The organism is Streptomyces sp. NPDC006134 (assembly GCF_040628835.1).
Taxonomy (GTDB): Bacteria; Actinomycetota; Actinomycetes; order Streptomycetales; family Streptomycetaceae; genus Streptomyces.
Genome location: NZ_JBEXTV010000019.1, coordinates 1 through 55851 on the forward strand (window position 1 = coordinate 1; position 55851 = coordinate 55851).

General features: G+C 72.5%; 53 protein-coding genes and 2 pseudogenes (1 of these 55 only partly in view). 20 read left to right on the forward strand and 35 right to left on the reverse strand.

Translation table 11 applies throughout. The features are described 5' to 3' along the window. The coding region (locus ABZ340_RS14755) for a hypothetical protein (RefSeq protein WP_358782155.1) at positions 1 to 448 on the forward strand (448 nt) is incomplete at its 5' end. A 23-nt stretch (positions 449 to 471) separates the two neighbouring features. On the opposite strand, the gene ABZ340_RS14760 is transcribed toward ABZ340_RS14755, so the two are convergent. Then, complete coding sequence (locus tag ABZ340_RS14760; RefSeq protein WP_358782156.1) at positions 472 to 597, reverse strand: hypothetical protein; 126 nt, start codon at positions 595 to 597, stop codon at positions 472 to 474. Between the two features lie 482 nt (positions 598 to 1079). On the opposite strand from ABZ340_RS14760, the gene ABZ340_RS14765 reads away from it, so the two are divergent. Both ABZ340_RS14765 and ABZ340_RS14770 read left to right on the forward strand, forming a co-directional pair. Continuing rightward, positions 1080 to 1277, forward strand: a complete 198-nt coding sequence (locus ABZ340_RS14765) for a hypothetical protein (RefSeq protein ID WP_358782157.1) — start codon at positions 1080 to 1082, stop codon at positions 1275 to 1277. Between the two features lie 6 nt (positions 1278 to 1283). Further along, positions 1284 to 1676 carry a type II toxin-antitoxin system VapC family toxin gene (locus ABZ340_RS14770; RefSeq protein WP_358782158.1) on the forward strand — a complete coding sequence of 131 codons (393 nt, stop codon included), beginning with the start codon at positions 1284 to 1286 and terminating at the stop codon, positions 1674 to 1676. Positions 1677 to 2067: 391 nt separating this feature from the next. Here ABZ340_RS14770 and ABZ340_RS14775 read toward each other — a convergent pair whose 3' ends face one another. The 5 genes from ABZ340_RS14775 to ABZ340_RS14795 all read right to left on the reverse strand — a co-directional run bounded on the left by ABZ340_RS14775 (position 2068) and on the right by ABZ340_RS14795 (position 5479). Continuing rightward, a complete protein-coding gene (locus tag ABZ340_RS14775) occupies positions 2068 to 2340 on the reverse strand; it encodes a hypothetical protein (RefSeq protein WP_358782159.1) in 273 nt (90 codons plus the stop codon). Then, positions 2340 to 2744, reverse strand: a complete 405-nt coding sequence (locus ABZ340_RS14780) for a hypothetical protein (protein WP_358782160.1) — start codon at positions 2742 to 2744, stop codon at positions 2340 to 2342. The genes ABZ340_RS14775 and ABZ340_RS14780 overlap by 1 nt, the downstream gene beginning before the upstream one ends. Before the next feature lie 195 nt (positions 2745 to 2939). Next, a complete protein-coding gene (locus tag ABZ340_RS14785) occupies positions 2940 to 3131 on the reverse strand; it encodes a DUF397 domain-containing protein (protein ID WP_358782161.1) in 192 nt (63 codons plus the stop codon). 12 nt (positions 3132 to 3143) lie between these two features. Continuing rightward, the gene (locus ABZ340_RS14790) at positions 3144 to 3995 is read right to left on the reverse strand and encodes a helix-turn-helix transcriptional regulator (RefSeq protein WP_358782162.1); all 852 of its coding nucleotides are present in this window, start codon (positions 3993 to 3995) and stop codon (positions 3144 to 3146) included. Positions 3996 to 4195: 200 nt separating this feature from the next. Further along, a complete protein-coding gene (locus tag ABZ340_RS14795) occupies positions 4196 to 5479 on the reverse strand; it encodes an adenylosuccinate synthase (protein ID WP_358782163.1) in 1284 nt (427 codons plus the stop codon). A gap of 186 nt (positions 5480 to 5665) precedes the next feature. Here ABZ340_RS14795 and ABZ340_RS14800 point away from each other — a divergent pair, with 186 nt between their 5' ends. Then, positions 5666 to 6535 (forward strand): diacylglycerol kinase, encoded by an 870-nt coding sequence (locus ABZ340_RS14800; protein ID WP_358782164.1) that lies wholly within the window; start codon positions 5666 to 5668, stop codon positions 6533 to 6535. Positions 6536 to 6707: 172 nt separating this feature from the next. Here the strand turns inward: ABZ340_RS14800 and ABZ340_RS14805 are convergent, their stop codons facing one another. After that, complete coding sequence (locus ABZ340_RS14805) at positions 6708 to 7223, reverse strand: MarR family transcriptional regulator (protein ID WP_358782165.1); 516 nt, start codon at positions 7221 to 7223, stop codon at positions 6708 to 6710. A gap of 104 nt (positions 7224 to 7327) precedes the next feature. On the opposite strand from ABZ340_RS14805, the gene ABZ340_RS14810 reads away from it, so the two are divergent. Genes ABZ340_RS14810 through ABZ340_RS14820 form a run of 3 tightly spaced genes read left to right on the forward strand, consistent with a single transcriptional unit; the run spans position 7328 to position 10135 of the window. Beyond that, positions 7328 to 8224, forward strand: a complete 897-nt coding sequence (locus tag ABZ340_RS14810) for an ABC transporter ATP-binding protein (protein WP_358782166.1) — start codon at positions 7328 to 7330, stop codon at positions 8222 to 8224. Next, the gene (locus ABZ340_RS14815) at positions 8221 to 9831 is read left to right on the forward strand and encodes an ABC transporter permease (RefSeq protein WP_358782167.1); all 1611 of its coding nucleotides are present in this window, start codon (positions 8221 to 8223) and stop codon (positions 9829 to 9831) included. Before ABZ340_RS14810 ends, ABZ340_RS14815 begins: the two co-directional genes overlap by 4 nt. Before the next feature lie 46 nt (positions 9832 to 9877). Continuing rightward, complete coding sequence (locus ABZ340_RS14820; protein WP_358782168.1) at positions 9878 to 10135, forward strand: hypothetical protein; 258 nt, start codon at positions 9878 to 9880, stop codon at positions 10133 to 10135. Here the strand turns inward: ABZ340_RS14820 and ABZ340_RS14825 are convergent. The 7 genes from ABZ340_RS14825 to ABZ340_RS14855 form a co-directional block, all read right to left on the reverse strand. After that, entirely contained in the window at positions 10118 to 11323 is a 1206-nt protein-coding gene (locus ABZ340_RS14825) for a cytochrome P450 (RefSeq protein WP_358782169.1), read from the reverse strand. The two genes, ABZ340_RS14820 and ABZ340_RS14825, sit on opposite strands and share 18 nt — an antisense overlap. A 51-nt stretch (positions 11324 to 11374) precedes the next feature. Then, on the reverse strand, positions 11375 to 11734 hold the full coding sequence (locus tag ABZ340_RS14830) for a hypothetical protein (protein ID WP_358782170.1): 360 nt from the start codon (positions 11732 to 11734) through the stop codon (positions 11375 to 11377). A 93-nt stretch (positions 11735 to 11827) separates the two neighbouring features. After that, positions 11828 to 12544, reverse strand: a complete 717-nt coding sequence (locus ABZ340_RS14835) for a response regulator transcription factor (RefSeq protein ID WP_358782171.1) — start codon at positions 12542 to 12544, stop codon at positions 11828 to 11830. Beyond that, a complete protein-coding gene (locus tag ABZ340_RS14840) occupies positions 12541 to 13899 on the reverse strand; it encodes a sensor histidine kinase (protein WP_358782172.1) in 1359 nt (452 codons plus the stop codon). The genes ABZ340_RS14835 and ABZ340_RS14840 overlap by 4 nt, the downstream gene beginning before the upstream one ends. Positions 13900 to 13933: 34 nt before the next feature. Beyond that, entirely contained in the window at positions 13934 to 15157 is a 1224-nt protein-coding gene (locus tag ABZ340_RS14845) for an acyltransferase (protein ID WP_358782173.1), read from the reverse strand. Next, positions 15150 to 16145 (reverse strand): alpha/beta hydrolase, encoded by a 996-nt coding sequence (locus ABZ340_RS14850; protein ID WP_358782174.1) that lies wholly within the window; start codon positions 16143 to 16145, stop codon positions 15150 to 15152. Before ABZ340_RS14850 ends, ABZ340_RS14845 begins: the two co-directional genes overlap by 8 nt. A 202-nt stretch (positions 16146 to 16347) precedes the next feature. Beyond that, a complete protein-coding gene (locus tag ABZ340_RS14855; protein ID WP_358782175.1) occupies positions 16348 to 17262 on the reverse strand; it encodes an alpha/beta hydrolase in 915 nt (304 codons plus the stop codon). Positions 17263 to 17470: 208 nt separating this feature from the next. On the opposite strand from ABZ340_RS14855, the gene ABZ340_RS14860 reads away from it, so the two are divergent. Then, positions 17471 to 18169, forward strand: a complete 699-nt coding sequence (locus ABZ340_RS14860; RefSeq protein ID WP_358782176.1) for a TetR/AcrR family transcriptional regulator — start codon at positions 17471 to 17473, stop codon at positions 18167 to 18169. A gap of 123 nt (positions 18170 to 18292) precedes the next feature. Here the strand turns inward: ABZ340_RS14860 and kynU are convergent, their stop codons facing one another. The 10 genes from kynU to ABZ340_RS14910 form a co-directional block, all read right to left on the reverse strand. Continuing rightward, complete coding sequence (gene kynU, locus ABZ340_RS14865) at positions 18293 to 19498, reverse strand: kynureninase (protein ID WP_358782177.1); 1206 nt, start codon at positions 19496 to 19498, stop codon at positions 18293 to 18295. Then, positions 19491 to 20306: a tryptophan 2,3-dioxygenase gene (locus ABZ340_RS14870; RefSeq protein WP_358782178.1), complete on the reverse strand. Its 816-nt coding sequence runs from the start codon at positions 20304 to 20306 to the stop codon at positions 19491 to 19493. The genes kynU and ABZ340_RS14870 overlap by 8 nt, the downstream gene beginning before the upstream one ends. 176 nt (positions 20307 to 20482) lie before the next feature. Next, positions 20483 to 20896: a DUF3151 domain-containing protein gene (locus ABZ340_RS14875; RefSeq protein ID WP_358782179.1), complete on the reverse strand. Its 414-nt coding sequence runs from the start codon at positions 20894 to 20896 to the stop codon at positions 20483 to 20485. Positions 20897 to 20981: 85 nt separating this feature from the next. Then, the gene (fbaA, locus tag ABZ340_RS14880; RefSeq protein ID WP_358782180.1) at positions 20982 to 22013 is read right to left on the reverse strand and encodes a class II fructose-bisphosphate aldolase; all 1032 of its coding nucleotides are present in this window, start codon (positions 22011 to 22013) and stop codon (positions 20982 to 20984) included. Between the two features lie 182 nt (positions 22014 to 22195). Beyond that, positions 22196 to 22744 carry an orotate phosphoribosyltransferase gene (gene pyrE / locus ABZ340_RS14885; RefSeq protein WP_358782181.1) on the reverse strand — a complete coding sequence of 183 codons (549 nt, stop codon included), beginning with the start codon at positions 22742 to 22744 and terminating at the stop codon, positions 22196 to 22198. Between the two features lie 10 nt (positions 22745 to 22754). After that, positions 22755 to 23546 carry an aldose 1-epimerase gene (locus ABZ340_RS14890; RefSeq protein WP_358782182.1) on the reverse strand — a complete coding sequence of 264 codons (792 nt, stop codon included), beginning with the start codon at positions 23544 to 23546 and terminating at the stop codon, positions 22755 to 22757. 434 nt (positions 23547 to 23980) lie between these two features. Continuing rightward, entirely contained in the window at positions 23981 to 24856 is an 876-nt protein-coding gene (locus tag ABZ340_RS14895; protein WP_358782183.1) for an SRPBCC domain-containing protein, read from the reverse strand. Between the two features lie 112 nt (positions 24857 to 24968). Next, positions 24969 to 26606, reverse strand: coding sequence for a polyamine aminopropyltransferase (locus ABZ340_RS14900; protein ID WP_358782184.1), 1638 nt, complete (start codon positions 26604 to 26606; stop codon positions 24969 to 24971). 143 nt (positions 26607 to 26749) lie between these two features. Next, positions 26750 to 27286: a DUF2617 family protein gene (locus ABZ340_RS14905; RefSeq protein WP_358782185.1), complete on the reverse strand. Its 537-nt coding sequence runs from the start codon at positions 27284 to 27286 to the stop codon at positions 26750 to 26752. A gap of 396 nt (positions 27287 to 27682) precedes the next feature. Next, positions 27683 to 27982: a hypothetical protein gene (locus tag ABZ340_RS14910; protein WP_358782186.1), complete on the reverse strand. Its 300-nt coding sequence runs from the start codon at positions 27980 to 27982 to the stop codon at positions 27683 to 27685. Between the two features lie 151 nt (positions 27983 to 28133). Between ABZ340_RS14910 and ABZ340_RS14915 the strand changes: the two genes are divergently transcribed. Next, positions 28134 to 29330 (forward strand): pyridoxal phosphate-dependent aminotransferase, encoded by a 1197-nt coding sequence (locus ABZ340_RS14915; RefSeq protein WP_358782187.1) that lies wholly within the window; start codon positions 28134 to 28136, stop codon positions 29328 to 29330. 70 nt (positions 29331 to 29400) lie between these two features. Here ABZ340_RS14915 and ABZ340_RS14920 read toward each other — a convergent pair whose 3' ends face one another. Beyond that, entirely contained in the window at positions 29401 to 29748 is a 348-nt protein-coding gene (locus ABZ340_RS14920; protein ID WP_358782188.1) for a hypothetical protein, read from the reverse strand. A 28-nt stretch (positions 29749 to 29776) separates the two neighbouring features. After that, positions 29777 to 30676: a radical SAM/SPASM domain-containing protein gene (locus tag ABZ340_RS14925; protein WP_358782189.1), complete on the reverse strand. Its 900-nt coding sequence runs from the start codon at positions 30674 to 30676 to the stop codon at positions 29777 to 29779. A gap of 578 nt (positions 30677 to 31254) precedes the next feature. Here ABZ340_RS14925 and ABZ340_RS14930 point away from each other — a divergent pair. The 4 genes and pseudogenes from ABZ340_RS14930 (at position 31255) to ABZ340_RS14945 (ending at position 35555) form a co-directional block, all read left to right on the forward strand. After that, positions 31255 to 32226 carry a helix-turn-helix transcriptional regulator gene (locus tag ABZ340_RS14930; RefSeq protein ID WP_358782190.1) on the forward strand — a complete coding sequence of 324 codons (972 nt, stop codon included), beginning with the start codon at positions 31255 to 31257 and terminating at the stop codon, positions 32224 to 32226. A 62-nt stretch (positions 32227 to 32288) separates the two neighbouring features. After that, positions 32289 to 33083, forward strand: a pseudogene (locus tag ABZ340_RS14935) (transcriptional regulator); the annotation flags it as partial. 11 nt (positions 33084 to 33094) lie between these two features. After that, a complete protein-coding gene (locus tag ABZ340_RS14940) occupies positions 33095 to 34048 on the forward strand; it encodes an FAD-dependent oxidoreductase (protein WP_358782191.1) in 954 nt (317 codons plus the stop codon). Between the two features lie 376 nt (positions 34049 to 34424). After that, positions 34425 to 35555, forward strand: coding sequence for a hypothetical protein (locus ABZ340_RS14945; RefSeq protein ID WP_358782273.1), 1131 nt, complete (start codon positions 34425 to 34427; stop codon positions 35553 to 35555). Between the two features lie 17 nt (positions 35556 to 35572). Here the strand turns inward: ABZ340_RS14945 and ABZ340_RS14950 are convergent, their stop codons facing one another. Together ABZ340_RS14950 and clpB are read right to left on the reverse strand one after the other, a co-directional pair. Next, positions 35573 to 36109 carry a YbjN domain-containing protein gene (locus ABZ340_RS14950; protein ID WP_358782192.1) on the reverse strand — a complete coding sequence of 179 codons (537 nt, stop codon included), beginning with the start codon at positions 36107 to 36109 and terminating at the stop codon, positions 35573 to 35575. 150 nt (positions 36110 to 36259) lie between these two features. Beyond that, the gene (gene clpB / locus ABZ340_RS14955) at positions 36260 to 38857 is read right to left on the reverse strand and encodes an ATP-dependent chaperone ClpB (protein WP_358782193.1); all 2598 of its coding nucleotides are present in this window, start codon (positions 38855 to 38857) and stop codon (positions 36260 to 36262) included. A 173-nt stretch (positions 38858 to 39030) separates the two neighbouring features. Between clpB and ABZ340_RS14960 the strand changes: the two genes are divergently transcribed. After that, complete coding sequence (locus ABZ340_RS14960) at positions 39031 to 39447, forward strand: pyridoxamine 5'-phosphate oxidase family protein (protein ID WP_358782194.1); 417 nt, start codon at positions 39031 to 39033, stop codon at positions 39445 to 39447. A 205-nt stretch (positions 39448 to 39652) separates the two neighbouring features. Here ABZ340_RS14960 and ABZ340_RS14965 read toward each other — a convergent pair whose 3' ends face one another. Beyond that, on the reverse strand, positions 39653 to 39988 hold the full coding sequence (locus tag ABZ340_RS14965) for a hypothetical protein (protein WP_358782195.1): 336 nt from the start codon (positions 39986 to 39988) through the stop codon (positions 39653 to 39655). A gap of 277 nt (positions 39989 to 40265) precedes the next feature. Between ABZ340_RS14965 and ABZ340_RS14970 the strand changes: the two genes are divergently transcribed. Continuing rightward, the gene (locus tag ABZ340_RS14970; protein ID WP_358782196.1) at positions 40266 to 41285 is read left to right on the forward strand and encodes a helix-turn-helix transcriptional regulator; all 1020 of its coding nucleotides are present in this window, start codon (positions 40266 to 40268) and stop codon (positions 41283 to 41285) included. Further along, positions 41282 to 41790: pseudogene (locus ABZ340_RS14975) on the forward strand (helix-turn-helix transcriptional regulator). Before ABZ340_RS14970 ends, ABZ340_RS14975 begins: the two are co-directional and overlap by 4 nt. Here ABZ340_RS14975 and ABZ340_RS14980 read toward each other — a convergent pair. Both ABZ340_RS14980 and ABZ340_RS14985 read right to left on the reverse strand, forming a co-directional pair. Continuing rightward, positions 41753 to 42778, reverse strand: coding sequence for a helix-turn-helix transcriptional regulator (locus tag ABZ340_RS14980; protein WP_358782197.1), 1026 nt, complete (start codon positions 42776 to 42778; stop codon positions 41753 to 41755). The pseudogene ABZ340_RS14975 and the gene ABZ340_RS14980 sit on opposite strands and share 38 nt — an antisense overlap. A 174-nt stretch (positions 42779 to 42952) precedes the next feature. Next, a complete protein-coding gene (locus ABZ340_RS14985) occupies positions 42953 to 44059 on the reverse strand; it encodes a substrate-binding domain-containing protein (protein ID WP_358782198.1) in 1107 nt (368 codons plus the stop codon). Positions 44060 to 44384: 325 nt separating this feature from the next. On the opposite strand from ABZ340_RS14985, the gene ABZ340_RS14990 reads away from it, so the two are divergent. Beyond that, positions 44385 to 46799, forward strand: coding sequence for a PA14 domain-containing protein (locus ABZ340_RS14990; RefSeq protein ID WP_358782199.1), 2415 nt, complete (start codon positions 44385 to 44387; stop codon positions 46797 to 46799). A 79-nt stretch (positions 46800 to 46878) separates the two neighbouring features. On the opposite strand, the gene ABZ340_RS14995 is transcribed toward ABZ340_RS14990, so the two are convergent. From ABZ340_RS14995 to dnaK, 4 genes are read right to left on the reverse strand one after another with little or no spacing between them, the layout of a single operon-like run. After that, positions 46879 to 47349: a helix-turn-helix domain-containing protein gene (locus tag ABZ340_RS14995; RefSeq protein WP_358782274.1), complete on the reverse strand. Its 471-nt coding sequence runs from the start codon at positions 47347 to 47349 to the stop codon at positions 46879 to 46881. A 5-nt stretch (positions 47350 to 47354) separates the two neighbouring features. Next, positions 47355 to 48524, reverse strand: coding sequence for a molecular chaperone DnaJ (gene dnaJ, locus ABZ340_RS15000; protein WP_358782200.1), 1170 nt, complete (start codon positions 48522 to 48524; stop codon positions 47355 to 47357). Positions 48525 to 48560: 36 nt separating this feature from the next. Next, on the reverse strand, positions 48561 to 49235 hold the full coding sequence (gene grpE, locus ABZ340_RS15005; RefSeq protein WP_358782201.1) for a nucleotide exchange factor GrpE: 675 nt from the start codon (positions 49233 to 49235) through the stop codon (positions 48561 to 48563). Continuing rightward, a complete protein-coding gene (gene dnaK / locus ABZ340_RS15010; RefSeq protein ID WP_358782202.1) occupies positions 49232 to 51076 on the reverse strand; it encodes a molecular chaperone DnaK in 1845 nt (614 codons plus the stop codon). The genes grpE and dnaK overlap by 4 nt, the downstream gene beginning before the upstream one ends. A 625-nt stretch (positions 51077 to 51701) precedes the next feature. On the opposite strand from dnaK, the gene ABZ340_RS15015 reads away from it, so the two are divergent. The 3 genes from ABZ340_RS15015 to ABZ340_RS15025 form a co-directional block, all read left to right on the forward strand. Further along, the gene (locus ABZ340_RS15015; protein ID WP_358782203.1) at positions 51702 to 53999 is read left to right on the forward strand and encodes a (Fe-S)-binding protein; all 2298 of its coding nucleotides are present in this window, start codon (positions 51702 to 51704) and stop codon (positions 53997 to 53999) included. Between the two features lie 272 nt (positions 54000 to 54271). Continuing rightward, positions 54272 to 55579: a VCBS repeat-containing protein gene (locus tag ABZ340_RS15020; RefSeq protein WP_358782275.1), complete on the forward strand. Its 1308-nt coding sequence runs from the start codon at positions 54272 to 54274 to the stop codon at positions 55577 to 55579. Between the two features lie 58 nt (positions 55580 to 55637). Beyond that, positions 55638 to 55851, forward strand: partial view of a Yip1 family protein gene (locus tag ABZ340_RS15025; protein ID WP_358782204.1) — the beginning only. Its footprint extends 851 nt past the window's final position; the window shows 214 of its 1065 coding nt (coding positions 1–214); its start codon is at positions 55638 to 55640; its stop codon lies off the right edge, out of view.

Here is a 55851-nt window from a genome sequence, read left to right on the forward strand (position 1 = left end):
GAAGCTCCGGGCGGACAGGTTGATCTTGGTCGACAACCCATCTACCAGGAGCTTCACCTCTTCCTCAACGCCGCCCCCACACCAACCGGCCGGTCTCTCAGCCAGGTTGGAAACGGCTCATTGGAGTTTGGGAATGAAGCACTCGGACCCCCAGGTCCTAGAGGCACTCGATCTGGCATGGGACCCCGAACGAGGAGCACTCGGAAAACTCCGACAGGGGGAATTCGACGCAGAGCTCGCCGATCGCTATGTCGATCTTCTAAGCTCCATTGAAATAACCGAAGGTGAGCCCATCCATCAAGACTTCGTCAGGCTCCTCTGGTTCGCTCCCCTGTTCGCAGAGTGGCAGATCGAGAGGGCGGTTAAACACGGGGCCGACCAGCAGAAAGTCTCGAATTTCTGCGACCTGGTCAGGGAAAGCGTCATGGAAATCCTCGGCACGCCCTAACCTCAACGCCGACGACTTGTTGATCAGAAACTCATGGGGTTCTCGTCCAGGATGTAGCGGACGTGCGGACCGCCGAAGTGGCCGCGGACGATGTCGGGAAGCGTGCGCTGTCCGCACTGCGGCAGGTCCGCGTTCAAGTCCGTGACCATGTATGGAGGCTGGTCGGGGAGGCGGCCTCCCAGCCCCCGAGGAGATGCGGCTCCACGTCCGCGGGGACGCCCTCGCCGGCGCACTCGACCAGAACGAGGAACTCCGCGACCACATCGACCGCCTCGAAAGCGAACGCCCCCGGCACTGAACCGAACCTCGGCAAGCCGAGCCGGTCAACCTGCCGAACAGGGTGGCCACCAACCGGGGGTCGCGCTCCGGAGACCGAATCCGCCGTGGCGTCTCGTGGTGTGGCGTCGGTACTTTCTCCGACGGCCGGCAGTCGCCAGCGGCCCCCGGGCGCACCAGTACCCTGCCGACCAAGCCGGCCGTACACGAGCCGAGGCCGGCACTTGCCCTGACGGACTGCTCCACTGCACACGCGTTCGAGGCCTGGCTCGTGGGCGAAATCCTTGATGTGCGCAGGTGCAGGCGCCCGTATGCTGGGCCACGGAGCCGGTTCTCGTCCCTGATGGAGGTCCTGGTGAGTACGCCTGCATCGGAAGGCTTCAGGTACCCGCCACCCAGGCCGCGGCTGTCGGTCGAGGCGATGCTGGCGGCGAAGAACACCCAGCCGATCCGTTCCCTTGACGATCTTGCCGCCGACACCTTCGAGTCGGACGAGGAACTGGAAGAGTTCCTCGCCTTCACGTACGCCGAGCGCCATCGAGACGTCGCCTGAGGTCGTATGCAACCCGTCGTCCTGGACACCGACGTCGCTTCCCTGTCCCACAAGCGCAAGCTCACCGGGCCGCTCGCCAGTCGCCTCATCGGCCGCAAGCCGCTGATCACCTTCGTGACCTACGGCGAACTGACCAAGTGGATGGAGATCCGCCACTGGGGTGCCCGCAGCCGCCAGGGACTCGCCGACATTCCCGTCCTGCCCGGCGACGAGTCCGTCGCCGCCACCTGGGGACGGCTCTCGGCCGCCGGGATACAGCGTGGCCGGCCCCGCCCGGCCAACGACATGTGGATCGCCGCCTGCGCTCTCACCTACGACCTGCCGCTGGCCACCCTCAACCTCAAGGATCACGAGGACTTCCGCCTTCACCACGGCCTCCGCATCCTCGGCGCCGAGTAACAGCCGCGCCTGGCGCACCACCCTCTGGGGCACCACCACCCGCTGCCTCACCCCCGACCCCTACGTCCACAACCCCCACACCTGGACCGGCTCTCTCGGTCTCAGTCCATGCGAGGTGGAAGGGACGCGAAAAGCAAGTTGCCCTGAGGAATTCTCCCGGGGCGGTCACAGGGGGCGATCGACTTCCTGACCCCCACTTGGCGGTAGCCACACGAGAGCAGGGCCGGTCCGAAGCCCTCGAGCCGGGAGGACGCGCATGCCCCGCCGGACGTGCCTTCCGCTCACAAAGTCTCTGGGAACAGGCACGCCCGAAAGCCCGTGCGCGCCGGGATGCCCCGGGCGTACGGGCTTCCGGTGCCCGCTCAGTTCGTGCCGGGCGAGCGCATGCCGTTCAGTGCCCGCGGGTGGTGGCGCCGCCCTTGCGGCATTCCGGTCGCTTCGCCTCCGGCGTGATGAGCGCCGCGGTCTCGTCGTCGAGCGCGTAGCAGAGCTGGGCGTGCAGCAGTTCGGCTTCGGCGGGGGTGAGGTGCAGGGCCACGTCCGTGTCGAAGACCCCGTCGCGGCGCAGCCAGAGGTCGATCGCGAGGGTGCCGTCGCCTTCCCGGCGTACGGGCTTGCTCGGTACGCGGCTCACCTGGACCGGCGTGTTCGGCGTCGTACTCATCAGGCCGCCGCCTCCACGGGAGTACCGATGTAGTGGCCGTGGATCACCCAGGGCCCCACGTCGATCCCCTCGACCGCGAGGACGAGAGCGGCACGGCGTTCCAGCTGCCGCTGCCGTCGCTCGTGGGCGAGCAGGTAGGGGCGTACGAGAGGGCCGGTGTCGTCGAGAGCGGCCGGCGTGTCCCTCCACCTGCGCGGGGGAAGGGCGGCGAGCAGGCCGGGCGGGGTGCTGCGGCGGATGGACAGGCGCAGGCCGGAGAGAGTACGCGGGGAGAGGGGGGTGGGTGCCGGGTGGCCGGGGCGCCGATGCCGGTGGTGGTGTCGGCGTCGGCCGGTGGCGGGGAACAGCAGGGCCAGGACCAGGGCCAGAGCCCGTTCGAGGGCAGGCCGGATAGGCTTGAGCATGCTGACGCTCCTTTGCAGCGTTGGCCGTGCCCCGGGGTGCTGGAGACACCGCCGGGGCTTTCTTGTGCGCACCGCTGGACGGTTCGGTACTCACCGTCCAGCGGGTGCTACACAGCGTACGCACTTCATGATGCGCCACACAACATGTTGCGTAAGTTCTTCAAGTTGGCATATGCCTCACGTCCCGGCGGTCGCCTATGCCGCGAAGCCGTCGAACTCGCCGGCCTTCGCTCCCTCCAGGAAGGCGCGCAACTTGCCGCGATCGGTCCGCACGATCACGTCCGGGTCGTCGCTCTCCCGCAGGAAGACCCACCCGTCTCGTTCGGCGATCTCTATGCAACTGCCGGTGTCCGCCGAGAAGGACGACTTACGCCAGTGAAGTTCCACCGGTTCCCTACCTCAGATCTCGTGTGCCACGTCCCGGACGAAGTCGATGGACTCGTCTGGTTCCAATGCACGTTCACGCATCCGGTCAAGAACGGCACGGTAGTTCACGAGATGGGTGTCGGCGTGCAGGAAGGTGACGCCGGTGGGCACGTCGATCTGCACCATGTCCAGCTGAGGCACGGGACCACACGCGTACAGGGTCGAACTGCCCGCGTTGGCGAAGCCTCCCGCGCTGAACGGCACCACCCGGAGCGTCACGTTGGGCCGCTCGGACTGCTTCAGCAGATGTTCGAGCTGACGCAGCAGCACGCCCCGGTCACCGAACCGCATGCGCAGAGCAGCCTCATGGATCAGGAACTCACAGGGCGGAGGGTCAGAGCGATCGAGCACCTGTGCCCGCCTTACCCGGAAAGCGACATGCCGCTCCAGGTCGGTGGGCGCCATGGCCGGGACGGCTTCCGCGAAGATGCCACGCATGTAGTCGGGGTGCTGAAGCAAGCCAGGCATGTGCATGATCTGAGCCGACCGTAGCGCCGAGGCGTAGTGCTCCATCTCCGCGATGTCCAGCAGCCCGGTGGGCAGTACCTGCCGGTACTCGTCCCACCAGTACGGCCCGCGTTCCCGGGCCATGTCAGCGAGCGCATCGATGTACTTCGCGTCCGGGCAGCGGTAGTTGGCAGCCCATACCCGGACGCGGTCGCTGCTCACCCCGGAGCGGGCCGACTCCGTATTGCTGACCGTCGTCCGGTCGGTGCGATGCAGGGTGGCGGCCTCGTTGATCGTCATGCCGACGCGCTCGCGCATCTTGCGCAGCTCGGCCCCGAGACGGCGCTGCCGTTCGGTGGACGGCTTCCTGACGGGCACGCGATTCTCCTTGCCGTTCCCCGGAGTCCGTGCCGTCGGAGGACTCCCCGTCCTCCAGTATCCCCGCCGCCACGGCGGCCCGAGCCGCCTCCGCCTCGCGGCGAGCCCGTCCGGGACACAGGAACGGGCCGGCCGGCGCGCCTCGGCACGCCGACCGGCCCGTCCGGCATCCCAGGCCCGGGCAGGAGCCCGGACGCGGTCTACAGGAACGAGTTGATCTGGATCGTCTCGTCCCGGCCCGGGCCCACGCCGATCGCGGAGATCGGGGCGCCGGACATCTCCTCCAGCGCCTTGACGTAGTTCTGGGCGTTCTTCGGCAGGTCGGAGAAGGACTTCGCCTTGGAGATGTCCTCGGACCAGCCCGGGAGGGTCTCGTAGACCGGCTTCGCGTGGTGGAAGTCGGTCTGCGAGTAGGGCAGCTCCTCGACCCGCTTGCCGTCGATCTCGTACGCCACGCAGACCGGGATCTCCTCCCAGCCGGTGAGCACGTCCAGCTTGGTGAGGAAGAAGTCGGTCAGGCCGTTCACGCGGGTGGCGTAGCGGGCGATCACGGCGTCGAACCAGCCGCAGCGGCGGTCGCGGCCGGTGGTCACGCCCCGCTCGCCGCCGATGCGGCGCAGCGCCTCGCCGTCCTCGTCGAACAGCTCCGTCGGGAACGGGCCGGCGCCGACGCGGGTCGTGTACGCCTTGAGGATGCCGATGACGCGGCTGATCCGGGTCGGTCCCACGCCCGCGCCGGTGCAGGCGCCGCCCGCGGTCGGGTTGGAGGAGGTGACGAACGGGTACGTGCCGTGGTCGATGTCGAGCAGGGTGCCCTGCCCGCCCTCGAACAGGACGACCTTGTCCTCGTCCAGCGCCTGGTTGATGACCAGGACGGTGTCGGCGACGTACGGCTTGATCTGCTCGGCGTAGCCCAGCAGCTCCTCGACCACCTGGTCCGCGGCGATCGCGCGCCGGTTGTACAGCTTGGTCAGGAGCTGGTTCTTGACGTCGAGGGCCGCCTCGACCTTCTGGGTGAGGATCGACTCGTCGTACAGGTCCTGCACCCGGATGCCGACGCGGTTGATCTTGTCCGCGTAGGTCGGGCCGATGCCGCGGCCGGTGGTGCCGATCTTCCGCTTGCCGAGGAAGCGTTCCGTCACCTTGTCGATGGTGACGTTGTACGGCGTGATGATGTGAGCGTTGCCGCTGATCAGGAGCTTGGACGTGTCGACGCCTCGCTCGTTGAGCCCGCTCAGCTCGGAGAGCAGGACCGACGGGTCGACGACGACGCCGTTGCCGATGACCGGCGTGCAGCCGGGGGACAGGATTCCGGAAGGGAGCAGGTGGAGGGCGTACTTCTGGTCACCCACCACTACCGTGTGGCCGGCGTTGTTGCCGCCCTGGTAGCGAACGACATAGTCCACCGAGCCACCGAGCAGGTCGGTGGCCTTTCCCTTGCCTTCGTCACCCCACTGAGCACCGAGCAGCACAAGTGCGGGCACGCGCGTACACCCCTTCCGGGCGGGGCATGTCCAGGGTCAGGGGCGTACGCGGAGGGTTCCTGCCGCGTGCACCGCGACCGTCGTTGGCCGCTGACCGTCGGACCCGGATGCCCCGGAATAGACGAAGCCCCTGGCGCAATAGCGCAAGGGGCTCTTGCACAAAGATGCTACCCGAGGAAGCGAGGCATGGCCGAGGTGGCGACTTCCGCGACGCCCGATCAGCTGCTGGTGGTCATCGACCCGGTCGCCCGGGAGGCGGACGGCGAGTCCGTCCGGATCGCGAAAGACGTGCTCGGCGCGGGTGCGGCGCGGATGAAGCTGTGCCTGCCGGAGGGTCCGGAGGAGTTCGCGCGGGCGCTGCGGCGGCGGGGCTCGCGGCGGCCGGTGGTCGTCGGTGACGACCGGGCGCTGCTGCGGGCGGTGGCGGTGCTGCACCGGCAGCGGGAGCTGGCGGCGTGCGCCCTGGCGGTGGTGCCGGTGGGGGCGGACCTCGGGCTGGTCCGCTCGCTGGGCGTGCCGGCGGGGGCGGTGGCCGCGGCGCGGGCGGCGCTGGACGGGACCGAGCGGCGGCTGGACCTGCTCGTCGACGACAGCGACGGGGTGGTGCTGGGGGCGGTGGGCATCCCGCCGCTGGACGGGCCGGAGGCGGAGGGGGAACGGGCCCCGAAGGTGCCGGTGCGGTCCTGGGTGCGGACGTGCCGGTCGCTGGTGCGGACGCTGACGGCCGCGCGGCCCGTACGGTCCGCCCGCTCCGTCCCCCTCGCCGGTCCGGGGCCGGCCCGGCTGCGGGTGGAGGTCGACGGGAGGATGCTGGTCGACCTGGACCAGCCGGTGGCCGGGGTGTCGCTGGCGCCGGGGGACGCCGGGCTGGCCGAGGTGGAGGTGCGGCCGGTGTCCGTGGGCGCGGAGGCGTCGCCGCTGACGGCGGCGGGCCGGGCGGTGACCGTGTCGGGGGCGCACTTCCGCTACCGGGCGGACGCGATGGTGTCGGGGCCGGTGCGGACCCGGACGTGGGTGGTGCGGGAGGGGGCGTGGGGGCTGCGGCTGCCGGGCTGAGCGCCGTACGTACATACGTCGTGTGTCGTCCGACGTGCGTCGTGCGTCGTCCGACGTGCGTCGTGCGTCGTGCGTCGTGCGTCGTGCGTCGTGCGTCGTGCGTCGTGCGTCGTGCGTCGTCCGACGTGCGTCGTGTGTCGCACGAGGCGGGGTGGCCGTGCGCCGTCGGCCGTCAGCTCTTTCCGAAGAGCTGCTCGCGGTGGGCGCGCCAGCGGTCCATCATCGCCGTGACCTCGCCCTGGAGGAACTCGAAGAAGGCGAGCGTCTCCGCCAGGCGGCGGCCCGCCGGGCTGTCGGCGCCGAGGCCGGCGATCCCCTCGCGCAGGGCGTCCTCCCAGCGCTTGAGGACGGCCTCGCGGTTGGTGAGGGCCTCGTACCACTGGTCGGCGTGGACCCGGTAGCGCTCCCGGCGTGAGCCGGGCTCCCGCTCCCGGGAGACCATGTGCACCTGCGCCAGGTAGCGCACCGCCCCGGAGACCGCGGCCGGCGAGACCTTCAGCTGCTCGCCCAGGTCGGCGGAGGTGAGCGTGCCGGTGTCGGAGGCGAGCAGCGCCGTGAAGACGCGGGCGGGCATGCGCGGCAGACCGGCCTCGACGAGCTGCGCCGCGAAGTGCTCCACGAACCGCGAGACCGCCTCCGGGTCCCGCTCGCCGCCGCTCCGTCCCGCCGCCGCCTTCACGTCCGCCATGTCTCGATCGTCTCCCCTGCTCGGCCACCGTCCGCCAGTCTAGCCCTGGATTTATACGCTTCCTTAACTTCACAAATTTCTGAAAGAAGCGTACGTTCCGAAGCATGACGAAGGCCATCACCGTCTCCGGACTGCACAAGTCCTTCGGACGGACCCACGCGCTCGACGGCCTGGACCTGGAGGTCGAGTCCGGCGAGGTCCACGGCTTCCTCGGCCCCAACGGCGCCGGCAAGTCCACCGCCATCCGCGTCCTGCTCGGCCTGCTGCGCGCCGACTCCGGCGCCGCGCGGGTGCTGGGCCGCCACCCGTGGCGGGACGCGGTCGAGGTGCACCGCCGGATCGCGTACGTGCCCGGTGACGTGACGCTGTGGCGCAACCTGACCGGCGGCGAGGTCATCGACCTGTACGGCCGTCTGCGCGGCGGGCTCGACCGCGGGCGGCGCGCGGAACTGGTCGACCGCTTCGAGCTCGACCCGACGAAGAAGGGCCGGACGTACTCCAAGGGCAACCGGCAGAAGGTCGCCCTGGTCGCCGCGTTCGCCTCGGACGTCGACCTGCTGATCCTGGACGAGCCGACCAGCGGCCTGGACCCGCTGATGGAGGAGGTCTTCCGGCGCTGCGTGGCCGAGGAACGCGACCGCGGCCGGACGGTGCTGCTGTCCTCCCACATCCTCGGCGAGGTGGAGGAGCTGTGCGACCGGGTGAGCATCGTCCGCAAGGGGCGGACGGTCGAGACCGGCTCGCTCGCCGGCCTGCGGCACCTGACCCGCACCAGCGTCACCGCCGACCTCGCGGGCCCGCCCGACGGGCTGGCGCACCTGCCCGGCGTGCACGGCCTCGACGTACGGGGGCGGCGGGTCCGGTTCCAGGTCGACAGCGACAAGCTCGACGCGGTGCTCAGGTCCCTGGGCGAGACGGGCGTGCGGTCGCTGACGTCGGCGCCGCCGACGCTGGAGGAGCTGTTCCTGCGGCACTACCAGGACCGGAGGGCGGCCCGATGACGGCCGCCGGCACGGCCCTCGCCCCGCGGTCCGGCGGCTCCCGCCCGCTGGCCGGCACCGGCACGCTGCTGCGGTTCGCGCTGCGCCGCGACCGGGTGCCGATCCCGGTGTGGATCGCGGTGAACGCGGTCATGGTCCTCTCCATGCCGGGCACGCTGGAGAGCCTGTACGGCACCCCGGCCGAGCGCGCCGGTCTGCTCCGCCAGATGGAGACCAACCCCTCCCTGCGCGCGATGGTCGGCCCGGTCTTCGGCGACTCCCTCGGCGCGCTGACGGCGTGGCGGGCCGGCGTGTACGCCGGTGCGCTCGCGGCCGTCATGGCGCTGCTGGTCGTCGTACGGCACACCCGGGACGAGGAGGAGAGCGGGCGGCAGGAGCTGGTGGCGTCCGGGACGGTCGGCCGCCGGGCGCCGCTGACGGCGGCGCTGCTGGCGGCGGGCGTCGCGTGCGGGGCGCTGGCGCTGCTGGTGACGGCCGGGCTGGCCGGGCAGGGCCTGGTGGGTGCGGCGGCCCTCGGCCTGGGCATCGCGGGCACCGGGATGGTCTTCGCCACGGCGGCGGCGGTCGCCGCCCAGCTGACCGAGAGCGCGCGGGCGGCGCGGGGCCTGACGGCGGCGGCGCTGGGCGCGGCGTTCGTGCTGCGCGCGGCGGGCGACGCGACCGCCGACGGCGGCTCGTCGGTCCTGACGTGGCTGTCGCCGCTGGGCTGGCTGGAGAACCTGCGGGCGTTCGCGGGCGAGCGGTGGTGGGTGCTGCTGCTGTTCGCGGGGGCGGCGGTGGCGCAGGGCGCGGTGGCGTACGCGCTGGCCGGGCGGCGGGACACCGGCGGGGGCTTCCGGCCGGCCCGGCCGGGACCGGCCGACGGGCGGCTGGGCACGGCGGGCGCGCTGGCGTGGCGGTTGCAGCGGGGCGGTGTGCTCGGCTGGAGCGCCGGGTTCCTCCTGGCCGGGGCCGTCCTCGGCGCGATGACCGAGGGGGCGGCCGAGCTGGCCGGGGACAACCAGCGGACCCGGGAGATCATCGCCCGGATGGGCGGGCAGACCGGGCCGGCGGACGCGTTCGTGTCGGCGATGGTGGGGATGCTCGGGCTGGTCGCGGCCCTGTACGTCGTGGCGTCGGTCCTGCGGCTGCACGGCGAGGAGGTGTCCGGGCGGGCGGAACCGGTGCTGGCGGGGCCCGTGGGGCGGCTGCGGTGGGCCGCCGGGCACCTGGTGGCCGCGTTCGGCGGGGCGGTGCTGATCCTGCTGCTCGCCGGGGCCGGTTTCGCCCTCGGTCACGGCCGGGACCTCGGGCCGGTCCTGGGGGCGTGCCTGGCGCAGGTCCCCGCGGTGTGGGTGGTCGGCTCGCTCGCCATGCTGCTGTACGGGCTCGCGCCCCGGCTCGCGCCGGTGGCGTGGGGCGTGGCGGTCGCGGTGCTGCTGATCGGCTGGGTCGGGCCCGCGCTGGACGTGCCGCAGGCGGTGCTGGACGTGTCCCCGTTCGGGCATCTGCCGAAGCTGCCGGGCGGGGAGATGGCGTGGGGGCCGGTGCTGGTGCTGACCGGGCTGGCGGCGGCGCTGACGGGGGCGGGGCTGGCCGGGCTGCGGCGCCGGGACACGGCCGCGTGAACCCCGTGGCGGAACCGCGGCCGGTGCGGGGGCGTCCTCCCCGGTCATGACGAGAGACGCGATGACCTGCGGCGGATGCCTGCTGTCGGCGGCCGGCGCCACGGCGGCGACGCTGTGGTGGGGAACCTCCGGCCGCACGCAGCGGCACCTCGGCAACGGCTTCGAGGGCGAGGGCACCGACTACGGCGTCCTGCTGACCGAGCTCCCCCTCGTCGTCGTCGCCGGTGCCGTCCTGCCCGCTCTCGCCTGGGGGCTGGTCGCGTACCTGCTGAGCCGGGGGCGGCGCTCAGAGCGTCACCGGTAGCCCCGCCAGCCCCCGGATCACGAAGTTCGGCTTGCGCGTCGGCTCGGCGGCCGGGCGCAGGGCCGGGGCCCGCTCCAGCAGCGCCCGCATCGAGGCCGCCAGTTCGATGCGGGCGAGCGGGGCGCCGATGCAGTAGTGGAGGCCGGCGCTGAAGGAGACGTGGGGGTTGTCGCGGCGGGCCAGGTCCAGGCGGCCGGGGTCGGTGAAGACCGCCGGGTCGTGGTTGGCGGAGCCGAAGAGGAGGGCGAGTTCCGCGCCGCGCGGGACCACCGTGCCGTCGATCTCGATGTCGTCCAGCACCCAGCGTTCGAAGAGCTGGAGCGGGGTGTCGTAGCGCAGCAGCTCCTCGACGGCGGACGGGACGAGGGTGTGGTCGGCGCGCAGGGCCGCCAGTTGCCCCGGGTTGCGGAACAGGGCCCACCAGCCGTTGACCGTGGCGTTCACGGTGGCCTCGTGGCCCGCGTTCAGCAGCAGGACGCAGGTGGAGATCATCTCCTGCTCGGTGAGGCGGTCGTCGTCCTCGTCGTGGGCGGCGATCAGGGCGGAGACCAGGTCGTCGCCGGGCGCCTTGCGGCGGGCGGCGATCAGCTCGCGCAGGTAGCCCGAGAACTCCACCGACGCGCTCACCGCCCTGCGCGCCGCCTCCGGCGGCGGGTTCAGCTCGTACATCCCGCAGATCGCCGCCGACCAGGGCCGCAGCGGGGCCCGGTCGGACTCGGGGATGCCCAGCAGCTCGGCGATCACCGCGACCGGCAGCGGCTCCGCCACGTCTGTCAGCAGATCGCCACCGCCCGCCGCGACCAGGCCGGACACCAGCTCGCCGGCGAGCGCGCGCACGTACGGCACGAGCCGCTCCACCGTGCGCGGGGTGAACGCCTTCGCCACCAGGCGCCGGATGCGGGTGTGGTCCGGCGGCTCCAGGTCGAGCATCCCGTGGTCGTTGAGGGTGTGGAAGGGCTCGTGCTCCGGCGGGGGCGGGGTGCGGCCGAAGTCCTCGTGGGTGAAGCGGTGCAGGTACGTACGGCCCAGGCGGCGGTCCCGCAGCAGCGCCGAGACGTCGGCGTGGTGCGGGACGAGCCACTGGTCCGTCGGCTCGTGGTACAGCACCCGGCCGCGCGCCCGCAGCTCGGCGTAGGCGGGGTACGGGTCGGCGACGAACGCGGGGTCCCACGGGTCGAAGGCTGCCATGGACGGACGTTAACCGGGCGGCCCCGGCCTGGCCAGGGCCCGGCCGGCCGGTCAGCCGGGCGTCACCAGCACCGGTACCGCGCACAGCAGCCCGCGCAGCAGGGCCAGCGGGCCCTCGGAGGTGCCGCTGGCCACGGACCCGGCCCAGAAGGCCACCAGGGCGGCCAGCCCCACCACCGCGTGCGGGGCGTACACCGCGCCGGCCCGCAGCCGGCCGGGAAGCAGGCGGGCCGGCGGCCCGTCGGTGACCGTGCGGGGCAGCGGGCGGTAGGCGAAGGCGTCGTGGAACAGCTCCTGGCGCAGGCCCCGCAGGGCGTCGGCGGCGGCCCGGAACTCGGGGCTGCGCGGCTGGTGCGCGCCGGACCCGCCACCCGGCGGCACGGGTTGCTTCTGCGTCGTCGTCTCGGTCACGTCCGCAACGGTAGGCGGCCGCGGCGGCGCGGTCGTCAGCAGCGAGGGGGGTTCCGCGGGGTCCGTCTCAAGTACTACGTGGTCCCGGGGTGTTCAGTACCCCGACGGCCGCACCAGTCCCGACTCGTACGCGAACACCGCCGCCTGCGTCCGGTCCCGCAGCCCCAGCTTCGCCAGGATGCGGCCCACGTGCGTCTTCACCGTCTGCTCGGCGACGACCAGGTGCTGGGCGATCTCCACGTTCGACAGGCCCCGCGCGATCAGGGCGAGGACTTCCGTCTCCCGCTCGGTCAGGTCGCCGACGCGTTCCTTCAGCGGGGGGCGCGGGCGGTCGTCGCCGAGCCGGGAGAACTCGGCGATCAGACGGCGGGTGATGCCGGGCGCGAGCAGCGCGTCCCCGGCGGCCACCACCCGGACCGCCTCGGCGAGCTGCTCGGCGGAGGCGTCCTTGAGCAGGAAGCCGGAGGCTCCGGCGCGCAGTGCCTCGTAGACGTACTCGTCGAGGTCGAAGGTGGTCAGCACCAGCACCCGGATGCCCGGGGCCTCGCCGGTGATGCGGCGGGTGGCCTCGATGCCGCCGAGCTCGGGCATGCGGATGTCCATCAGCACGACGTCGGGGGCGAGTTCGGCGACCTTGGCGACGGCGTCCAGCCCGTGCACCGCCTGGCCGACCACCTCGATGTCGGGCTGGGTGTTCAGCAGCACGGTGAAGCCCTGCCGGACCATCTGCTGGTCGTCGGCGATCAGCACCCGGATGGGACCGGTGGAGCTGGCGGAGCCGACGGGACTGGTGGGGCTGCTGCTCGTCATGCGGTGCCTTCCTCGCGGGAGTAGCGGGAGTAGCGGGAGCCGGAGGTGGAAGAGCCGTCGGCGTCGGCCGGCAGGAACGCGGAGACCCGGTAGCCGCCGTCCGGCAGCGGACGCGCCGTCAGCGTGCCGCCGAGCATCGCGGCCCGTTCCCGCATGCCGAGCAGCCCGTGGCCCGCGCCCGGTGACGGCGGTGCCGCACGCGTCGGCGGGGTGTTGGTGACCTCCACGCGCAGGCCCTGCGGCGTGTGGTCGACGCGGACCTCGGCGCGTGCGCCGGGCGCGTGCCGCAGGACGTTGCTCAGGGCCTCCTGCACGATCCGGTACGCCGACAGCTCCACGCCGGGCGGCAGCGGGCGGCGCCGGCCGGTGATCGCGGTGGTGACGGTCAGGCCGGCGGCCCGGGTGTTCTCCACCAGCGCGCCGAGCCGGTCCAGGGTGGGCTGCGGGGCGTGCGCCTCGGCGGGACCGGGGCGCGCGGTGCCCGCGGCGTGCCCGGTGCCCGCGGCGTGCCCGGTGTCCTCGGAGCGCAGCACGCCCAGCACGCGGCGCAGCTCGGTCAGCGCCTCCAGCGCGTTGTGCCGGATGCCCGCCAGGTTCTCCTTGAGCTCCTCGGGCGGGTCCTTCACCAGGTGCGGGGCGACCTGGGCCTGGATGGAGATGACGGACATGTGGTGGGCGACCACGTCGTGCAGCTCGCGGGCGATGCGGCTGCGCTCCTCCAGCAGGGTGCGGCGGGCGCGTTCCTCGGCGGTGAGCGTGGTCTGGCGGCCGAGTTCGGCGCGGGCCTCGCGGCGTCCGCGCAGGGCGGCGCCGACCACCACCACGACGGCGGACAGGGACAGGGCGACCAGGCCGGTGGACTGGTAGTCCGGCGCGCCCCACAGCCCCTGGAGGACATAGGTGACCAGTCCGGTCAGGGCGAGCGCCTCGACGGCCACGCGGGCGCGGACCCGCAGGGAGAGCAGCAGCAGCACGAAGAGGTGGGCGATGATTCCGGCCGCGGTCCAGGGCCAGGTGAAGCCGCCCGCCGCTCCGGAGAGCAACCGGTGGTGCACCCCGACCGCCCCCAGCACCGTGGCCGCCGTCGACAGCCACCACCCCGGAACCGGCCGCCGCAGCGCGAGCACCATGGCCCCGCCCTGGCCGAGCGCGACCGGGAAGGCGTACCCGAAGCCCAGTTTCCCGTCGTCCTGGAGCTGCGCCAGGGCACCGCCGAAGACCGCGAACGCGGCCAGGCACACCACGCCGTGCGGCAACCAGCGCAGCCACACGGCCAGAGGAAGCGGATCGGCCCGTACGGTCCACAGGTCGTCCCGCAGTATGCGCAGCCAGCGCGCGACGCGGTCCACGGCCATGCTCCCACTCCCCCTGCCCCTCACCCGGCCCACCCTAGACACGCCGCGTCCCCTCCGTCGCCTCGCTCCGCGACAGGTGATGCCGCCGGACCACGCGCGAGCGGCCACGCCGCCCGCCGCCCCGCTCCGCGCCGCGGAACGCGGACCAGCAGCAGGCCAGGGCGAGGGCGAAGACCGGCAGCCACAGCAGCCGGGCCGCGACCCAGCCGAGGCCGTCGGGCGGGGTGTGCAGGCCGGGCAGGCGGCCGGCGAGGAGACCGAGGGCCGTCGTCGCCATCAGGGCCGTCTGGTGCCAGAGGAAGACCGTCATCGCGGACAGGTTCACCAGCGCCACCGCCGCCCATGCCACCGGCCGCCGCATCGCGCGGCGCAGCCACCCGCGCAGCAGCAGCGCCAGGCCGCACTGCGCGAGGCCGAAGGTGACGGCGGCCAGCGTCGGCGGGTTGAGGTTGGAGACCCCGGCGCCGGGGACGCCGACCATCGACGCCGGATAGCCGGCCCAGGCGACCAGCGCCACGGTGGCCGCCGTACCGCCGAGGAGCAGGAGCAGGCCCGTGCGGCGGCCGTCGAGCTCGCCGCGGGTCCAGGCGGCGCCCAGCGTGTACGGCACCAGCCAGCCCGCGGCCAGGTTCGCCCAGCCGAGCCAGGACGGCGCGCCGAGGCCGAAGCGCAGCAGGTCCACGTGGAGGACGACGGCCAGCGGCCACAGCGGGTGCAGCCGGGCCAGCAGCGGGGTCGCCGCCGTCAGCGCGGCGAACACCAGCAGGAACCACAGCGGGGACAGGGCGAGCTTGACCAGCGTGCGGACGGTGGTGAACTCCGCGCCGGTCAGGAGCAGCAGCACCGCCGTCGCCGTCCACAGGGCGAGGACGGCGGCGACCGGCCGGAACAGCCGGGACAGACGGGCGGCCAGCCAGCCGCCGTAGGAGGTGCCGCGGGCGCGGGCCGACGCGTACCCCCGGGTGGCGACATGGCCGCCGACCAGGAAGAACACGGCGAGGGTCTGGAAGGCCCAGGAGACGGGCGCCAGCCACGGAAGCTGCTGGAGCGGGCTGGCCGCGCGCAGCTCGCGGCCGTCGGCGACCAGCGCCGTCACCAGCCAGTGGCCGAGGACGACGCCGAGGACGGCGGCGGCGCGCAGGGCGTCGACGGCGCGGTCCCGGTCGCGGGGGGTGGCGGCGTCGACGCGGGCCGCGCCCTGCCGCAGGACCTGCCACGCGGCGCCGGCCCGGGTGCGGGTGCGGGTGGTGTCAGTCACGGGTCACCTCCGTACGCTCGCCCAGCACGATCCGGGCGAGGTTGGCCAGGGAGCGGGAGCCGGGGGCGAAGTAGTCGCTGTGCCCGCCGTCGCCGGCGGCGAAGACCCGGGCGCCGAAGGCCGGGGAGACCGGGTCGGTGCCGAAGCCGACGGTGGTGCCGAACAGGCCGGCGCTCACGTGCGGTACGTGCTCCACCCAGTCGCCGGTGCCGCGCGCCGCCCAGACGCGGGCGGGGGTGCGCAGGCCGGCGGCGGTGCCGGCGCCGGTGCCGGGGCTGCCGACGAGGGCGAGGTCGTCGGCGTCCAGGCCGGCTGCGGCCCGGGCGCAGACGACGGAGCCGTAGGAGTGGCACAGCAGGGACAGGTGCGTCCGGGGCCCGGTGAGGGCGCGTACCTGGCGGACGAGGGAGCGGAGCCGGGGCGCCGCTTGCTCTGCGCGGCCGGCCGTGGCGACCGTGGTGCTCACCGTGCCGGGCGTCTCATAGCCGAGCCAGGCCACGACCGCGACGCGGGTGCCCTCGGGGGCCTGCGCCGTGAGCCGGCCGTACAGGGCGAGGGCGGCGGCGCGGAAGCGGCCGTAGGTGTCGAGGCTGGTGTCGGAACCCGGGACCAGGACGGCGACGTGGCCGGCGCGGGCCAGGTCGCCGAGGACCTCGGTCACCAGCCCCGGACCCCGTCCGTCGAAGGCGAGCAGTTGCCGGGAGGAGCCGGCCAGCGAGCGGTCCGCCGCGGCCCGCCGGCGGTCGCCGTGGGCGGCGGCCATCCGGGACGCATCGGCCGCGTTGGCCCGGTGGGCCGCGTACGTCTCGTCCAGCGTGGCCGCCGTGACCGGGGCGGTCGCGGCGGGGGCCGGGGCGGGGGTCCGGGGCTGCGCGGCGGCCGACAGGGGCAGCACCACGGCACCGCCGACGAGCGCGGCGAGGGCGGCGCGACGCCACCTGCCCGCGCCGCGGCGCGCCGCTCCCCGCCTCCGCGACCACGTCCACATGGAATGCCCTCCCCTCCCGGCGCCCGCCCACCGGGCTTGCCAGGAAGGGAAGTTACGGATCGCGAGGCGTCGTCCGCGTCATGCCGGAGAGCCCACGTACGGCATAGCTCTCAGGTATGACGGGTACGACCGGACCACCTGTACGGGTACCGGGAAGGCGGCCTGTGCGAGGTACGAGGACCGGACCGGGCGTGCGGCTCTCTCACCACGCGAGCTGGGCGATCTCCTCCGCCACCACCGCGCACGCGTCCGCCGCCGGGTCGATGAGCGGGAAGTGGCCGACGTCTTCCAGGAGTGTCACGCCCACCACCTCGCCCGCCCTGGCCGCCGCCTCCGCGTACGCCTCGGCGACCGCCTGCGGCACGTCGATGTCCGTACGGCCCTGGACCAGGGTCGTCGCGATGCCGGTGGGCAGCAGCAGCGCCGGGTCGGCGTACGGCCGGTGCCGGGCGAAACCCTCGTCGCCGCCGAGGAGTTCGCGCACCGCCCCGCCGCACACCCCCAGTTCGTCGGCGACCGCGAGGTCGGCGATCGGGGCGAGGGCGACCACGCCGCGCAGGGGCGGCGGCCCGTCGGTGCGCCAGGGGGCGTCGGCGGGCAGGACGTGCCGGGCCGCCGCCCACAGGGCGAGGTGGGCGCCGGCGGAGTGGCCGGTGAGCACGGTGCGGCCCGCGTCGGCCTGCGGCAGGCACCGGCGGACGAGTCCGGGCAGCGCGTCGAGCGCGGCGGCCACGTCGTCGAAGGTGTCGGGCCAGCGCCCCGCGACCCGGCCGTCCCCGCCCGCGTCCGCCGCTCCCCGCCGGTACTCCACGCTCGCCACGGCGAAGCCCCGGCGGGCCAGGAAGGCGGCGAACGGGCTGACGTGGCGGCGGTCGTACGGGGCCCGCCAGGCGCCGCCGTGCAGGACCGCCACCACGGGGGCCGGGCCGCCGGGGCCCGCCGTGCCGCGCGGGGCGTAGAAGTCGATCACCTGGTCGGGGTGGTCGCCGTAGGCGGCGGTGGCGTCGGGGGCGACCGCCGGGTGCGAGAGGGCCGACTTCTCCTCCGCGGCGGCGCGGGCCGCCCCTTCACCGGCGGCGGGGGCGGCGGCGGTCTCCGGTGCTGCGACGTCCGGCATGCTTCAACCTCTCGGGGACGAAACGGTGTTGGCGGACCAGGAGGGTAGGAATTCGGCCGTTGGCGGGACGGTACCAGGCCGGTGACGTGCACGGACACGGGGTTGTCACGCAGGGTGAGGGCTAAACGGCCCTGTCGTCTCGTTACGCTGACGAGGTAGCCGCAGGGGTGCCCGCGAGGGTGCCCCGGCCCGTGTGGAGGAGGCCGAGATGCCCGCCGAACCCGGCACCGTACGTCCCGGAGGGCGTACCGCCCGTGTCCGTGCCGCCGTGCTGCGCGCGGCCGGGGACGTGCTGGCCGAGCAGGGCTTCGACCGGCTCGACCTCGCCGACATCGCGCGGCGCGCCGAGGTGGGCAAGACGACCGTGTACCGGCGCTGGGGCTCGGTGACCGCCCTGGTGGCCGACCTCCTCGCCGACATGGCCGAGCAGTCGCTGCCCCGCACCGAGACCGGCTCCGTGCTCGGCGACCTGAAGGCCAACGCGGACCTGGTGCGGCGGACCCTGGCCGACCCCCGCCAGGGCGCCCTGTTCCGCGCGGTCATCGCCGCCGCCACGTGCGACGAACGGACGGCACGGGCGCTGCGGCGGTTCTACGAGATGCGGGTCGCCGAGTGGGCGCCCTGCGTCGAACAGGGCGTGGCGCGCGGGGAGCTGCCCGCGGGGACGGACGCGGCGATGGTGGTCCGCGCGGTGTCCGCGCCGCTGTACTACACGCTGCTGACCACCGGCGAGCCCCCGGACCCGGCCGCCGCGGACCGCGCGGCCCGCGCCGCGTTCGCCGCCGCGGTGGCCGGGGTGTACACCACCGGGGACGCCCCGGCACCGGACACCGCCGGGAACGTCCCGGTACCGGACGCCACCGGGAACGCCCCGGCGCCGGACACCACCGGGGCACCTCCTCGGTGACCCCGGGCATCCTCGGTGACCCCGGGCATCCTCGATAACCCCGGGCGTCCTCGGCGACCCCGGGCACCCGCGGTGAGCCGAGGCACCCTCGGCACCCCCGGGCGCGGGGAGGGAACGACGGCCCTACCCGAGCCCCTCCTCCAGCACCTCCCCCAGCACCCGCGCCGCCCGCTCCACGTCCGCGAAGCCGACGTACAGCGGCGTGAAACCGAAGCGCAGCACGTCCGGGGCGCGGAAGTCCCCGACCACGCCCCGCGCGATCAGCCGCTTCATGACCTCGTCCGCGGCGTCACAGCGCAGCGCGACCTGGCTGCCGCGCTCGGCGTGCGCCACCGGCGTCAGGTTCTCCACCCGCCCCTCGGGGACGTACTCCCCGACACACCGCAGGAAGAAGTCCGTCAGCGCCAGCGACTTGGCCCGCACCGCCTCGATCGACACCCCGTCCCACACCTCCAGCGCCGCCTCCAGGGCGAGCAGGGAGAGGATGTCCGGCGTGCCGACGCGCCCGCGCGCCGCACCGGCGGCCGGGGCGTACGCGGACGCCATCCCGAACGGCTCGGCGTGCGAGTTCCAGCCGGGCAGCGGCGAGTCGAAACGCGGCTGGAGCTCGCGGCGCACGTACAGGTAGGCGGGCGAACCGGGGCCGCCGTTGAGGTACTTGTAGGTGCAGCCGACGGCCAGGTCCACGCCGTGCTCGTCCAGGCCGACCGGCAGCGCGCCCGCGCTGTGGCACAGGTCCCACACCACGTACGCCCCCGCCGCGTGCACGGCGGCCGTGAGGCCGGGCAGGTCGTGCAGCCGGCCGGTGCGGTAGTCGACGTGGTTGAGCAGCACGGCGGCGGTGCGCTCGCCGAGCGCCGCCGGGACCTCGGCCGGCGTCACGGGCCGCAGCGCGCAGCCCGTCATCCGGGCCGCGGACCCGGCGATGTACCCGTCCGTGGGAAAGGTGGTCGCGTCGACGAGGATCTCGTCCCGCCGACCGGGGCGGCCCTCGGCCATCCGCACCGCCGCAACGACCGCCTTGAAGACGTTGACGCTGGTGGAGTCGCCGACGACGACCTGCCCGGGGGCCGCCCCGATCAGCGGGGCGATCCGGTCGCCGGTCCGCTCGGGCGCGGTCCACCAGCCGCTCTCCTCCCAGGACCGGATGCGCAGCTCGCCCCACTGCCGCCGGACGACGTCCTCGACGCGGCCGGGGACGTGCGCGGGCAGCGCGCCCAGCGAGTTGCCGTCCAGGTAGACCACGTCGTCCAGGACGAACCGGTCCCGCGTCCCGGCCAGCGGGTCCGCCGCGTCCAGTTCCTGCGCGGTGCTCATCAGTTCAGACATACGACCGCGCCGTCCACAGCTCGGGGAACACGTTCTTGCGGGCCCGCTTCTCCAGCCAGGCCACCCCGGCCGAGCCGCCCGTACCGGTCTTGGCGCCCATCGCGCGGCGGGTGGCGACCAGGTGGTCGTTGCGCCAGCGCCACACCAGCTCGGCGACGTCGGTCAGCGCCTCGCCGAGCCGGGCCAGCTCGCCGTTCTGGTCGCCCGCGTACACGGCCGCCCAGGCCGCCTCCACCTCGGGCGACGCCTCGTAGGGCCGGGTCACGTCACGGCGAAGCACGGTGTCCGGGATGGCGTACCCGCGCCGCGCCAGCAGCCGCACCACCTCGTCGTACAGGCTCGGCTCGTGCAGCGCCTTCTCCAGCTCGGCGTGGACGCGCGGCGCGCCGCGGTGCGGGACCAGCATGGACGCGGACTTCTCGCCGAGCAGGAACTCCATCCGCCGGTACATCGCGGACTGGAAGCCGGAGCCCTCGCCGAGGGCTCCCCGGTAGGAGTTGAACTGGGCCGGGGTGAGCCCGGCCAGCGGGGTCCAGGAGGCGTTGAGCGCCTCCAGTTCCCGCACCGAACGCTTCAGCGCGTCCCGTGCCACGTCGGTCCGGTCCTCGCGCAGCGCGCGGGCCGCGGTCTCCCACTCGTGGACGATGACGGTGAACCACAGCTCCATGACCTGGGTCGTGACCAGGAAGACCATCTCTCCGGGATCGTCGGAGAGGGGGTGCTGGAGGTGGGTGAGCACGTCCGCCTTGACGTAGTCCTCGTACGGCGTGCTGCCCTCGAAGTCGAGATTCGGGGCGTCGTGGGACATTTCTGTCTCCTGATGGCACTTCGGGTAGCGGTCCGCCCTGCCGTTACCGGCACGGGGCCCCGGTCCCCACCTGGCATCCTCCGCAATCGTCCCAGGGAACCGCAAGGCCCGCCTGTCGCCAGACGGGCCCCAGGGTCTTCAGGTCTTCGCGTGCCTTCGCGTGCCTTCGCCTGCGGTCAGCCGAGCACCTCGGCCGCCGTCTGCGACGAATCCCGCAGGAACTGGGAGCAGCGCTCGTACTCCTCCTTCTCGCCGATCGCCTGCGCGGCGCGGGCGAGGGCGTGCAGGGCGCGCAGGAAGCCGCGGTTCGGCTCGTGCTCCCAGGGCACCGGGCCGTGGCCCTTCCAGCCGTTGCGGCGCAGCGCGTCCAGGCCCCGGTGGTAGCCGGTACGGGCGTAGGCGTACGACTCCACGACGCTGCCCCGCTCGAAGGCGTCGTCGGCCAGCTGGGCCCACGCGAGCGAGGAGGTGGGGTGCTGCGCGGCGACGTCGGCGGGTGCCGTGCCGTTCGCCAGCAGCTCGCGCGGCTCGGGGTCGTCGGGGAGGTGGGTCGGGGGCGGTCCCCCGAGGAGGTTCTCGTGAATGGCCATGGGGACCAGTATCCCCACCACGCACGGCGCCCGGCCGTCCCACCCACGGGACGGCCGGGCGTCGCGGCGCGTACGGCGGAAACCGTTACTTGATCTTCGTACCGGCCGAGCGCAGGCTCTGGCAGGCCTCGACGACGCGCTGGGCCATGCCGGCCTCGGCGAGCTTGCCCCAGGTGCGCGGGTCGTAGGTCTTCTTCGCGCCGACCTCGCCGTCGACCTTCAGGACGCCGTCGTAGTTCTTGAACATGTGGTCGACGACCGGACGCGTGAAGGCGTACTGGGTGTCGGTGTCGATGTTCATCTTGACCACGCCGTTCTCCAGCGCGGTGCGGATCTCCTCCACCGTGGAGCCGGAGCCGCCGTGGAAGACGAAGTCGAACGGCTTGCTGTCGGCCGGGCGGCCGAACTTGGCGGCGACGCCGTCGTTGAGCTGCTTCAGCAGCTCGGGGCGGAGCACGACGTTGCCCGGCTTGTACACGCCGTGGACGTTGCCGAAGGACGCGGCCAGCAGGTAGCGGCCCTTCTCGCCCAGGCCCAGGGCCTCGGCGGTGCGGACGGCGTCCTCGACGGTGGTGTACAGGGAGTCGTTGATCTCGTGGGAGACGCCGTCCTCCTCGCCGCCGGTCGGGGTGATCTCGACCTCGAGGATGATCTTGGCGGCGGCGGCGCGGGGCAGCAGCTCCTGCGCGATGGCCAGGTTGTCGGCGAGGGTCTCGGCGGAGCCGTCCCACATGTGCGACTGGAACAGCGGGTTGCGGCCGGCCTTGACGCGCTCCTCGGAGACCGCCAGCAGCGGGCGGACGTAGCCGTCCAGCTTGTCCTTGGGGCAGTGGTCCGTGTGCAGGGCGATGTTGACGTCGTACTTCTCGGCGACGATGTGCGCGAACTCGGCCAGGGCGACCGCGCCGGTCACCATGTCCTTGTTGTGCTGGCCGCCCAGGAACTCGGCGCCGCCGGTCGAGATCTGGACGATGCCGTCGCTCTCCGCCTCCGCGAAACCGCGCAGGGCCGCGTGCAGGGTCTGGGAGGAGGTCACGTTGATGGCCGGGTAGGCGAACTTGCCTGCCTTCGCCCGGTCCAGCATCTCGTTGTAGACCTCGGGAGTTGCGATGGGCATTGTCCGCTCCTTGTATGTGCGGGTGGGCTGTGTCGTGCGTGCTTACGGCCCTGACCTAGACCATGGGGCACCTTGGGGGCGACGTCATCGTCGGCCCCATCTTCCCAGACGAACCGGGATACTCCGAGTGGACCTCGGCGGGGTCCTCGGCGGCGTGCCTCGGCGGGGTCCCGGGCGGGCCCTCAGTCCAGGCCCAGCTCGTCCTTGGAGTAGGCGTACAGGTACGGGACGCCCGCACCCTCCTGGATCTTCTCGGCGGCGCCGGTCGCCCGGTCGACGATCGTGGCGACGGCCACCACCTCGGCGCCGGCCTCGCGCACCGCCTCGACGGCGGTCAGCGGGGAGCCGCCGGTGGTGGAGGTGTCCTCGACGACCAGGACGCGGCGGCCGGCGATGTCCGGGCCCTCGACGCGGCGCTGGAGGCCGTGGGCCTTGGCGGCCTTGCGGACGACGAACGCGTCCAGCCTGCGCCCGCGGGCGGCGGCGGCGTGCAGCATCGCGGCGGCGACCGGGTCGGCGCCCATGGTGAGCCCGCCCACCGCGTCGAACTCCAGGCCCTCGGTCAGGTCCAGCAGCACCTGGCCGACCAGCGGCGCGGCCTCGCCGTCGAGGGTGATGCGGCGCAGGTCGACGTAGTAGTCGGCCTCCAGCCCCGAGGAGAGGGTCACCTTGCCGTGCACCACGGCCTTGTCCTTGATCTGCTGCAGCAGCGCGCCGCGTACGTCCGTCATACCGGCCAGCTTAAAGCCGCCGCCAGCTCCAGGTCGTCGTGGCCTCCAGCGGCTGGAGGGGCGTGACCAGGCGCGGCGCGGTGTTCAGCCCGTTGGGCGGGCCGGTCTGCGGCTCCACGCACACGGCGGCCTCCTGCTCGTCGTAGACCACCACCCACTCCTCGGGGCTGGTCACCTTCAGCTCCAGCCGTCCGGGCCAGGTGAGGGTCACGTCGACGCCGCCGGGCATGCCGAAGCAGTCGTCCCAGGGGCCGGGCTCCGGGTCGATCCGCCGGCCGGTGGGCAGGTGGTCGTCGCCGCGCTCCTCCTGCCAGGCGGGCGCGAAGTCGATGGTCACGCCCTCGCCGCCGCCGAGGGTGCGGTTGAACCAGGGGTGCCAGCCGATCTGCGCGGGGAACGACGACTCGTACGTCTCCACCGCCATCGTCAGCGTCAGGGAGTCCTCGGCGAGCGCGACCACCTGGGTGACGCGGCCGGGGTAGGGCCAGGGGCCGGTCAGGTCGTAGGTGAGGACGGCCTCGTTCTCCGAGGTGCGGGCGGTGTGCCAGGCGGCGTCGCGGGCGGTGCCGTGGATGGCGTGCGGCGGGGAGTTCAGCGGCATCTGGTGGACGACGGCTCCGTCGCGGAAGCGGCCCTCGCGGATCCGGCCGCACCAGGGGACCATCGGGAAGCAGCCGTAGCGGTCGCCCTGGCGGAGCAGTTCCGTGCCGCCGACGCGGAGTCCGCCGATCCGGCCGCCGTTGCCCGGCAGCACGGTCGCCTCCGCGTCGCCCGCGGTCAGCGTGATGGGTTCGTTGCTCACGCCACGACCCTACTGGGGTGATCGGCACCGCCTCATCCGGTGCGCCACGTCCGGCGGCGCCCGCACCCGGTGACGTCCGTCCTCGGTGACGTCCGTCCTCGGCGGCATCCACGCTCAGCGGCGCCCGCGCTCGGTGACGTCCACGCCCGGCGGCGTCTGCGCTCAGCGGCGTCTGCGCTCGGTGACGTCCACGTCCGGCGGCGCCCACGCTCGGTGACGTCCGTCCTCGGCGGCATCCGTGCTCGGCGGCATCCACGCTCAGCGGCATCCACGCTCAGCGGCGCCCACGCTCGGTGACGTCCACGCCCGGCGGCACCCGCACCCGGTGACGTCCACGCCCGGCGGCACCCACGCCCGGCGGCATCCACGCTCAGCGGCGCCCACGCCCGGTGACGTCCACGCCCGGCGGCACCCACGCCCGGCGGCGTCTGCGCTCAGCGGCGTCTGCGCAGCGCGCGGCCCACCACGATCGCCGATGCCAGCACCAGCGCCGCCGCCGGGGCCGCCCAGCGCAGGGAGGTGGACCGTACGGTCGTCCGGGGGGCGGGCACGGGGGCGTACCGGCCGCGCGGCGGGGCGTGGTCCACCTCCTCGGCGCTGCGCCCGATCATCGTGCGGCGGGCGTGCGCGGCCTCGGCGGGCGGTTCGGCCGGGACCGTGAGGTCCTCGGCGGCGTCCGAGGCGTCGACGCCCTCGTCGGCGGTGGTGGGGTCGAGGGAGGGAGGGGGGACCTCGGTGTCGAAGACGGACGGGGTGTCCGGGGACGCGGCGCCGGCGGACCCGGGCGGGACCGGCGCGTCGTCCGCGTCCGGGGCGGCGTCGAAGTCGCCGTCGGCCGCCGGTTCGAAGTCCTCGGTGGCCAGGGCCTCGACGGTCCCGGGGGGCTGCCGCGCGGCGTGGCCCAGGTTCTCCGCGAAACGGTTCAGCAGCCGGGTCGCGGCCGAGGCGACCGCCTCCGCCGGCAGGTCCGCGACGCGTCCGTCCGCCGTGGCCGTCCCGGCGAAGGCGAGGGTGGAGCCGCCGTCGGCGTCCGTCACGCGCAGCGTCAGCGCGAGCCGGACCGTGCCGGTGCCGCGCGCCTCGGTGGCGTCGGCCTCGACGGCGTACGCGCCCTCGTCCCGCCGGGTCAGGCGCGCCGTGCCGCGGTAGGTGATGGTGTGGCCGCCGACGCGCACCCTCAGCCGCCCGGCGACGGGCTCGGCGTCGGCGTCCTGCTGGAGGCCGGGAACCGCGCGGGCGACCTGCTCGGGGTCGGCCAGCACCTCCCTGAGCCGCTCCGCCGGAACCGGAACGAACACCTCATGCTCCATGTCGACGGAGCCTACCCAGCCCGGGCCGGACCCACCCCCCGTCGGCGCGAAGTCGTCCGGCTCCCGGAGGAGGGCCCTCCCTTCCCGCGGGGGACACGGCCCGGGCGGACGTTCAGTACCTCGGGTGCACCAGCGTCGACGGGGGCAGGCCCCGGACGCGGGTGCGGGACGCGGCCCGGGCGTCCGCGGTCAGGGACGCCTGGGTGAGGGTGCGCGGGCGCGGGGCGCGGGGGTCCAGGCGCAGGGCGGGGGGCGTGCGGGCGGCCAGGACGAACCCCCGGTCACGGGGGGTGCGGGAGGTTCCGGCCGCGTCCCCCGTGCCGTGGCCGGCCGTGCGGTAGGGCGCGGTGCGCAGGCCGGCGGCGCGCAGCGTCGCCTCGACCGTCCAGAACACCCGGGGGCGGGAGACGGTGGACCCGGCGTGCACCACGAGCCGCCCGCCGGGCGCCAGGGCGCGCCGGGCCAGGCCGTAGAACTCCTGGGAGTACAGCCGGGTGGCGGCCGTGACGCCCGGGTCGGGCAGGTCCGAGATCACCACGTCGTAGGCGGCCTGTTCCGCGCGGCGCAGCCGCTCGAAGACGTCCCCCGTGGTCAGGCGCAGCCTCGGGTCCCCGTAGGCGTGCTCGTTCAGCGCCGACAGGGCGGGGTCCCGCCGCGCCAGCCGGGCGACCTCGGGGTCGCGTTCGACGACGTCGACCCGGCGGACGTCCGGGTACCGCAGCACCTCGCGGGCGGCGAGGCCGTCACCGCCCCCGAGGATCAGCACGCGCGCGTGCGGGCCGGTCATCGCCGGGTGGACCAGTGCCTCGTGGTGACGGCGCTCGTCCCGGCCACTGGTCCGCAGCCGGCCGTCGAGGAACAGCTCCAGCGTGCGGCCGTCGGCGGAGCCGGTGAGAACCACCTCCTGCACCCCGGTCCGCAGGGCCACGCGGACATCGGCGCCGTACACCGCGTGCCGGGCGGCCCGTTCGAAGTCGTCGGCGAGGACGGCGGTCACGGCCAGCACGGCCAGCACGGCGGCGCCCGCGGCGGGCAGCAGCCGGCGGGCGCGGCGCGAGAGGTCCCGCCGGAACAGGCCGAGGACCAGGGCGGTGCCGACGACGGTGTTGACGGCACCGGTGAGCAGCGCGCCGGTGAGCTGGCCGAAGAACGGCAGCAGCAGGAAGGGGAAGGCCAGGCCCCCGGCCAGGGCGCCGACGTAGTCCGCCGCGAACAGGTCGGCCACCGCGCCGCCCGCGTCCTGGCGGCGGACGCGCTGGATCAGCTCCATCAGCAGCGGCACCTCGGCGCCGATCAGCAGGCCGATGACGAGCGAGAAGACGGCCAGGAGGCAGCGGGGGCCGTCGGCCGCCACGCCGCCCCGGTCGCCGGTCCAGGCGAAGGCGGCGTACAGGGCCATGGCGCTGCTTCCGCCGACGAGGGCGAGCAGGGTCTCGACGGCGCCGAAGCCCGCCGCCGCGTACCGGCGCAGCCGCTTGGCGGCGAGCGAGCCGACGCCCATCGCGAAGACCATGACGGACAGGACGACGGACGTCTGGGTGACCGAGTCGCCGGTCAGGTACGCGGCGGTGGCGAGGAGTTCGAGTTCGTACACCAGGCCGCAGGCCGCGCAGACGAAGACGCCCGCGAGGACCAGGAACCGTCCGGTGCCTTCCCGGACCGGCAGCGGCACGGAGGGCGCCGCCGTGCCGCCGGAGCCACCCCGGTGCGGTGGAGAGCCGGGCGGGGCGGGCGCGTGCGGTTCGATCACGCTGTGACGTTACGTCACTTCACTGACACACTTCGTCACCCACACGTGTGAAAACGGTGTTCGAGGAAGCCAAGCAGGTTTGAAACCCGGACGGCGCGAAAGGACCGCGCCTCACACCCCGGACGGCGCGAAAGGACCGCGCCTCACACCCCGGACGGGCTGAGCGGCTCCGTCCGCGCCCGTACGCCCACCCGGGTCCGGGTCGCCACCAGCTGGCCGTCCTGCGGGTAGGCGTGCCAGGTCCGCCAGTGCACCTGGCCCTCGTGACGCTGGGCCAGCAGCGCGGTGAAGGCGTTCGGGTTGCCGGGGAAGACACCGGCGAGGCCGTGCGGATGGTCGGAGACCAGGGCCAGCAACTCCTGGGCGCGGCCTGCGAACGGCCCCGGCGGGAGCTTCTCCACGCGGGCCGCGAACTCGTACTCCCAGTCGCCCACCCGCTTGGCGACGCCCAGCGGCAGGGGCGTGCTGCTGCCCGGGATGCACGCCACCGTCTCCGAACAGCTTCCCCGCTCCTCCTCCAGGAGCACCTGGTGGGAGGCGCCGAGAAGCCTCAACTGCATTTTCGCTCCCCTCAGTTCGAGGTCGAGCGTGGCCAGCGCGGGGAGCGGTTCACGCCCCAGGGCCCAGGCGAGGTCGGCCGCACGCGTGTCGGTGTAGGCGGTGTTCAGGGTCGTGAGCATGGATCGGCTCCGCAAGCACACAAGGAGAGGACGGTGTGGGTCCTGCGCCCCCCGTTCGCGCCGGGGGGTGTGGGCCCGTCAGCCCGTCGGCCGGCCAGGAGGGTCCGCAGGGTGCCCGAGGGGCTGCGAGGTGTCTGAGACAGAACCACGTACCGGGGCGCCGCCACAGCGTTTTTACCCAACTTCGTAGTACTTTCATCCCTCCGGGGGCCCCGAAGCGCAACTGTTCAACCAGGGCGTACGCCTGTGCGCTCCGTGTGCGCCGGGCGCCCGAACGCCCGCCGGGAGCGGTACCCGGCGGGCGTTCGGGCGCGGCGGCACGGGACCGTGGGGCTCACCCCCGAAGCGGTCCCGTGGTGGGGATGCGGCTCCCCCGCGGAGCTCGGCTGCCCCGTGTCAGCTGCCTCCGCCGCATCCGCCGCCTCCGCAGGACGAGCCCCCGCCGCCGCAGGACGAGCCGCCGCCCCCGCAGGAGTGGCCCCCCGACGAGCCGCTGTCGGACGACCCGGACGAGTCCCCGCCGTCCACGGTGACCCACCAGCTGGTGTCGACGCCGCCCGAGCCGCCGCTCTCGCTCCGCCGGCGGCGCCCCGCGCCGCCGGCCGGGCGCACCGTGCTCCGGCTGCCGCTGCGGGCGGCCGCGACCGCTCCGAACACCACGACGACGACCACTGCCAGGATGATGCCGACGACCATGGCGTCACCCTCCTTCCGATTCCCCCGGACGTTGCCGAAAGTTCCCCCGAAGCAGCCCCCGTTGGTTGCCTCGCTCGTTGCGTGACCGGGAGATGCCCCCGCCCGGCGCGCCCCAAAGCAGAGTTGAGGAACTCCAGAGCTTCGGCGCAGGATGGCCGGCATGACCTCCAGCGCACGCCCCCTCCTCAACCGCCGGCTCGCCGAGTTCGGGACGACGATCTTCGCCGAGATGTCCGCGCTGGCCGTGCGGACCGGCGCGATCAACCTGGGCCAGGGCTTCCCCGACACGGACGGCCCCGAGGAGGTCAGGGAGGCGGCGGTGCGGGCGCTGCGCGACGGGCGCGGCAACCAGTACCCGCCGGGCCCGGGCGTCCCCGAGCTGCGCGCCGCGATCGCCGCGCACCAGGAGCGGTGGTACGGCCTGTCGTACGACCCCGACACCGAGGTCCTGGTCACCGCTGGCGCCACGGAGGCGATCGCCGCGGCCCTGCTGGCGCTGGTGGAGCCCGGCGACGAGGTGATCGCGCTGGAGCCGTACTACGACTCGTACGCGGCCTGTGTCGCCATGGCGGGCGGCACCCGGGTCCCGGTCACCCTGCGCCCGCGCGAGGGCGCCTTCCGCCTCGACCTGGACGAGCTGCGCGACGCCGTCACCGACCGCACCCGCCTGCTGCTGGTCAACACCCCGCACAACCCCACCGGCACCGTCCTCACCCGCGCGGAGCTCGCGGCCGTCGCCGAGCTGGCCGTGGAGCGGGACCTGCTGGTGGTGACGGACGAGGTGTACGAGCACCTGGTCTTCGACGGCGCCGAGCACGTGCCGCTGGCGTCCTTCCCCGGGATGCGCGAGCGCACGGTCACCATCTCGTCGAGCGGCAAGACGTTCTCGTTCACCGGCTGGAAGGTCGGCTGGATCACCGCCGCGCCCGCCCTGGTCACGGCGGTCCGCTCGGCCAAGCAGTACCTGACGTACGTGTCGGCGGGCCCCTTCCAGTACGCGGTCGCCGAGGCGCTCGCGCTGCCCGGCTCCTACTTCACCGGCTTCCGGGACGACCTGCGGGCCAAGCGGGACCTGCTCGCGGCGGGCCTGGCGGAGGCCGGCTTCGGGGTCTTCCGCCCGGCCGGCACCTACTTCGTCACCACCGACATCCGCCCCCTCGGCTTCGACGACGGCTTCGCCTTCTGCCGCACCCTGCCCGAACGCGCCGGCGTGGTCGCCGTCCCCAACGCGGTCTTCTACGACCACCGGGAGGAGGGCGCCCCCTTCGTACGGTTCGCGTTCTGCAAGCGGGCCGATAAGTTGCGCGAGGCCATCGGCAGGCTGTCCGACATGCAGCAACAGATGTGACAGCGAAGGGCCCCGGCCATGCGCCACGGGGAAGACGCACAGACGGGGCGGTCAGAGGACGTGCCGCCGGTCAGCGAGTGGTGTGCACCAGGGCCGACTGGGCGCGCAGCTCGGCCAGCCGCCGCTGGTACAGGGGGCCGGCAGCGTGAGCGCCCCTGGCCTCGCTGGGAGTGGCCTGTTCGATCAGGTGATGGGACACGGCCTTGAGGTGAGCGGCCCACGCGATCACGTGCTGCTGAGCCGTCCGCCCGCATTCCTGCGGTTCACCGGGGAGGCACAGCGGCAGTTCCGGTCCCAGCTTGTTCGCCGCGTGCCGGACGTACCGCGCGATGGTCAGCCATTCATCCTCGGTTCGCTGAATGACGTTGTTGTTGCTCTCCCACCCCCACGGGCCGAAGTCGTCCCCGTGATCGTCCATGTGTGCGCTCCCTGGTGATCTCAGCGGATTAGGCCGGTTGGCCGATCGTAGCGGCGCTGTCGGCCTCCTTGGGGTCACAGTGCCCAACCGAGGGAACACACGGGCCGCACGGGCCACACATGGGCAGGAATTGCGGAGGCGTGCACGACTGGACCCCATCACCGAGAACGGCGCGAATATCGGCCAACACCTCCCCCATTCGCAGCCCGCCCCAGATTTCGGAGACCGGGGATTCCTGCACGTTCCCGATCTTGAGGAATCGGCCAAGCACACACGGCCACACGTCGCCGGTCGGGCCGATGGCGCATTTCTCATGCGCGCAGTGCCCGCACAGATCAGCGATGGTCGGTGCGGCCCCCTTGCTCGCCCGCCCGAATGCCCTCGTACGGTCCCCGCCGACCTGTTCCACACCGAGGGACAGAAGATCCTGCGCCGCCTCGCTTACTCGCTGCTCCGGCCGGACGGCGACGACCCCGCCCCGCAGCGGAATACCGAGAGACAGTGCCTTTTCGATGTTGGCGCGGGTGCGCTTGTGGGAGCCGCGCAGCTTGGTCACGGCGTCGTGCTCCTCCGCGCTGTCGGAGTAGTACGACGTAGCGAGTTTCACCCCGCATTCGCGGAACACGTCCCACAGTTCGGCCTTGATGTGGGTCATGTTCGAGAAGACCTCAACGGACAGGCCGGACGCGTGCGCGTGCCGAATCAGCGAGGGAAGGTACGGGAACAGGGTCGGCTCCCCGCCGATGAACTGAACGTCCAGCGTGCCCATTTCGGCGAGTTCCGAAATGACGCGCACCCAATCCCTCACGGTCGTGGTGCCGTGGTTCCCCTGCGGCGACGAGCCCGCGTAGCAGTGATCACAGTTTTCGTTGCACAGTCCGGTGATCTCCAACCACGCGAATCTCAACGGGTTTTCAGCAAGGTTCATCCCGCATCACCTTTCAGGTTGCAGGTAGCGCGCGGCATCACGCCCGGCACCGGGTCGCTCCGTCCGCCGCGCTCGGTCCACCAGCCGTCTGGAGAGGCGTTGCACGGCCCCGCAGGGTCGTCTGGCAGGCTGAGCTCAAGGGTGGGGAGGGCGCCCGCGCGGGCACTCAGATGCTTTGCCGGGGCCGTCACGTCCCGCCCCCGGACCAGCACTCGACATGCACGTACAGGCGACCGTTGGATTCCTCACCGGATGGCTGCACTCGTCGGACGAGTTCCAGCTTGCCGAACAGCTTGTGACACCTGCGGCACTTCTCGCCCTCGGGCGCGTACGTCGTGTACTCGGCGCGCTGCGCGTTGGTATCGGCGTCCGCCCGTCGGCGAGCTTCACGGAGTCCGGCTGTAGCTTTGGGCACTGTCGTCAACCTCCACGGGGTTGATGGCCACGCCCCCGGACGTTCACCGCGTCGCGGGGGTCCTTCCTGCATCAGTCCATGCTTGGACTCCCAGCAATAACGCGGGAGTTGACGAGGGTTGACTACTCTGGAAGCACCACCGGTCAACCCCCAGAGGTTCACGATGCGTGATGAATTCGCCGCTCTTGCCCGCCGGGCGCTGCGTGATGCCGGATATTCGATGAAAGCCGCAGCACGAGAAACGCACTATGACCCGGCGTATTTGTCGCGCGTACTGAACGGAAAACAGCGACCGTCGAAAGCACTCGCCCTCGCGCTGGATTCCCTCACTGGTTCCGGTGGCGCATTGGCGGCAACGGTTCTGGATGACGACGACGCGGCGCGGGTTGCCCGCAGCACGGAAAACCCCTCTCGCCTTGACAGGGGAACCGTTGACGCTCTCGCCGGCGTACTGGCCGCTTACCGGCGACTGGACGACACGGCACAGCCGCGCACCATCATTCCGGCGACCATGGTGCAAATGAAAGAACTCACCCGAGTACTCAAAGAGGCGAGGGGGCCGCACAGGGACCGGCTAGCCGACGTAGCGTCGGAGTGGATCCAATTCACAGGATGGCTATTCGCGCAAACGCGTGAATTCGGGGAAGCGGTACCGTTGCTCAACGAAGCTGTGGAACTTGCCGACGAAACCAGGAACGGAACTCTTGCCGCGCAGGCACTGAACTTCAAAGGTTACATTGCGCGGCAGCAGGGGCGGCCCCAAGGGATTGCCCGCTGGTTCGGTGCGGCAGCGAATACCCCCGGCGCGCACCCGGCACAGCGGATCGGAGACTACCTGCAGGCGGCGGGCGGGCTCGCTGAAATGGGAGAGCGAGATGCAGCGCTGCGCATGGTGGACGACGCCGAAAAGCTCATGGACAAAGCCGCGAAACTTCCGCCGCCCACGACCGCATATTGGCTCACGCCGAACTTCAACCGGTTGAATATGGGCATTTGCACCCTCGCGCTGGGAAGGCACAACGAGGCGGCCGACCACCTGAGAACCGGGCTTGCCGGACTGCCCGACGAGCTCAAGGACGCCCCTTGGACGTGGGAGCACAAGGACGCACTACGACGGGCGCTCGAAGCCGCCTGAGAGAAAGGTGGCACAAATCCTTGGGAGGACTGGACATGCGGCACCCGAGTGCCCGCATCGAGGCGGAGATCGGCCAGCTGGCCGGCTGGATGGCCTTCGACGCGGCCGATCACGGACTGGCGCAGCGCTACTTCATAACGGCGCTCCGGGCCGCGCATCAGGTCAACGATCTCGCCCTGTGTGCCCACATCCTCGGTGACCTCTCCTTCCAGGCGGCCAGTCGAGGACACCCCGCGGATGCCGTCGCCCTCGGCGAGGCCGCCCGCCGCGCCGGCGACGCCGCCCCGCCGGCCGTCCGGGCGTCCGTCCTGTCCCGGCTCGCCTACGCGTACGCCGCTGCCGGCCGTGACAACGACTTCGCCCACACCCGTGGTGCTGCCCGCGAACTGATCGCAAGCCGGGACGGCCGCCAAGAAGAGCCCCGCTGGATGTACTTCCTCACCGACAACCACCTGGACTGCCAGGCCGGCTACGGCCTCATCCAGATGGGTCGTGCACAGCAGAAGGCGGAGAGCGGAAAGAAGAGCCGTCGCTTCCTCGCCCAGGGGACCGAGATGCTCAGGTCCGGGGCGTACGACGTCCCGCGCGGTGACCCCAGCCAGCGCCGAGCCATGTTCGAGGGAGCCTGGCTGGCCCTGGGCCACAGCGCCCACGGAGACCTGGAGGCAGCCTGCGAGATCGGCCAGATCGCCGCCGACCGCCTGGGTGTCGTCCACTCGCCTCGCAGCGCGGCGCTGCTCCACCAGCTTGCCGCCGACCTCCGCCGCCGACAGCGCAACCCTCACGTGCGCGGCTTCCTGCCGGCCCTGGAGGACGCCCTCGCCCGACACGCCCCATCGACGCAACCCGGCCGTTAGGGTCGGGGGCCATGACCGCAGGGGAGCGCGTTGTCGTCGTCGGGGCCGGGGTGGCTGGGCTCACCGCGGCCGTCGTTCTCGCCGAGGCCGGGGCTTCGGTGCACGTGATCGCCGAGCAGGTGCCGGGGGGCACGTCGCTGGCGGCCGGGGCGATGTGGGGGCCTTACCTGGTCGAGCCGAAGGACAAGGTCGACCAGTGGGGGCAGCGGTCCCTGGAGGTCTTCCGGGAACTGGCCCGGGACCCGGCGACGGGCGTCCGGCTCACCAGTGGCATCGAGGCGTCCCGCACGGCCGAGTCCGCGCCGGACTGGGCCACCACTCTGCCGGGTTTCCGACCGTGCGAGCGGGCCGAACTTCCGGCCGGGTTCACGGCGGGTTACCGGTTCACCGTGCCGCTGATCGACATGCCCACCTACCTCGACCACCTCCTGCGCCGGTTCCGCGAGGCCGGAGGGGTGGTCGAGCGGCGACGGCTGACCTCGCTCTCGGACGCCGGTCCGGCTTCGGCGATCGTCAACTGCGCGGGCCTCGGGGCACGTGACCTGGTTCCGGACCCTGACCTCCGGCCCATCCTCGGCCAGCACGTCGTCGTCACCAACCCCGGGCTGACCGAGTTCTTCTCCGAGGACACCGGCCTCTCGCCGGATCTGCTGTGCTTCTACCCCCACGGCGACACCGTCGTCCTGGGCGGCACGGCGATCGACAGCGAGGGCGACCTGGCCCCCGACGACAGGGCGGCGGCCGGCATCCTCGCCCGCTGTGCCGAGGTCGAGCCCCGCCTCGCCCAGGCTCGTGTCCTGGAGCACCGGGTCGGCGCCCGACCGACCCGCGCCACGGTCCGTGTGGAGGAAGAGACGCGGGAGGACGGCATCGTGGTGGTGCACAACTACGGGCACGGAGGCGCCGGCGTCACGCTGTCGTGGGGGTGCGCCGAGGAGACTCGGGCGTTGCTCTCCGTCAAGTGACCGAACCTGGAGAAACAGACGTTTGCGGCAGTCTGCGGAGGAGTAACCGGGCGTAGTCGTGGCCACCCAGCACACCTTCCGCACCCGCGCTGGAACCCACATAAAGATCGCCACCTGGATGACCGGTTTCTCCAGCACCACGCGGCTGCACAGCATGCGCGGCTTCAAAACAGGATCGACTACAAACGCGAGACCGGACCTCTCACCGAGGGACTGCCCGCATGGACCGCCTCCCCGCTGCGGGGATTGACCCTCCCGGACGCCCCCGGTCGCGGCGCCCGCCCCCCGGCGGCATCGTGCGGGTGTGAGCCACGCCAGCACCCTCGTGCGCCCCGCCGCCGGCGAGCCCGGCGCCGGCGGGCGGGCCCGGCCCCGGCTGTCCCCGGCCTGCGCCGCACTCGCGCTGTTCGCCGCCACCCGGCTGGGCGGCGCGGTGGTGCTGGCCGTGGCCTCCCGGGCCGCCGGGAAGGAACCGCTCACCCTGCTCGGACGGACCTGGGACTCCCGGTGGTACCTGGGCATCGCCGCCGACGGCTACGGCCGCACCCTGCGCTTCGGGGACGACGTCGTCCAGAGCGACCTGGCGTTCTTCCCGCTCTACCCGGCGCTGGTGCGCGCCGTGGGCACCGTCCTGCCCGTCGACGGCATGACGGCCGGCCTGCTGGTGTCGTGGCTCGCGGCGGCCGTCGCCGCCTGCGGCCTGTACGCCCTGGGCGCCCGGCTGCACGGGCGGGCCGTCGGCACCGCCCTGGTCGTGGTGTGGGGGCTGCTGCCGCACTCGGTGGTGCTGTCGATGGCGTACACCGAGCCGGTGCTCACCGCCTGCGCCGCCTGGTCGCTGCACGCGGTGCTGACCGGCCGCTGGGTGTGGGCGGGTGCCCTGGCCTGCCTGGCCGGGCTCGCGCGGCCCAACGGCATCGCGGTCGCGGCGGCCGTCGTCACGGCGGCGGCCGTGGAGCTGTGGCGCGGGCGGCGCCGGCCCGCCCGCGCCGCCCGCAGACTCCACAGACTGTGGACGGGCGCCGCGCTCGCCCCGCTGGGCTGGACGGCGTACCTGCTGTGGGTCGGGCACCGCACGGGCGACCCGCTCGGCGGCTACTTCGCGGTGCAGCGCGGCTGGGGCTCGCGGTTCGACTTCGGGCAGGACGCGGTGGGCTCCGTACGCCACCTGGTGCTGCGCGGCGACCGGCTCGACGTCGCCATGTCGCTGCTGGCCGTCGCCGCCGCCGCCTTGCTGTACGTCCTGCTGCTGCTGGACCGGGCCCCGCTGCCGCTGCTCGTCCACAGCGGGGTGCTGCTGCTGATCGCGCTCGGCGGGGCGGGCTTCTTCGCCTCCAAGCCGCGCTTCCTGCTGCCGGCGTTCCCGCTGCTGCTGCCGCTGGCGCAGGCACTGGTCCGCACGGCGAGAGCCCGGCCCTGGCACGCCACCGCGGTGGTGGGCGCCCTGGCCGGGCTCTCCTACGCGTACGGCGCGTACCTGCTGATACTCACCGACACGCCGCTGTAGGGCCGGGGGCCGGCGGTCTACTCGCCGGTCTCGCCGTCCTCGGGCTTCTCCGCGCCGTCGACCTCCTGCTCCAGGCCGAGCTGCTCCACCAGCCAGCGGTCGAACTCGATGGCCGCGCGCACCCAGCTGACCGTGGAGGAGACGAAGTGCTCCAGGCTCACGCCCATGCCGATCAACGTCTGGGCCTCGCCGATCAGGCGGACCGTGCCGTCGTCGTGGGTGTGGGTGTACACCTTGGGCCACAGGGTGCGCCGGTTCCAGTCGTCGATCGACTCCAGGAGCTGCGGCTTCTCCTCGATCTTGTGGGGCCGGTCGTAGAACGTCCGCACCGAGAAGACCTGCTGGTCACCCTCGCCGCGGAACATGAAGTACGTGCGGAACTGCTCCCACGGCGCCGCGAGGTCGCCCTCCTCGTCGACGACGTACTTGAGCTCCATCTGCTCCAGGAGCTGCTTCACGAGATCCTGATCCGGGACGACGGGGCCCGCCGGTCCTTGGGGCTGCGGCTCGGGCTGGCCCCCGAAGTTCGGAATCGAGGACGGGTCGATGCTCACCGTGATTTTCCCTTCGTACGGATCTCGCCATCCTCCCTCATCCAGGGAGGGGGGTGGCAAGCCCCGGCCGGATCTGCCGCCCTCCGGTCGGCCGGATCCAGCCGGTCGGCGGGCGGCCCGTCACCCCGGAGGGTGGCGGGCCGCCGGGTCCTACAGCGACTTTCCGGTGGCCGGGCCCACGGTCAGTCCGTCCCCGGCGCGGTCGACGCGGACCGTGTCGCCGTCCTTGATCTCGCCGGAGAGAATCTCCTTGGCGAGGCGGTCGCCGATGGAGGTCTGCACCAGGCGGCGCAGCGGGCGGGCGCCGTACGCCGGGTCCAGGCCCTCCTCCGCCAGCCAGGCCAGCGCCTCGGGCGTGACGTCGAGGGTGAGGCGCCGCTCGGCGAGCCGCCCGGCCAGCCGGTCGATCTGGAGGCGGGCGATGCGCTCCAGCTCGGGCTTGGTCAGGGCCGAGAAGACCACCAGGTCGTCGAGGCGGTTGAGGAACTCCGGCTTGAAGGAGGCGCGGACCACCTCCAGCACCTGTTCCTTCTTCTCCGCCTCGCTGGTGAGCGGGTCGACCAGGAACTGGCTGCCCAGGTTGGAGGTCAGCACCAGGATCGTGTTGCGGAAGTCGACCGTGCGGCCCTGGCCGTCGGTGAGCCGTCCGTCGTCCAGCACCTGGAGCAGGATGTCGAAGACCTCCGGGTGGGCCTTCTCCACCTCGTCCAGCAGGACCACGCTGTAGGGGCGGCGGCGCACGGCCTCGGTGAGCTGGCCGCCCTCCTCGTAGCCGACGTAGCCGGGCGGGGCGCCGACCAGGCGGGCCACGCTGTGCTTCTCGCTGTACTCGCTCATGTCGATGCGGACCATCGCCCGCTCGTCGTCGAAGAGGAAGTCGGCGAGGGCCTTGGCCAGCTCGGTCTTGCCGACACCGGTCGGGCCGAGGAAGAGGAAGGACCCGGTGGGCCGGTCGGGGTCGGCGATGCCGGCCCGCGAGCGGCGTACGGCGTCGGAGACCGCCCGTACCGCCTCGGTCTGGCCGATGAGCCGCCGGCCGAGCTCGTCCTCCATCCGCAGCAGCTTCTGCGTCTCGCCCTCCAGCAGCCGCCCGGCGGGGATGCCGGTCCAGGAGGCGACGACGTCCGCGATGTCGTCGGGGCCGACCTCCTCCTTGACCATGGTGTCCCTGGCGACCTCTTCCTCGGCCTGCGAGGCGGCCTCCAGCTCCTTCTCCAGGGCCGGGATCTCGCCGTACAGCAGCTTGGAGGCGGTGTCGAAGTCGCCGTCGCGCTGGGCGCGTTCGGCCTGCCCGCGCAGGTCGTCCAGCCTCTCCTTCAGCTCGCCGACCCGGTTGAGGGACTGCTTCTCCTTCTCCCAGCGGGCGTTCAGGCCGCGCAGCTCCTCCTCCTTGTCGGCGAGGTCGCGGCGCAGCTTCTCCAGGCGCTCGCGCGAGGCCTCGTCGGTCTCCCGGCTCAGCGCCAGCTCCTCCATCTTCAGCCGGTCGACGGAGCGCTGGAGTTCGTCGATCTCGACGGGGGAGGAGTCGATCTCCATGCGCAGGCGCGAGGCCGCCTCGTCGACCAGGTCGATCGCCTTGTCCGGCAGGAAGCGGGAGGTGATGTACCGGTCGGACAGGGTGGCCGCCGCCACCAGCGCGCTGTCGGCGATCTGCACCTTGTGGTGGGCCTCGTAGCGGCCCTTGAGCCCGCGCAGGATCGCGATGGAGTCCTCGACGGACGGCTCGGCGACCAGCACCTGCTGGAAGCGCCGCTCCAGCGCCGGGTCCTTCTCGATCCGCTCGCGGTACTCGTCGAGCGTGGTGGCGCCCACCATGCGCAGCTCGCCGCGCGCCAGCATCGGCTTGAGCATGTTGCCGGCGTCCATGGCGGAGTCGCCGCCCGCGCCCGCGCCCACGACGGTGTGCAGCTCGTCGATGAAGGTGATGATCTGCCCGTCGGAGTCCTTGATCTCCGCCAGGACCGTCTTCAGCCGCTCCTCGAACTCGCCCCGGTACTTCGCGCCCGCGACCATCGCGCCCAGGTCGAGCGCGACCAGCCGCTTGTCCTTCAGCGACTCGGGCACGTCGCCCTTGACGATCCGCTGGGCCAGCCCCTCGACGACGGCGGTCTTGCCGACGCCGGGCTCGCCGATGAGGACGGGGTTGTTCTTGGTGCGGCGGGACAGCACCTGCACCACCCGCCGGATCTCCTGGTCCCGGCCGATGACCGGGTCCAGCTTGCCCTCACGGGCGGCGGCGGTGAAGTCGGTGCCGAACTTCTCCAGCGCCTTGTACTGCCCCTCGGGATCGGGGGTGGTCACGCGTCGTCCTCCCCGGGCCTTGCGGAAGGCCTCCATCAGCTTCTTCGCACCGGCGCCCTGCCGCTCCAGCACCTCCCCGGCCGCGCCGCCCTTGGCGGCGATGCCGATGAGCAGGTGCTCGGTGGACAGGTACTCGTCACCCAGCTCCTTGGCGCGGGCCTGCGCGTCGGCGACGACGGCGAGCATCTCCCGGTTGGGCTGCGGCGGCGCCACCGTGGACCCGGTCACGCTGGGCAGCCCGGCGAGGATGCGCTCCGCGCCGGAGCGTACGGCCGCCAGGTCGGCCTCGACCGCGGCGAGCAGGTCGGTGATGTTCTCGTTGTCCTGCCCCTGGAGCAGAGCGAGGAGCAGATGGGCAGGCGTGAAATCGGCGTGCCCCTCGGTCACGGCCCGGTTGCTGGCCGCGTTGATCGCGTCCCGGCTCCGGTTGGTCAGCTCGGCGTCCACGTTCGCGTTCTCCTCCTATGCGTCAGCCGACGGCCACGTCTCCCAGTGAGCTTTCGGTGAGCTTTCAGTGATCTTCCAGTGCTGACTCAATCAACGTACACAAAGTTGAGTCTATTCCACTCAAGGCTGGTGCGGGAGGGCGGGACGGGAGCGGACCGGCTATGTTCCGGTCCATGGCCACCAGCTACTCGATCGATCCGGGTTCCCCGGACGAGCCGTATCTGCGCTTCTGGCGGGAGCGGCACCTGTGCACGCTGACCACGCCGCGCCCGGACGGCACCCCGCACGTCGTGCCCGTCGGCGTCACCTACGACCCCGCGGCCCGGCTGGCCCGGGTCATCGCGAACAAGTCGAGCGCGAAGGTGGGGAACGTCCTGGCGGCGGGGCCGGAAGGGGCGCGGGCCGCCGTGTGCCAGGTCGACGGGAAGCGCTGGGCGACGCTGGAGGGCCGGGCCTTCGTCCGCACGGAACCGGAGCGGATCACGGAGGCCGAGCGGCGCTACGCCGAGCGGTACGGGCGGGTGCCGTCGCCGAACCCGTCCCGCGTGGTGATCGAGATCGAACTGGACCGGGCGATGGGGCGGGGCTGAGAGCCCCGGGCAGAAGGGGACGCCGCGAGCCGGGCGCCCCTCTCGCCCGGGGCTCCGGGCCACCGGCGTGTTCCAGCCGGCCCCGCGATCACCCGCTGCCGGGAAAAGTCCTCATAAAACGACAGCGGCGTCACCGTGTTCAGGTCACGGTGACGCCGCTGCGGGGGGAAGCACCTGAGCGATCTTTTGCGACGGGGGAATCGCGTCAGGCACTGCGGGGGGTGGCCGAGATGGTCCTCACGTCGGGAACCTCCGGCTGCACGAGCCGGTGGTCCCGCTGGTCCAGGTTCACGAAGATCATTCCGTACCGGACGGCACACCGCACGGGCCGCGGCGCCCCCCTGGGCCGCCGCAGGCACCGGTACGCCCGTACGTCTCCGTCCTCGTCCCGCGTGATGACGACCGGCTCCCCGAAGACGGTCACCATCAGCGAGTCACCGCTGTGGGGGATGGCGGTGACCAGGTCGATGAAGTGCCAGCCGGAGCGGTAGGCGGTGGCCATCTCGCGACGGAAGGAGCGGTCGTCGGGTGGCGTGGCCATCGCGATCAGTTCCAGGACGTGTCGTCGAGGTGGGCCCCACCGTCGACCAGCGCGACCGATCCCGCGTCCGTCCGAACGTCACTGGACTTGCCGGCCAGACCGCTCACAGCCCCGAACAACGCGACGGCGGAAAGAGCAGCGGCAAGTACCGAGCGAAGCATTTTCTTACTCATAGTTGGCTTCGTCCTCACTCGATGGTCTCCTCTTCCCCCGTCGAACAAGACGATGGCTCATTCGGGCACGTCATGGCCACACAATCGGTGCATCATGTTCCTGCATGTTCAGGACCCTGGGGGGTGGAAAATTGGGGAAAAACGGGACACATGCGAAGCATCCCCATGCCATAACCGAACTATGTGACGAAGGCAGCCGTCTCTACACCAGCGCTCTGCGTGTCGGCCGCATCGCACGCGCGGACGCGGAGTCGGCCCCCTGTCTCATGGAGTTCGCCCTGCTCCACCCGGACCCTGACGACGTCAACTGGCTGCGCCCCGTCCCTCCGTCGGTCGCCCTGGCCCAGCGTCTGTACCCCCTCGAGCGGGAGATCAACGAGCGCAGACGACTCTCGGTGCAACTGGCCGACGCCTTCGAGCCGTTCCTCGCCGCCAGCGCCCAGGGCGCCGCGGCCACCCACTCCATCACGGTGCTGGAGGGACGGGACCGGATCAACTCCGCACTCAACATCGCGACGTCCGAGTGCCAGACCGAAGTGCTCACAGTACAGCCCGGTGGACGCCGGCTGGAGAGCAATCTCCTCAAGGGCCTGGAGCGCGACAGGCCGCTGATCGAGCGGGGGGTGCGGCTGCGCACCCTGTACCAGCACACCGCACGGCACAGTCCCGAGACGCTCGCGTACGTGGAGCAGATCGCCGACGGCAAGGTCGAGGTGCGCACGATCGACGAACTGGTCGAACGGCTCATCATCTGCGACGAGACGGTGGCCTTCATCCCGACCCGGGAAGACCGGCAGGTCGCCCTGGAGCTGCGCCACCCCGGCCTGGTCCGGTACCTGATCAAGGTCTTCGAGTTCATGTGGTCGCGCGCGGTGCCCCTCAAGGCCGGTACCCCGTACGAGGCGGCCCCCGGCGGCATCACCGACATCCAGCACTCCATCGCCAAGCTCCTCGTGGAGGGCCACGTGGACGAGGCGATCGCGCGCCGCCTCGGCATGAACGTCCGTACCTGCCGCGCCCACATAGCCAAGCTCGCCTCCGCCCTCGGCAGCGGCAGCCGCGCGCAACTCGGGTACCTCATCGCGCAGTCGAGGATCCTGGAGCGGGAGGAGACCTCCGGGTGACGGCACCGCCGCACGCGGAGCACGGCGTGGAGGACCTGTACGACGCGGGTACGGAGCCGTACGAACGCGCGCTGAGCGACGGCCCGGTCCGGGCCGAGGACGCCGCGCACGCGCCGTGCCTGCTGGACCTCGGGCTGCTCAGCCCCGCCCTCGAGGTCCCGCGCCGCTGGGACCCGTGCCGCCGGCCCTCGCCCTGCACCGGTTGCTGCGCGCCTCGGCCGACCGCGTCGCCGACGAACGCCGGCGCGAAGTGCGGCTGGCCACCCCCATGTACCCCCACGCCGCCCAGCCCCCCACCCCCGGCGGCATCACCCCGCGGCAGCACGCCATCGCCGCTCTGCTCGTCGAAGGGCATACCGATGCCGTCATCGCGGAGCGGCTCGGCATGAACGTCCGTACCGCGCGGGAGCACATCGCCAAGCTGTCCGCCGCACTCGGCAGCGAGAGCCGGGCGCAGCTCGGTTACCTCATCGCGCGGTCGGGGATTCTCGACCGGGAAGGCTGAGCCGCGGCGGACCGTCCAGACCCGCCTGGGCGATCCGGACGCCCAGCTGGGTGCGGCTGGCCGCCCCCAGCGTCTCCGACAGACGTGCGATGTGCGCCCGGCAGGTGCGGACGCTGATGCCGAGCCGCTCGGCGATGACGGCGTCCTGGTGCCCCTCCGCCAGCAGCGCCGCGATCGACCGCTCCCGGTGGGAGATGCCCTCGATGCCGGTGTCGGGAAGCGGGGCGCTCAACGGGACCGCCAGGTGCCACAGGCGCTCGAAGACGGTCGCCAGGTAGGCGACGAGAGCCGGGTGGCGCAGCTCCAGCGCCATCGTGCGGTCGGCGTTGGCGGGGACGAAGGCCACCGTGCGGTCGAAGAGGATGAGGCGTTCGGTGACCTCGTCCAGCGTGCGCGCCTCCACCGCGTCGCCCATCAGCTCCAGGTAGGTGAGCAGGCCCTGGCCGTGCCGCGCCACGTGCGTGTACAGGGTCCGCATCCGCACCCCGCGCCCGCGCAGCGACAGCGCCCGGTCCAGCCCCTCCGCCAGTTCGTGCTCGCGCCGGATGCCGCCGGGCTGCACGGTGAGCACCTCCGTCGTGCACGCCTGGCTCGCCTCGTCCATCGCGCTGCGGATGCGGGCCAGGCCGTCCAGGACGCGGATCGCGGCGCCCTCCGCGGCGGCCGGGGCCGGATGCGCCCGGCGGCCGAGGCTCGCGTACCACTCGACGGCCGCCACCGCCGAGCCCACCCGGCGCTGGCCGGCGCTGACCTCGTCGTGCACCTCGCGCAGCAGGCGGGTCATGACCTCCTGCGGGGAGGTCGGAACGAGCCAGTCCATGTCGTCGGGGTCGGGGTGCAGCAGGGCGAGGTCCAGCAGACAGGGCACCGGCTCCGCGTCCCGGCGCGGCACGCGGCCCCGCCGCACGGCCCGGGAGTAGACGCGGTCCCCGGCCGCGCACAGCCGGTCAGCACCGTGTGGATGCTCGTCCGCCCCGTGCCCGGCCATCGCCCGTCCCACCCCCGGTTCCAGCCTGTTTCCGCAGCGCAACTATGCGCGGTCGGGAACGGGTGCGCAACACGCCTCCCGCCGCCGTGGCGCCGGGGGCCGCTGTTCACCGGCCTGCGCGGCCCCGCGCGGCGGTGAGCTGCCGAAGGGGTGGCCGTACGCCGGCGAGCGCGCCTACTTCAGGCCGATCGCCGCGCAGTCGGCCGCGTACGCGTCCGTGCAGATCTCGGACACCCGGTAGATGCCGTCCGCGACGACGGTGCTCTCGATGTTCGACTTCGTCAGGGAGACGACGGGCACGAGCTGCGCGGGGATGCCCTTGTGGGTGGGGCTGTCGACCTTGTCCCGGGTCAGCGCGTCGAACTGGATGTCCCGCCCCTGGACCTTGGCGACGGCGATCTCCGCGGCGCCCTCCGCCTCCTGCGGGTAGGGCTTGTAGACGCTCATGTACTGATCGCCGGAGACGATCCGCCGCACCGCCTCCAGTTCGGCGTCCTGGCCGGTGACCGGCGGCAGGTCGGTCACGCCCGCGGCCTTCAGCGCCTTGATGACGCCGCCCGCCATGCCGTCGTTGGCGGAGTAGACGGCGTCGATGTTGTCCTTGCCGATCTCGTTGATCGCCTCGGTCATGTGGGCCTCGGCCTGCTCCGGCTTCCAGCCCTCGGTGTCGTAGGACTTGGCGATCGTCACCTTGCCGTTCAGCTCGGACAGGGCGCTCGCCTTGAACTGCTTGGCGTTGGGGTCGGTGGGCGAGCCGTTCACCATGACGATCCGGGCCGACCCGCCGGCCTTGTCGTCGAGGGCCTCCAGCAGAGCCCGGCCCTGGGCCTCGCCGACCAGTTCGTTGTCGAAGGAGACGTAGGCGTCGATCGGCCCCTCGGCCAGCCGGTCGTAGGCGATGACCGGGATGCCGGCGTCCTTGGCCTTGCGCACGCCCTCCGCGACGGCGTGCGCGTCGACGGCGTCCAGCACGATCACGTCGACCCTGTCGTCGATCATGTCCTGGAGCTGCTCGGCCTGCTTGTCGGCGCTCGCCTCGGCGTTGGCGTACACGACCTTGCCCTGGTGCCGGGTCAGGGAGGCGACCTTCTGCTTGAAGATGGGGTAGTCGAACTGCTCGTACCGCGTGTTCGCCGTCTCCGGGAGCAGCAGACCCACCGTGATGTCGTCGCCCTTGGCCGGGCTCGCCTCGCCACCGCTCTCCGCGGCGTTCAGCGCCCCGCAGGCGGCCAGCGAGAGAGTCATCGTGGACGCAGCCACGGATATGGCGGTACGACGCATGCAGGGGCTCACTTCTGACGCCTTCCGGACACGGGTGCCGCTGTGCACCCCAGGTGACTGAAAAGCCAACGCGGCGGCGCCACCCAGCGTCAAGCGGAACCACTTAACGAGATGACAACACCACGCTCCGCATAGCTTGTGAAGACGGAGCGGAATCATCTCCCGACTCCCTTCACGTCCTTTCGCCCGTCTTCAACTCTCTTTACCGGTCCCCCACTCCACGACGGCCCGCACGGCGGCGCGCGCCGTACAACCACCCCCTCCTCCCAGGAGTCCTGTTCGAGTGGGCGCCACTCTGCCCCTCCGACGCCGATCAGAGGACCGAATGAAACCAGCCAGACGCACGACTGCGGCCGCCGCGTCCGCCGTCGTGCTCGCCACCGCGGGCGGCCTGCTCGCCGCCGTCCCGGCCTCCGCGGCCACCGGCTGCGCCTCCCCCGTCTACCAGCGGCAGTTCTACGCGAACACCACCTTCTCCGGTACGCCGAAGAAGACCGACTGCGACTCCGCCGTCGACCAGAACTGGGGCAGCGGCGCCCCCGCTTCCGGTCTGCCCGTCAACAACTTCGCCGTCCGCTGGACCGTCACCCGCGACTTCGGCTCCGGTGGCCCGTTCACCTTCACCGCCTCGGCCCAGGACGGCGTCCGGGTGTACCTGGACGGCGTCCGCAGGATCGACCTGTGGAAGAACGTGTCGTCGACGGTGAAGAAGACCGTGAACGTCACCGTCCCCGCCGGCCGCCACACCCTGCGCGTCGACCACGTCAACTGGACCGGCACCGCGAACGTCCGCTTCTCCTACACGCCCCGCACCGGCGCGACCGTCGACAAGGTGCGGCCCCTCGCCCCGGCGGGGGCGGCGGTGACGTACGACAAGGCGACCGGCAAGGCCAAGGTCACCTGGTCCCGGAACAAGGAGATGGACCTCGCCGGCTACCGCGTCCACCGCCGCCCGAAGGGCAGCAGCGCCTGGACGCGGCTGACGACCACGACGGCCGCCTCGTACACCGACACCCCGCCGAAGACCGGCGCGGTCTACTACTACGAGGTCCGCGCCCTCGACAAGTCCGGCAACGAGTCGGCGGGCACCGCCGACCTCGGCGTCACCACCGTCGACAAGACCCCGCCCGCGGCCCCCTTCGTCGAGCTGGACGCCTGCCCGACCGACGCCACCGTCGCCGGACCCGAGCTCGTCACCACCGCCGCGAACGCCGCCGACATCGCCCTGTACGAGGCGCAGCGGCGCAACCCCGCCACCGGCGCCTGGACCACCGTCCACACCGGCCGCGGGGGCACCTTCTGCGACCCGGGGCAGCCCGCCGACGGCACGAAGGCCACCTACCGGGGACGGGCCCGCGACGCGGCCGGCAACTGGTCGGCGTACTCCGCCGCCACCACCCTCACCCTGGGCGACCGCATCCCGCCCGCGGCCCCCGCCGACGCGCGCGCCGCCTACCAGGACGGCGTCCCGCACCTGACGTGGACGCCGGTGAAGGACGCCGTGTCCTACGAGGTGCGGCAGTACGACCCCACGACCGGGGAGCAGCTCGACGCGTTCGCCACGGGCGCCACCACCACGGCGACGGACGTGGTGCCGCTCCAGCGGACCGCCGTCGTGGAGGAGTACCGGTACACGGTGCGCGCCCTGGACGCCGCGGGCAACCCCTCCGCGCCCGCCGGGATCACCGTGCGCCCTGCGGACCGGCCGGAGCCCATCGCCCCGTACCAGGTCATCGCGGGCCGCCAGGGCGACGCGGTCCTGCTGCGCTGGCGCGGCGCCGACCCGTGGACGATCGACGACGCCCACCTGCCGTCGTACCGCATCCTGCGCACCGACCCGGCGACGGGCGAGACGGCGACCGTCGAGCGGTGCGCGCCACCGGGCGGGGACGGCCCGCCCGCACCGCCGTCCCTGCACACCGTCCCGGCCCGTGACGCGTACGACCCGGAGTACGTGACCTGGCCCCACCCGGTGGTGTACGGGGAGTGCGTGGACGCCTCGGGCGCCTCCGAGACCACGTACGAGTACCGGGTCGTCACCGTCGACCGCCACGGGCGCTCCTCCGCGCCGAGCGCGCCCGTCACGGCGACCACCGGCGACACCGTGCGCCCCGCCCCGGTCACCGGCCTGACCGCCGAGGTGATCCCGATGGGCGTGCACCTGCGCTGGGAGCCGTCGCCCGAGGACGACGTCTTCGCGTACTACGTCTGGCAGGGCACCACCGACCCGGAGACGGGGCGGACGGTGTGGGAGCGCAACTGCGTGGGCGGCGACTCGCTGTCCGAGACCGAGATCTACTGCCCGACGCTGCCGGACGGACGCGAGCACGTCTACCGGGTGGCCGCCGTCGACCGGATGCCCGCTCCCGACGACGGGCCGGAGCTCTTCCTCCCGGCGGAGATCACCGTCGCCCTGCCCGACACCCGCCCGCCGGGCTGGACCGGCACCGGGGTCCATGTGGACCAGTACCCGGAGCTCTTCACCCGCTGCGACCAGACGATCTACGACCCGCCGTGCGAGGAGTGGACCGACTACCGCTTCGAGCGGTGGGACCCGGCCACCGCCGCCTGGACCACGCTCGCCACGGGCAAGGTCGACGCCCCGCAGTCCCACATGGACACGACGGTGCACGAGGACCGGCTGGGGCTCTACCACTACCGGGCCGTCTACAGCGACCCGGCGGGCAACGAGAAGGTCATGTGGGAACACGCCTACGGCATCTGGGACACCTGGCTGTGAGGTGACCCGGCGGCACGACAGCACGAAGGGGCCCTTCCTCCGGGCCCCTTCACCGCTCGCACCACGCGGGCGCGGAGCGTCAGTCCGCCTGCTGCTGCCGCTTGGGCCGCCACACCACCAGCGCGCTGGTCTGCTGCACCTCCTGGTACGGCACCAGGTCGCGCCGGTAGGAGGCGTGCACCGCCGCCTCCCGCTGGCGCATCGTCGCCGCCGCGCCGTCGAGCGCGTCCTGGAGCTCCTGCACCCGCGCCTGGAGCGCGGCGACCTGGTTCTCCAGTTCGATGATGCGCTTGATGCCGGCCAGGTTGATGCCCTCGTCCTGCGACAGCTGCTGCACCTGGCGCAGCAGCTGGATGTCGCGGGCCGAGTAGCGCCGGCCCCGGCCGGCCGTGCGGTCGGGGGAGACGAGGCCGAGGCGGTCGTACTGCCGCAGCGTCTGCGGGTGCAGACCGGAGAGCTGGGCCGCGACCGAGATGACGTAGACCGGGGTGTCCTCGGTCAGTTCATACGGTGAGAAACCCCCGCGCTGGCGGGGACGACGGCCGTCCATCTCCATCATGCTCCCTTCGCGGCCTGGAACAGCTCCGCCCGCGGGTCCTCCCCCGCGGTCGCCTCGCGATACGCCTCGAGCGCGTCACGAGCCTTCCCCGTCAGGTCCTTGGGGACACTCACCTCCACGGTGACCAGCAGATCGCCGCGGGTGCCGTCCTTGCGGACCGCGCCCTTGCCCCGGGCCCGCATGGTGCGGCCGTTGGGCGTGCCCGGCGGCAGCTTCAGCGTGACGGGCGGTCCGCCCAGGGTCGGCACGCGGACCTCGCCGCCGAGGGCAGCCTCGGGGTAGGTGACCGGCACGGTGACGGTGAGGTTGTCGCCCTTGCGGCCGAAGACCGGGTGGTCCTTGACGTGCACCACCACGTACAGGTCGCCCGCCGGGCCGCCCCGCTCGCCCGGCGCTCCCTTGCCGCGCAGCCGGATGCGCTGGCCGTCCGAGACCCCGGCCGGGATGCGGACCTGCATCGTCCGGGAGGACTTGGCGCGTCCGGAGCCCTTGCAGACGTCGCAGGGGTTCTCCGCGATCAGGCCGCGGCCCTTGCAGTCCGGGCAGGGGTCGGTCAGCGAGAAGCCGCCGCCCGAGCCCCGCGCCACCTGGCCGGTGCCGACACAGGTCGGGCACACCCGCGGCGTGCCGTTCCTGTCGCCGGTGCCCGAACAGGCCTTGCAGGGCTGCTGGCTGGACATCCGCAGCGGGACCGTCGCGCCCTCGATCGCCTCCGTGAAGCTGAGGGTGACCTCGGACTCGACGTCCTGGCCGCGCCGCGGCTGGGTGCGGGTGGTGCCCGTGCCGCCGCGGTTGAACAGGCCCCCGAAGACGTCACCGAGTCCGCCGCCGAAGCCGCCGGCGCCCTGGCCCTGACCGCCGAACAGGTCGCTCAGGTCGAAGTTGAAGGAGCCGCCGCCGGCTCCGGGCCCCGGGCGGAAGCCGCCGTTGCCGAAGAGGGCGCGGGCCTCGTCGTACTCCTTGCGCTTCTTGGGGTCGCCGAGGACGTCGTTCGCCTCGGAGATCTCCTTGAAGCGCTCCTCCGCCTTGGCGTTGCCCTTGTTGGCGTCCGGGTGGAACTCGCGGGCGAGCTTCCGGTACGCCTTCTTGATCTCGGCCTCGGTGGCGTCCTTGGGGACGCCGAGGACCTTGTAGTAGTCCTTCTCGATGAAGTCCTTGGTGCTCATCCCCGACGTCCCTCCTTCCTCGCGTCCGTTATAACGTCAGCCCTCCTCCGGGCCACCGTTCTCCTTGTTCTCCGCGGAGTCCGCCTTCGCCGCCTCGGTCTCCTCCTCGGCCGGCTTGACCGTCTGCGCGCCCGGCTGCGGCTCGGCGACGGCCACCCGCGCGGGGCGGATGGTGCGCTCGCCGATGCGGTACCCGGGCTGCAGGATCGCCACGCACGTGGTCTCGGTGACGTCCGGCGCATAGGAGTGCATCAGGGCCTCGTGGATCGTCGGGTCGAAGGGCTCGCCCTCCTTGCCGAACTGCTGGAGGCCCAGCTTGGCCACGACGGTCTCCAGCGACTCGCCGACGGACTTGAACCCGCCGACCAGCTCGCCGTGTTCCCGGGCGCGGCCGATGTCGTCGAGCACGGGCAGGAGCTCGGTCAGGAGGTTCGCGACGGCGATCTCCTTGACCGTGGCCCGGTCGCGCTCGACCCGGCGGCGGTAGTTCTGGTACTCGGCCTGGAGGCGCTGGAGGTCCGCCGTGCGCTCGTTCAGCGCGGTGCGCACCTGGTCCAGCTGGGCCACCAGCCCGGCGTTCTCGCTCGCGTCCCCGTCCGGGGCCGCCCCCTCCTCCGGGGAGGGGGTGGCGGCCTTCGGCTCGGCGTCGTCGGATTCGGCGCCGGAGGGGACGTCGGGCTTCTCCTCGAAACCCGGGTTCTCCTCCGTCACGCGGCACCGTCCTTCCGGTCCTCGTCGACGATCTCGGCGTCCACCACGTCGTCGTCGGCCTTGGCCTCACCGGCACCGGCGGAGGCGCCGCCGGCGGCCTGCGCGGCCTGGGCGTCGGCGTACATGGCCTGGCCGAGCTTCTGCGAGACGGCCGCGACCTTCTCCGTGGCGGTGCGGATCTCGGCCGTGTCCTCGCCCTTGAGCTTCTCCTTGAGCTCGTTCACCGCCTCCTCGACCTCGGTCTTGACCTCGGCCGGGACCTTGTCCTCGTTGTCCTTGAGGAACTTCTCGGTCTGGTAGACGAGCTGCTCGCCCTGGTTGCGGGTCTCGGCGGCCTCGCGGCGCTTGTGGTCCTCCTCCGCGTAGCGCTCGGCCTCCTCGCGCATGCGGTCGACCTCTTCCTTCGGGAGCGAGGAGCCGCCGGTGACGGTCATCTTCTGCTCCTTGCCGGTGCCGAGGTCCTTCGCCGTGACGTGCATGATGCCGTTGGCGTCGATGTCGAAGGAGACCTCGATCTGCGGGACGCCGCGCGGCGCCGGGGGCAGACCGGTCAGCTCGAACATGCCGAGCTTCTTGTTGTAGGCCGCGATCTCGCGCTCGCCCTGGTAGACCTGGATCTGCACCGACGGCTGGTTGTCCTCGGCCGTGGTGAAGATCTCCGAGCGCTTGGTCGGGATGGTCGTGTTGCGCTCGATCAGCTTGGTCATGATGCCGCCCTTGGTCTCGATGCCGAGGGACAGCGGGGTGACGTCGAGCAGCAGGACGTCCTTGACCTCGCCCTTGAGGACACCGGCCTGGAGCGAGGCGCCGATGGCGACGACCTCGTCCGGGTTCACACCCTTGTTGGCCTCCTTGCCGCCGGTCAGCTCCTTGACGAGCTCGGCGACGGCGGGCATGCGGGTGGAGCCACCGACGAGGACGACGTGGTCGATCTCGTTGATGGAGATGCCGGCGTCCTTGATCACGTTGTGGAACGGCGTCTTGCAGCGCTCCAGCAGGTCCGCGGTCAGCTGCTGGAACTGGGCGCGGGTCAGCTTCTCGTCGAGGTGCAGGGGGCCCTCGGCGGAGGCCGTGATGTAGGGCAGGTTGATCGAGGTCTCGGTGGACGAGGACAGCTCGATCTTCGCCTTCTCGGCGGCCTCGCGCAGGCGCTGGAGCGCCATCTTGTCCTTGGACAGGTCCACGCCGTGGCCGGACTGGAACTGCTTGACCAGGTAGTCGACGACGCGCTGGTCCCAGTCGTCACCACCGAGGTGGTTGTCACCGTTGGTGGCCTTCACCTCGACGACACCGTCGCCGATCTCCAGCAGCGAGACGTCGAAGGTGCCGCCACCGAGGTCGAAGACCAGGATGGTCTGGTCGTCCTTGTCGAGGCCGTACGCCAGGGCGGCGGCCGTCGGCTCGTTGACGATGCGCAGCACGTTCAGGCCGGCGATCTCGCCGGCCTCCTTGGTGGCCTGGCGCTCGGCGTCGTTGAAGTACGCCGGGACGGTGATGACCGCGTCGGTGACCTTCTCGCCCAGGTAGGCCTCGGCGTCCCGCTTCAGCTTCTGCAGCACGAAGGCGCTGATCTGCTGCGGGTTGAAGTCCTTGCCGTCGAGGTTGATCTTCCAGTCGGTGCCCATGTGGCGCTTGACCGAGCGGATGGTCCGGTCCACGTTGGTGACCGCCTGGCGCTTGGCCACCTCACCCACGAGCACTTCGCCGTTCTTGGCGAAGGCGACGACGGACGGCGTGGTCCTGGCGCCCTCGGCGTTGGTGATGACGGTGGGCTCGCCGCCCTCCAGAACGCTGACGACGGAGTTAGTCGTGCCCAGGTCGATGCCGACCGCACGTGCCATGGTTGATTCCTCCAGCTGACTTGAGTGGAACAGGCTCAAGTGTGCCTGAGGCCTCCGCCCGGGTCAACAGACCTGAGTCAACTGGGCTCAACTCTTATCTATCCCTTACGCGCAATAAGGCGCTGACCTGGGGAAACGCCGGAGCGAAGGTGCGAAGACACCTGAAAATCCATCGCCCGCCACGGCCACAACAGCCATCGGCGGCGACGGTCCCGCACACCGGCGACACCGGGCCGAACATCCCGGACAGCCCGGACAGCCCGGACAGCCCGGACAGCCCGGTTCGCGGTATTTGCCAGAATGGGTGTGCCCACACCACCCGGCGCCACACCTCGACCGGGCGCTCGACCGGGCGCTCGACCGGGCGCTCGACCGGGCGCTCGACCACACACCCGGCCGCACGCCCGGCCAGGGCCGCCTCAGCGACGCAGATCACCGCACGCCTGACTACAGTGCGGCAGGAGATGCGGGTAGTCTCAGACGGACTGGGTAAGTTACCGCTTAGTAATCACTACGCCGGCATCACCACCCCGTCAGCACCACCTGTCAGCACCACCCGTCATCGCCATCACCGCCATCACCGCGATCACCTCGCAGAACCGCCTCGCAGGCCCGAGGAGCCCCCATGCAACTCGCCGCGATCATCGTGTCGCTGGTCCTGACCGTGGTCGGCGTGGCGCTGCTCGCGCGCGCCATCGGCCAGTTCGTCCGGTATTTCAGACTGGGCCAGCCCGTACCCGCCGGCACCCGCACCGACAACCCCTATCAGCGCAGCGTGACGCTGGTACGGGAGTTCCTCGGCCACACCCGGATGAACCGGTGGGGCATCGTCGGCGTCGCCCACTGGTTCGTGGCCATCGGCTTCCTGACGCTGCCGCCGACGATCGTCACCGCCTACGGCCAGCTCTTCCAGGCCGACTGGACGCTCCCGGTCCTCGGCGGCTTCCTGCCGTACGAGCTGTACATCGAGTTCATCAGCGCGATGACGACCCTCGGCATCCTCGTGCTGATGGTCGTCCGGCTGCTGAGCCTGCCCTCGCGCCCGGGCCGCAAGTCCCGCTTCGCGGGCTCGAAGATGGGCCAGGCGTACTTCGTCGAGTACGTCATCCTCACCATCGGCCTGGCGATCTACGTGCTGCGCGGCCTGGAAGGCGCCCTGCACCACGTCGACCACTACGAGGCCGCGTACTTCGCCTCGTACCCGCTGGTCCTCGCCTTCAAGGGCCTGAGCGTGGCGACGCTGCAGAACCTGGTCTACCTCTTCGCCATGATCAAGCTGGGCACGACCATGATCTGGATGATCACGGTCTCGCTCAACACGAACATGGGCGTGGCCTGGCACCGCTTCCTGGCCTTCCCCAACATCTGGTTCAAGCGCAACGCCACCGGTGAGACGGCTCTCGGCGCCCTCCAGCCGATGACGAGCGGCGGCAAGCCGATCGACTTCACCGACCCGGGCGACGACGACGTCTTCGGCGTCTCCCAGGTCGAGCAGTTCTCCTGGAAGGGCCTGCTGGACTTCTCCACCTGCACCGAGTGCGGCCGCTGCCAGTCGCAGTGCCCCGCCTGGAACACCGGCAAGCCGCTCTCCCCCAAGCTCCTGATCATGTCCCTGCGCGACCACGCGCACGCCAAGGCCCCCTACCTGCTGGCCGGCGGCGGCAAGACGATGGAGGGCGAGGAGAAGGCGTCCGAGGAGCAGCTCAAGGACGTCCCGGCGTCGGCGCTCGCCGAGGCCGAGCGCCCCCTGGTCGGCACGCTGGAGGAGAACGGCGTCATCGACCCGGACGTCCTGTGGTCCTGCACCACCTGCGGCGCCTGCGTCGAGCAGTGCCCGGTGGACATCGAGCACGTCGACCACATCGTCGACATGCGCCGCTACCAGGTCATGATCGAGTCGGCGTTCCCGTCCGAGGCGGGCACGATGCTCAAGAACCTGGAGAAGAAGGGCAACCCCTGGGGCCTGGCGAAGAAGCAGCGCCTGGAGTGGACCAAGGAGGTCGACTTCGAGGTCCCGGTCGTCGGCAAGGACATCGAGGACCTCACCGAGGTCGAGTACCTGTACTGGGTCGGCTGCGCCGGCGCCCTGGAGGACCGCGCCAAGAAGACGACCAAGGCCTTCGCCGAGCTGCTCCACATCGCGGGCGTGAAGTTCGCGATCATGGGCGGCGACGAGAAGTGCACCGGCGACTCCGCCCGCCGCCTGGGCAACGAGCCCCTCTTCCAGGAGCTCGGCATGGAGAACGTCATGGCGCTGAACGCGGCGTTCGGCGAGGAGATGGACGACGACGGCAAGGTCACGCCGGAGTCGCGGAAGCCGAAGTCCGCGAAGAAGATCGTCGCGACCTGCCCGCACTGCCTCAACACGCTCGGCAACGAGTACCCGCAGCTCGGCGGCGACTACGAGGTCATCCACCACACCCAGCTGCTCCAGCACCTGGTCGACGAGGGCAAGCTGATCCCCGTCACCCCGGTCGAGGGCATCATCACCTACCACGACCCGTGCTACCTGGGCCGCCACAACAAGATCTACACGCCGCCGCGCGAGATCATCGGCAAGGTCCCGGGCCTGCGCAACGAGGAGATGCACCGCCACAAGGAGCGCGGCTTCTGCTGCGGCGCCGGCGGCGCCCGGATGTGGATGGAAGAGCGCATCGGCAAGCGCATCAACAACGAGCGCGTCGACGAGGCGCTGTCGCTGAACCCGGACATCGTCTCCACCGCCTGCCCGTTCTGCCTGGTGATGCTGACCGACTCGGTCAACGGCAAGAAGAACGAGGGCAAGGCCAAGGAGTCCGTCCAGGTCGTCGACGTCGCCCAGCTGCTGCTGGACTCCGTCAAGACGCCCGTCCCCGACGAGGACGAGCCCCCCGCGGGCACGGCGGACTCCGCGAACGCGCCGGAGCCCGAGCCGGTGAAGTAACCGGCGCCCGGCCCCTCCGGGACGCTCCCCGACACCCCCAGGCCCCGCATTCCGGCGGGCCCGGGGGTGTCTCCGTATCTCGAACAGGTGCATGATTGCCGGTGCTGCCGGTGCTGCCGATGCCACCGGCATTGAGGGCACAGGTGGCATTGATGGCACAGGTGACGCTGGTGGCACTGGAGGCACTGGTGGCGCTGATGGCACTGGTGGCGCTGATGGCACTGATGGCACTGGTGGCACTGGTGACGTCATGGGTGCGGATGGGGTGGACGATGCGCGTGCGGGGAATGCGAAGAAGCGCGACGGGAGCGGCGGCCCTCGGCTGCCTGCTCCTGCTCGCCGCCTGCGGCTCCGCCACCCCGGGCGCCGGGAAGGCCGACGGCGCCGCGCCCGCGCGGGCCGCCCAGGCCCCGGCCCCCCTGCCGGTCCCGCGCGGCAAGGGCAGCCGGACCCCCGACGACTTCAACGGCGACGGCCACCGCGACCTCGTCCTCACCACCCTCGTCAAGGCGCAGAGCCACGCCGACGACCCCGGCATCGGCATCGTCTACGGCTCGCCCCGCGGACTCGTCCCGGGCGCCCGCCAGTTGCTCACCGCAGAGAAGAACGCGGCCCGCACGGACGGCCAGTTGCCCGCCGTCTTCGACGCGGAGGCCAGCTGCGACCTCGACGGCGACGGCTTCACCGACCTGGTGGTCTCCACCGACCCGCCCTACGACGGCCAGGGCATGCCGCCGGTCCCGCTCCAGCTCCTCTTCGGCTCCCCCGAGGGCCTCACCGGCCGGGCCGTGCAGCTCGCCGTACCCGCCCGCGCCCGGCTCGGCAACGACTGGCCCGACCAGCCGGTGTGCGGCGACTTCGACGGCGACGGCGCCCAGGACCTGGTGCTGCACGCCTCCGGCGGCCACCTCAGCCATCTGCGGGGCCCCTTCACCCGCCGCGGCACCCCGCGCGCCGCCGGCGCCCCGCTCGCGGCACCGGGCGAGGTGCCCACCGGCCCGGCCGCCGACGTGAACCGGGACGGCTACGACGACCTGGTGGTCCGTACGGCGGAGGGGCCCGGCCCGTCGGCCGTGGTCCTCGGCGGCCCGGACGGCCCGTCCCGCACGGGCGTGGCCCTGCCCTCCGGCACCGACGTGGCCCTGGGCGACTTCGGCCGCGGCAAGGCCCTGGACGCGGCCGTGGCGGCCCCCGGCGGCACCGCCCTGCGCCACGACCTGCCCGTTCCCGCCCGCGCCGCCCTCACCGTCCCCGGCACCCTCCTCGACACCGCCGACTTCGACGGCGACGGCCTGAGCGACCTGGTCCTCACCGGTGACGAGGGCGGCCCGCGCGTCGTCCGCGGCCGTGCGGCGGGCCCGGCGGCCGCCGGGGCGGTCACCGTGGCGGCACCCGCCCCCGGCACCACGCGCGTGCTGGCCGCCGCCGACTTCGACGGCGACGGGCGGGCGGACCTCGTGCTGCGGACGTACCGCGGGGAGACGGAGGACACCGTCACCGTCCACCCCGGACGGCCCGGCGCACGGCCGGTGGCGGACCCGGCGGTCACCTTCTCCACCTCCGCCTTCCTCCCCCGCTGACGCCCGCCGACGTCCCCTAGGGGACATGCCGGTGAACCCCCGTCATGCCCCGTAAGGGATGTCACAGCTCGGCCGCAATGCCCGGTCCGGAAGGCCGGGCCCGGCACGTCACCCGCCGGGACCAGGTACGTTCGAAGACGTGGCTGGATTCAGGATCGGACGCGGCCGGGACAACGGCGCTCCTCAGACGCGACCGCAACACCCCCCGCACGGACAGCAGACGCCGCAGGGACCGTCGTACGGCTATCCCCCGGCGCCGCAGCCGTACCCGC

Bases quoted from the DNA above. Each gene is read 5' to 3' on its own strand.
- ABZ340_RS14760 (WP_358782156.1), bottom strand. From the start codon at position 597: ATGGTCACGGACTTGAACGCGGACCTGCCGCAGTGCGGACAGCGCACG.
- ABZ340_RS14770 (WP_358782158.1), top strand. From the start codon at position 1,284: ATGCAACCCGTCGTCCTGGACACCGACGTCGCTTCCCTGTCCCACAAG.
- ABZ340_RS14775 (WP_358782159.1), bottom strand. From the start codon at position 2,340: ATGAGTACGACGCCGAACACGCCGGTCCAGGTGAGCCGCGTACCGAGC.
- ABZ340_RS14780 (WP_358782160.1), bottom strand. From the start codon at position 2,744: ATGCTCAAGCCTATCCGGCCTGCCCTCGAACGGGCTCTGGCCCTGGTC.
- ABZ340_RS14800 (WP_358782164.1), top strand. From the start codon at position 5,666: ATGGCCGAGGTGGCGACTTCCGCGACGCCCGATCAGCTGCTGGTGGTC.
- ABZ340_RS14805 (WP_358782165.1), bottom strand. From the start codon at position 7,223: ATGGCGGACGTGAAGGCGGCGGCGGGACGGAGCGGCGGCGAGCGGGAC.
- ABZ340_RS14810 (WP_358782166.1), top strand. From the start codon at position 7,328: ATGACGAAGGCCATCACCGTCTCCGGACTGCACAAGTCCTTCGGACGG.
- ABZ340_RS14815 (WP_358782167.1), top strand. From the start codon at position 8,221: ATGACGGCCGCCGGCACGGCCCTCGCCCCGCGGTCCGGCGGCTCCCGC.
- ABZ340_RS14820 (WP_358782168.1), top strand. From the start codon at position 9,878: ATGACGAGAGACGCGATGACCTGCGGCGGATGCCTGCTGTCGGCGGCC.
- ABZ340_RS14825 (WP_358782169.1), bottom strand. From the start codon at position 11,323: ATGGCAGCCTTCGACCCGTGGGACCCCGCGTTCGTCGCCGACCCGTAC.
- ABZ340_RS14835 (WP_358782171.1), bottom strand. From the start codon at position 12,544: ATGACGAGCAGCAGCCCCACCAGTCCCGTCGGCTCCGCCAGCTCCACC.
- ABZ340_RS14840 (WP_358782172.1), bottom strand. From the start codon at position 13,899: ATGGCCGTGGACCGCGTCGCGCGCTGGCTGCGCATACTGCGGGACGAC.
- ABZ340_RS14850 (WP_358782174.1), bottom strand. From the start codon at position 16,145: ATGTGGACGTGGTCGCGGAGGCGGGGAGCGGCGCGCCGCGGCGCGGGC.
- ABZ340_RS14855 (WP_358782175.1), bottom strand. From the start codon at position 17,262: ATGCCGGACGTCGCAGCACCGGAGACCGCCGCCGCCCCCGCCGCCGGT.
- ABZ340_RS14860 (WP_358782176.1), top strand. From the start codon at position 17,471: ATGCCCGCCGAACCCGGCACCGTACGTCCCGGAGGGCGTACCGCCCGT.
- kynU (WP_358782177.1), bottom strand. From the start codon at position 19,498: ATGTCTGAACTGATGAGCACCGCGCAGGAACTGGACGCGGCGGACCCG.
- ABZ340_RS14870 (WP_358782178.1), bottom strand. From the start codon at position 20,306: ATGTCCCACGACGCCCCGAATCTCGACTTCGAGGGCAGCACGCCGTAC.
- ABZ340_RS14875 (WP_358782179.1), bottom strand. From the start codon at position 20,896: ATGGCCATTCACGAGAACCTCCTCGGGGGACCGCCCCCGACCCACCTC.
- fbaA (WP_358782180.1), bottom strand. From the start codon at position 22,013: ATGCCCATCGCAACTCCCGAGGTCTACAACGAGATGCTGGACCGGGCG.
- pyrE (WP_358782181.1), bottom strand. From the start codon at position 22,744: ATGACGGACGTACGCGGCGCGCTGCTGCAGCAGATCAAGGACAAGGCC.
- ABZ340_RS14895 (WP_358782183.1), bottom strand. From the start codon at position 24,856: ATGGAGCATGAGGTGTTCGTTCCGGTTCCGGCGGAGCGGCTCAGGGAG.
- ABZ340_RS14905 (WP_358782185.1), bottom strand. From the start codon at position 27,286: ATGCTCACGACCCTGAACACCGCCTACACCGACACGCGTGCGGCCGAC.
- ABZ340_RS14910 (WP_358782186.1), bottom strand. From the start codon at position 27,982: ATGGTCGTCGGCATCATCCTGGCAGTGGTCGTCGTCGTGGTGTTCGGA.
- ABZ340_RS14915 (WP_358782187.1), top strand. From the start codon at position 28,134: ATGGCCGGCATGACCTCCAGCGCACGCCCCCTCCTCAACCGCCGGCTC.
- ABZ340_RS14920 (WP_358782188.1), bottom strand. From the start codon at position 29,748: ATGGACGATCACGGGGACGACTTCGGCCCGTGGGGGTGGGAGAGCAAC.
- ABZ340_RS14925 (WP_358782189.1), bottom strand. From the start codon at position 30,676: ATGAACCTTGCTGAAAACCCGTTGAGATTCGCGTGGTTGGAGATCACC.
- ABZ340_RS14930 (WP_358782190.1), top strand. From the start codon at position 31,255: ATGCGTGATGAATTCGCCGCTCTTGCCCGCCGGGCGCTGCGTGATGCC.
- ABZ340_RS14940 (WP_358782191.1), top strand. From the start codon at position 33,095: ATGACCGCAGGGGAGCGCGTTGTCGTCGTCGGGGCCGGGGTGGCTGGG.
- ABZ340_RS14960 (WP_358782194.1), top strand. From the start codon at position 39,031: ATGGCCACCAGCTACTCGATCGATCCGGGTTCCCCGGACGAGCCGTAT.
- ABZ340_RS14965 (WP_358782195.1), bottom strand. From the start codon at position 39,988: ATGGCCACGCCACCCGACGACCGCTCCTTCCGTCGCGAGATGGCCACC.
- ABZ340_RS14970 (WP_358782196.1), top strand. From the start codon at position 40,266: ATGTTCAGGACCCTGGGGGGTGGAAAATTGGGGAAAAACGGGACACAT.
- ABZ340_RS14980 (WP_358782197.1), bottom strand. From the start codon at position 42,778: ATGGCCGGGCACGGGGCGGACGAGCATCCACACGGTGCTGACCGGCTG.
- ABZ340_RS14985 (WP_358782198.1), bottom strand. From the start codon at position 44,059: ATGCGTCGTACCGCCATATCCGTGGCTGCGTCCACGATGACTCTCTCG.
- ABZ340_RS14990 (WP_358782199.1), top strand. From the start codon at position 44,385: ATGAAACCAGCCAGACGCACGACTGCGGCCGCCGCGTCCGCCGTCGTG.
- ABZ340_RS14995 (WP_358782274.1), bottom strand. From the start codon at position 47,349: ATGGACGGCCGTCGTCCCCGCCAGCGCGGGGGTTTCTCACCGTATGAA.
- dnaJ (WP_358782200.1), bottom strand. From the start codon at position 48,524: ATGAGCACCAAGGACTTCATCGAGAAGGACTACTACAAGGTCCTCGGC.
- dnaK (WP_358782202.1), bottom strand. From the start codon at position 51,076: ATGGCACGTGCGGTCGGCATCGACCTGGGCACGACTAACTCCGTCGTC.
- ABZ340_RS15015 (WP_358782203.1), top strand. From the start codon at position 51,702: ATGCAACTCGCCGCGATCATCGTGTCGCTGGTCCTGACCGTGGTCGGC.
- ABZ340_RS15020 (WP_358782275.1), top strand. From the start codon at position 54,272: ATGCGCGTGCGGGGAATGCGAAGAAGCGCGACGGGAGCGGCGGCCCTC.